Source organism: Azotobacter beijerinckii (assembly GCF_900110885.1).
In the GTDB taxonomy this organism is placed as follows: domain Bacteria; phylum Pseudomonadota; class Gammaproteobacteria; order Pseudomonadales; family Pseudomonadaceae; genus Azotobacter; species Azotobacter beijerinckii.
Map to the genome: position 1 here is coordinate 1 of NZ_FOFJ01000023.1, position 54,312 is coordinate 54,312.

General features: G+C 67.9%; 55 protein-coding genes and 2 tRNA genes (1 of these 57 only partly in view). 31 read left to right on the forward strand and 26 right to left on the reverse strand.

The window, feature by feature from the left end:
• Positions 1-489: 489 nt before the first annotated feature.
• From ychF to BMY22_RS12830, 9 genes are all read right to left on the reverse strand, one after another.
• Positions 490-1,590 (reverse strand): redox-regulated ATPase YchF, encoded by a 1,101-nt coding sequence (ychF, locus tag BMY22_RS12790; RefSeq protein ID WP_090622536.1) that lies wholly within the window; start codon positions 1,588-1,590, stop codon positions 490-492.
• A gap of 44 nt (positions 1,591-1,634) precedes the next feature.
• Positions 1,635-2,219: an aminoacyl-tRNA hydrolase gene (pth, locus tag BMY22_RS12795; protein ID WP_090622537.1), complete on the reverse strand. Its 585-nt coding sequence runs from the start codon at positions 2,217-2,219 to the stop codon at positions 1,635-1,637.
• Positions 2,220-2,253: 34 nt separating this feature from the next.
• Entirely contained in the window at positions 2,254-2,841 is a 588-nt protein-coding gene (locus tag BMY22_RS12800) for a 50S ribosomal protein L25/general stress protein Ctc (RefSeq protein ID WP_090622540.1), read from the reverse strand.
• A gap of 104 nt (positions 2,842-2,945) precedes the next feature.
• Positions 2,946-3,887 carry a ribose-phosphate pyrophosphokinase gene (locus BMY22_RS12805; protein ID WP_090622669.1) on the reverse strand — a complete coding sequence of 314 codons (942 nt, stop codon included), beginning with the start codon at positions 3,885-3,887 and terminating at the stop codon, positions 2,946-2,948.
• A 97-nt stretch (positions 3,888-3,984) separates the two neighbouring features.
• Positions 3,985-4,059: transfer RNA gene (locus BMY22_RS12810), tRNA-Gln, on the reverse strand.
• Positions 4,060-4,113: 54 nt separating this feature from the next.
• Positions 4,114-4,188 (reverse strand) — tRNA-Gln (locus BMY22_RS12815).
• Positions 4,189-4,209: 21 nt separating this feature from the next.
• The gene (gene ispE / locus BMY22_RS12820; RefSeq protein WP_090622542.1) at positions 4,210-5,076 is read right to left on the reverse strand and encodes a 4-(cytidine 5'-diphospho)-2-C-methyl-D-erythritol kinase; all 867 of its coding nucleotides are present in this window, start codon (positions 5,074-5,076) and stop codon (positions 4,210-4,212) included.
• A 5-nt stretch (positions 5,077-5,081) separates the two neighbouring features.
• Positions 5,082-5,708, reverse strand: a complete 627-nt coding sequence (gene lolB / locus BMY22_RS12825; protein ID WP_090622544.1) for a lipoprotein insertase outer membrane protein LolB — start codon at positions 5,706-5,708, stop codon at positions 5,082-5,084.
• A 3-nt stretch (positions 5,709-5,711) separates the two neighbouring features.
• Entirely contained in the window at positions 5,712-7,445 is a 1,734-nt protein-coding gene (locus BMY22_RS12830) for a tetratricopeptide repeat protein (RefSeq protein ID WP_208599278.1), read from the reverse strand.
• 175 nt (positions 7,446-7,620) lie between these two features.
• Between BMY22_RS12830 and hemA the strand changes: the two genes are divergently transcribed.
• The 5 genes from hemA (at position 7,621) to murI (ending at position 12,511) form a co-directional block, all read left to right on the forward strand.
• On the forward strand, positions 7,621-8,889 hold the full coding sequence (gene hemA / locus BMY22_RS12835) for a glutamyl-tRNA reductase (RefSeq protein ID WP_090622545.1): 1,269 nt from the start codon (positions 7,621-7,623) through the stop codon (positions 8,887-8,889).
• Positions 8,886-9,968: a peptide chain release factor 1 gene (gene prfA, locus BMY22_RS12840; protein ID WP_090622548.1), complete on the forward strand. Its 1,083-nt coding sequence runs from the start codon at positions 8,886-8,888 to the stop codon at positions 9,966-9,968. Before hemA ends, prfA begins: the two co-directional genes overlap by 4 nt.
• Before the next feature lie 112 nt (positions 9,969-10,080).
• Entirely contained in the window at positions 10,081-10,908 is an 828-nt protein-coding gene (gene prmC / locus BMY22_RS12845; protein ID WP_090622550.1) for a peptide chain release factor N(5)-glutamine methyltransferase, read from the forward strand.
• A gap of 60 nt (positions 10,909-10,968) precedes the next feature.
• Complete coding sequence (locus BMY22_RS12850; protein ID WP_090622554.1) at positions 10,969-11,727, forward strand: molybdopterin-synthase adenylyltransferase MoeB; 759 nt, start codon at positions 10,969-10,971, stop codon at positions 11,725-11,727.
• Positions 11,717-12,511, forward strand: a complete 795-nt coding sequence (gene murI / locus BMY22_RS12855) for a glutamate racemase (RefSeq protein WP_090622556.1) — start codon at positions 11,717-11,719, stop codon at positions 12,509-12,511. The genes BMY22_RS12850 and murI overlap by 11 nt, the downstream gene beginning before the upstream one ends.
• Before the next feature lie 303 nt (positions 12,512-12,814).
• On the opposite strand, the gene BMY22_RS12860 is transcribed toward murI, so the two are convergent.
• Positions 12,815-13,804 (reverse strand): NAD(P)/FAD-dependent oxidoreductase, encoded by a 990-nt coding sequence (locus BMY22_RS12860; protein WP_090622558.1) that lies wholly within the window; start codon positions 13,802-13,804, stop codon positions 12,815-12,817.
• A 191-nt stretch (positions 13,805-13,995) separates the two neighbouring features.
• Between BMY22_RS12860 and BMY22_RS12865 the strand changes: the two genes are divergently transcribed.
• Both BMY22_RS12865 and hemH read left to right on the forward strand, forming a co-directional pair.
• Complete coding sequence (locus tag BMY22_RS12865) at positions 13,996-14,919, forward strand: TIGR01777 family oxidoreductase (protein WP_167363741.1); 924 nt, start codon at positions 13,996-13,998, stop codon at positions 14,917-14,919.
• Complete coding sequence (gene hemH, locus BMY22_RS12870; RefSeq protein ID WP_090622563.1) at positions 14,916-15,932, forward strand: ferrochelatase; 1,017 nt, start codon at positions 14,916-14,918, stop codon at positions 15,930-15,932. The genes BMY22_RS12865 and hemH overlap by 4 nt, the downstream gene beginning before the upstream one ends.
• 3 nt (positions 15,933-15,935) lie before the next feature.
• Here the strand turns inward: hemH and upp are convergent, their stop codons facing one another.
• The gene (gene upp, locus BMY22_RS12875) at positions 15,936-16,574 is read right to left on the reverse strand and encodes a uracil phosphoribosyltransferase (RefSeq protein ID WP_090622566.1); all 639 of its coding nucleotides are present in this window, start codon (positions 16,572-16,574) and stop codon (positions 15,936-15,938) included.
• Between the two features lie 184 nt (positions 16,575-16,758).
• Between upp and BMY22_RS12880 the strand changes: the two genes are divergently transcribed.
• The gene (locus tag BMY22_RS12880) at positions 16,759-17,316 is read left to right on the forward strand and encodes a hypoxanthine-guanine phosphoribosyltransferase (RefSeq protein ID WP_090622567.1); all 558 of its coding nucleotides are present in this window, start codon (positions 16,759-16,761) and stop codon (positions 17,314-17,316) included.
• A gap of 74 nt (positions 17,317-17,390) precedes the next feature.
• The gene (locus tag BMY22_RS12885) at positions 17,391-17,681 is read left to right on the forward strand and encodes a PA4642 family protein (protein WP_090622570.1); all 291 of its coding nucleotides are present in this window, start codon (positions 17,391-17,393) and stop codon (positions 17,679-17,681) included.
• A gap of 63 nt (positions 17,682-17,744) precedes the next feature.
• Here the strand turns inward: BMY22_RS12885 and mqo are convergent, their stop codons facing one another.
• Entirely contained in the window at positions 17,745-19,289 is a 1,545-nt protein-coding gene (gene mqo, locus BMY22_RS12890) for a malate dehydrogenase (quinone) (protein WP_279626364.1), read from the reverse strand.
• Positions 19,290-20,067: 778 nt separating this feature from the next.
• Here mqo and BMY22_RS12895 point away from each other — a divergent pair.
• A complete protein-coding gene (locus BMY22_RS12895; RefSeq protein WP_090622574.1) occupies positions 20,068-20,655 on the forward strand; it encodes a YajG family lipoprotein in 588 nt (195 codons plus the stop codon).
• 115 nt (positions 20,656-20,770) lie between these two features.
• Here BMY22_RS12895 and BMY22_RS12900 read toward each other — a convergent pair whose 3' ends face one another.
• Entirely contained in the window at positions 20,771-20,953 is a 183-nt protein-coding gene (locus BMY22_RS12900; RefSeq protein WP_090622576.1) for a hypothetical protein, read from the reverse strand.
• Between the two features lie 377 nt (positions 20,954-21,330).
• Here BMY22_RS12900 and BMY22_RS12905 point away from each other — a divergent pair, with 377 nt between their 5' ends.
• Positions 21,331-21,612 (forward strand): hypothetical protein, encoded by a 282-nt coding sequence (locus BMY22_RS12905; protein ID WP_090622578.1) that lies wholly within the window; start codon positions 21,331-21,333, stop codon positions 21,610-21,612.
• Positions 21,613-21,633: 21 nt separating this feature from the next.
• Here BMY22_RS12905 and BMY22_RS12910 read toward each other — a convergent pair whose 3' ends face one another.
• Entirely contained in the window at positions 21,634-22,797 is a 1,164-nt protein-coding gene (locus BMY22_RS12910; protein ID WP_208599279.1) for a 1-acyl-sn-glycerol-3-phosphate acyltransferase, read from the reverse strand.
• Between the two features lie 117 nt (positions 22,798-22,914).
• Between BMY22_RS12910 and BMY22_RS12915 the strand changes: the two genes are divergently transcribed.
• The 3 genes from BMY22_RS12915 to BMY22_RS12925 all read left to right on the forward strand — a co-directional run bounded on the left by BMY22_RS12915 (position 22,915) and on the right by BMY22_RS12925 (position 24,739).
• Positions 22,915-23,097, forward strand: a complete 183-nt coding sequence (locus BMY22_RS12915) for a CPXCG motif-containing cysteine-rich protein (protein ID WP_090622582.1) — start codon at positions 22,915-22,917, stop codon at positions 23,095-23,097.
• A gap of 69 nt (positions 23,098-23,166) precedes the next feature.
• Positions 23,167-23,784 carry an SOS response-associated peptidase gene (locus BMY22_RS12920; protein ID WP_090622585.1) on the forward strand — a complete coding sequence of 206 codons (618 nt, stop codon included), beginning with the start codon at positions 23,167-23,169 and terminating at the stop codon, positions 23,782-23,784.
• Positions 23,785-23,917: 133 nt separating this feature from the next.
• Positions 23,918-24,739, forward strand: a complete 822-nt coding sequence (locus BMY22_RS12925) for a M48 family metallopeptidase (protein WP_090622588.1) — start codon at positions 23,918-23,920, stop codon at positions 24,737-24,739.
• A gap of 39 nt (positions 24,740-24,778) precedes the next feature.
• On the opposite strand, the gene BMY22_RS12930 is transcribed toward BMY22_RS12925, so the two are convergent.
• From BMY22_RS12930 to BMY22_RS12945, 4 genes are all read right to left on the reverse strand, one after another.
• Positions 24,779-25,363 (reverse strand): TMEM165/GDT1 family protein, encoded by a 585-nt coding sequence (locus tag BMY22_RS12930; protein ID WP_090622591.1) that lies wholly within the window; start codon positions 25,361-25,363, stop codon positions 24,779-24,781.
• Positions 25,364-25,595: 232 nt separating this feature from the next.
• The gene (locus tag BMY22_RS12935) at positions 25,596-26,177 is read right to left on the reverse strand and encodes a TMEM165/GDT1 family protein (RefSeq protein ID WP_090622592.1); all 582 of its coding nucleotides are present in this window, start codon (positions 26,175-26,177) and stop codon (positions 25,596-25,598) included.
• A 239-nt stretch (positions 26,178-26,416) separates the two neighbouring features.
• Positions 26,417-27,418, reverse strand: coding sequence for a class I SAM-dependent methyltransferase (locus BMY22_RS12940; RefSeq protein ID WP_090622595.1), 1,002 nt, complete (start codon positions 27,416-27,418; stop codon positions 26,417-26,419).
• A gap of 47 nt (positions 27,419-27,465) precedes the next feature.
• Positions 27,466-28,428, reverse strand: a complete 963-nt coding sequence (locus BMY22_RS12945) for a 2-hydroxyacid dehydrogenase (protein WP_090622596.1) — start codon at positions 28,426-28,428, stop codon at positions 27,466-27,468.
• A gap of 175 nt (positions 28,429-28,603) precedes the next feature.
• On the opposite strand from BMY22_RS12945, the gene BMY22_RS12950 reads away from it, so the two are divergent.
• The gene (locus tag BMY22_RS12950) at positions 28,604-30,421 is read left to right on the forward strand and encodes a DUF1302 domain-containing protein (RefSeq protein ID WP_090622599.1); all 1,818 of its coding nucleotides are present in this window, start codon (positions 28,604-28,606) and stop codon (positions 30,419-30,421) included.
• A 25-nt stretch (positions 30,422-30,446) separates the two neighbouring features.
• Here BMY22_RS12950 and BMY22_RS12955 read toward each other — a convergent pair whose 3' ends face one another.
• A complete protein-coding gene (locus BMY22_RS12955) occupies positions 30,447-32,066 on the reverse strand; it encodes a L,D-transpeptidase family protein (protein ID WP_208599280.1) in 1,620 nt (539 codons plus the stop codon).
• A 157-nt stretch (positions 32,067-32,223) separates the two neighbouring features.
• Between BMY22_RS12955 and BMY22_RS12960 the strand changes: the two genes are divergently transcribed.
• From BMY22_RS12960 to BMY22_RS12970, 3 genes are all read left to right on the forward strand, one after another.
• Positions 32,224-32,934 (forward strand): murein L,D-transpeptidase catalytic domain family protein, encoded by a 711-nt coding sequence (locus BMY22_RS12960; protein ID WP_090622601.1) that lies wholly within the window; start codon positions 32,224-32,226, stop codon positions 32,932-32,934.
• Positions 32,935-33,054: 120 nt separating this feature from the next.
• Positions 33,055-33,696 (forward strand): MBL fold metallo-hydrolase, encoded by a 642-nt coding sequence (locus tag BMY22_RS12965; RefSeq protein WP_090622602.1) that lies wholly within the window; start codon positions 33,055-33,057, stop codon positions 33,694-33,696.
• 185 nt (positions 33,697-33,881) lie between these two features.
• Positions 33,882-34,589 (forward strand): YiaD family glycine zipper/OmpA-like lipoprotein, encoded by a 708-nt coding sequence (locus BMY22_RS12970; protein ID WP_090622604.1) that lies wholly within the window; start codon positions 33,882-33,884, stop codon positions 34,587-34,589.
• Positions 34,590-34,642: 53 nt separating this feature from the next.
• Here the strand turns inward: BMY22_RS12970 and pta are convergent, their stop codons facing one another.
• Positions 34,643-36,718: a phosphate acetyltransferase gene (gene pta, locus BMY22_RS12975; protein WP_090622606.1), complete on the reverse strand. Its 2,076-nt coding sequence runs from the start codon at positions 36,716-36,718 to the stop codon at positions 34,643-34,645.
• Positions 36,719-36,736: 18 nt separating this feature from the next.
• The gene (locus tag BMY22_RS12980) at positions 36,737-37,936 is read right to left on the reverse strand and encodes an acetate kinase (RefSeq protein ID WP_090622608.1); all 1,200 of its coding nucleotides are present in this window, start codon (positions 37,934-37,936) and stop codon (positions 36,737-36,739) included.
• Between the two features lie 155 nt (positions 37,937-38,091).
• Between BMY22_RS12980 and BMY22_RS12985 the strand changes: the two genes are divergently transcribed.
• The 5 genes from BMY22_RS12985 (at position 38,092) to BMY22_RS13005 (ending at position 41,477) form a co-directional block, all read left to right on the forward strand.
• A complete protein-coding gene (locus BMY22_RS12985) occupies positions 38,092-38,577 on the forward strand; it encodes an FKBP-type peptidyl-prolyl cis-trans isomerase (RefSeq protein WP_090622610.1) in 486 nt (161 codons plus the stop codon).
• A gap of 81 nt (positions 38,578-38,658) precedes the next feature.
• Complete coding sequence (locus BMY22_RS12990) at positions 38,659-39,141, forward strand: glutathione peroxidase (protein ID WP_090622612.1); 483 nt, start codon at positions 38,659-38,661, stop codon at positions 39,139-39,141.
• A gap of 140 nt (positions 39,142-39,281) precedes the next feature.
• A complete protein-coding gene (locus tag BMY22_RS12995; protein ID WP_090622676.1) occupies positions 39,282-39,542 on the forward strand; it encodes an HP1242/YdcH family protein in 261 nt (86 codons plus the stop codon).
• 71 nt (positions 39,543-39,613) lie between these two features.
• Positions 39,614-40,975: a DNA repair protein RadA gene (radA, locus tag BMY22_RS13000; protein ID WP_090622614.1), complete on the forward strand. Its 1,362-nt coding sequence runs from the start codon at positions 39,614-39,616 to the stop codon at positions 40,973-40,975.
• Between the two features lie 49 nt (positions 40,976-41,024).
• Positions 41,025-41,477, forward strand: a complete 453-nt coding sequence (locus BMY22_RS13005) for a methyltransferase family protein (protein ID WP_090622616.1) — start codon at positions 41,025-41,027, stop codon at positions 41,475-41,477.
• 10 nt (positions 41,478-41,487) lie between these two features.
• Here BMY22_RS13005 and BMY22_RS13010 read toward each other — a convergent pair whose 3' ends face one another.
• Together BMY22_RS13010 and BMY22_RS13015 are read right to left on the reverse strand one after the other, a co-directional pair.
• The gene (locus BMY22_RS13010; protein WP_090622619.1) at positions 41,488-42,114 is read right to left on the reverse strand and encodes a response regulator; all 627 of its coding nucleotides are present in this window, start codon (positions 42,112-42,114) and stop codon (positions 41,488-41,490) included.
• Positions 42,115-42,152: 38 nt separating this feature from the next.
• A complete protein-coding gene (locus tag BMY22_RS13015; protein ID WP_090622622.1) occupies positions 42,153-43,502 on the reverse strand; it encodes a cache domain-containing protein in 1,350 nt (449 codons plus the stop codon).
• Between the two features lie 439 nt (positions 43,503-43,941).
• Between BMY22_RS13015 and BMY22_RS13020 the strand changes: the two genes are divergently transcribed.
• From BMY22_RS13020 to yjiA, 3 genes are all read left to right on the forward strand, one after another.
• Positions 43,942-45,999 carry a carbon starvation CstA family protein gene (locus BMY22_RS13020; protein ID WP_090622625.1) on the forward strand — a complete coding sequence of 686 codons (2,058 nt, stop codon included), beginning with the start codon at positions 43,942-43,944 and terminating at the stop codon, positions 45,997-45,999.
• A gap of 53 nt (positions 46,000-46,052) precedes the next feature.
• Entirely contained in the window at positions 46,053-46,256 is a 204-nt protein-coding gene (locus BMY22_RS13025) for a YbdD/YjiX family protein (RefSeq protein WP_090622628.1), read from the forward strand.
• Between the two features lie 157 nt (positions 46,257-46,413).
• Positions 46,414-47,385, forward strand: coding sequence for a GTPase (gene yjiA / locus BMY22_RS13030; protein WP_090622631.1), 972 nt, complete (start codon positions 46,414-46,416; stop codon positions 47,383-47,385).
• Positions 47,386-47,498: 113 nt separating this feature from the next.
• On the opposite strand, the gene glyA is transcribed toward yjiA, so the two are convergent.
• Positions 47,499-48,755 (reverse strand): serine hydroxymethyltransferase, encoded by a 1,257-nt coding sequence (glyA, locus tag BMY22_RS13035; protein ID WP_090622634.1) that lies wholly within the window; start codon positions 48,753-48,755, stop codon positions 47,499-47,501.
• 304 nt (positions 48,756-49,059) lie between these two features.
• On the opposite strand from glyA, the gene ettA reads away from it, so the two are divergent.
• A complete protein-coding gene (gene ettA / locus BMY22_RS13040) occupies positions 49,060-50,724 on the forward strand; it encodes an energy-dependent translational throttle protein EttA (protein ID WP_090622637.1) in 1,665 nt (554 codons plus the stop codon).
• 138 nt (positions 50,725-50,862) lie between these two features.
• Here ettA and BMY22_RS13045 read toward each other — a convergent pair whose 3' ends face one another.
• Positions 50,863-51,162 carry a DUF6156 family protein gene (locus BMY22_RS13045; protein ID WP_090622640.1) on the reverse strand — a complete coding sequence of 100 codons (300 nt, stop codon included), beginning with the start codon at positions 51,160-51,162 and terminating at the stop codon, positions 50,863-50,865.
• A gap of 245 nt (positions 51,163-51,407) precedes the next feature.
• Between BMY22_RS13045 and BMY22_RS13050 the strand changes: the two genes are divergently transcribed.
• The 4 genes from BMY22_RS13050 to BMY22_RS13065 all read left to right on the forward strand — a co-directional run bounded on the left by BMY22_RS13050 (position 51,408) and on the right by BMY22_RS13065 (position 54,076).
• Positions 51,408-51,968 carry an OsmC family protein gene (locus tag BMY22_RS13050; RefSeq protein WP_090622642.1) on the forward strand — a complete coding sequence of 187 codons (561 nt, stop codon included), beginning with the start codon at positions 51,408-51,410 and terminating at the stop codon, positions 51,966-51,968.
• Positions 51,969-52,077: 109 nt separating this feature from the next.
• On the forward strand, positions 52,078-52,476 hold the full coding sequence (locus BMY22_RS13055; protein WP_090622645.1) for a hypothetical protein: 399 nt from the start codon (positions 52,078-52,080) through the stop codon (positions 52,474-52,476).
• Positions 52,473-52,994: a hypothetical protein gene (locus tag BMY22_RS13060; RefSeq protein ID WP_090622647.1), complete on the forward strand. Its 522-nt coding sequence runs from the start codon at positions 52,473-52,475 to the stop codon at positions 52,992-52,994. Before BMY22_RS13055 ends, BMY22_RS13060 begins: the two co-directional genes overlap by 4 nt.
• Positions 52,995-53,272: 278 nt before the next feature.
• A complete protein-coding gene (locus BMY22_RS13065; RefSeq protein ID WP_090622650.1) occupies positions 53,273-54,076 on the forward strand; it encodes a class I SAM-dependent methyltransferase in 804 nt (267 codons plus the stop codon).
• A gap of 139 nt (positions 54,077-54,215) precedes the next feature.
• On the opposite strand, the gene BMY22_RS13070 is transcribed toward BMY22_RS13065, so the two are convergent.
• On the reverse strand, positions 54,216-54,312 hold the end of the coding sequence (locus BMY22_RS13070) for an Lnb N-terminal periplasmic domain-containing protein (protein ID WP_090622652.1). The gene runs 1,766 nt beyond the window's last position; 97 of the gene's 1,863 nt are visible here — the last part of the coding sequence; the start codon falls outside the window, past its right edge — the gene reads right to left on this strand; it ends in the stop codon at positions 54,216-54,218.

Genomic DNA, 54,312 nt, shown 5'->3' on the forward strand with positions numbered 1-54,312 from the left:
TGCAACCGCGCTCTTTCTTGAGGACTGAGGATGATTCTGTAATGTTCCATGCCGACATTATGCATGACGCAGATTTAGATGTGTCATAACACTAGGTGGGGAGCTTGCAGATTTGCGGCATCCAGCTCGAGTAGCTCAACACCCAAACGTGCAAGCAGTGCCAGGGTTTCCTTTTGCTCGGCGCTTAACAAAGCCGGATCAGCAATGCCGAGGCGGACCTTGAGTCGCTCGGCAATGGCGCCCAGGCCAGTACCTGTTCCCGGAAGCGAGGATGGCCGAGATCCCAATCCGCACAGTCGCCGTGGAGGCACAGCAGAATCGATGCAGTCTGATCACGGCGATCCACTGAGTTGATGGCGGAGCTCAGTTCGCGCAGCGTGCCAACCGAGCAATAGCGAGCGCCATGCTATAGACATTGCTGGATAAGAAAACCCCCGTATCACTATGTGAGTACGGGGGTACGGACTATCGATGTTCAGCAGAGTCTGGTCAGACGTTGAACCGGAAGTGCATCACGTCGCCATCTTTCACGATGTAGTCCTTGCCTTCCAGGCGCCATTTGCCGGCTTCCTTGGCGCCGGCCTCGCCCTTGTACTGGATGAAGTCGTCGTAGGCGATGACCTCGGCGCGGATGAAGCCCTTCTCGAAGTCGGTGTGGATCACCGCGGCGGCCTGCGGCGCGGTGGCGCCGACCTTGACGGTCCAGGCGCGGACTTCCTTGACCCCGGCGGTGAAGTAGGTCTGCAGGTTCAGGAGCTGGTAACCGGCGCGGATCACCCGGTTGAGGCCGGGCTCCTCGAGGCCGAGGGATTCGAGGAACATGTCCTTCTCCTCGCCGTCGTCCAGCTCGGCGATTTCCGCTTCGATCTTGTTGCACACCGGCACCACGAGGGCGCCTTCCTCCTCGGCGATGGCTTTCACCACGTCGAGGTGCGGGTTGTTCTCGAAGCCGTCCTCGGCGACGTTGGCGATGTACATCACCGGCTTGCTGGTGAGCAGGTGGAAGCCCTTGATCAGGGCCTTTTCATCGCTGCTCATGTTCTTCATCAGGGTGCGCGCCGGCTTGCCTTCGGCGAAGTGCGGGATCAGCTTTTCCAGCAGGGCTTTCTGGGCGAGGGCGTCCTTGTCGCCGCCCTTGGCGTTGCGCGCGACCTTCTGCAGCTGCTTCTCGCAGCTGTCGAGGTCGGCGAAGATCAGCTCGAGGTCGATGATCTCGATGTCGCGCTTGGGATCGACCGAGTTGGACACGTGGATCACGTTGTCGTCCTCGAAGCAGCGCACCACGTGGGCGATGGCGTCGGTCTCGCGGATGTTGGCGAGGAACTTGTTGCCCAGGCCCTCGCCCTTGGAGGCGCCCGCCACCAGGCCGGCGATGTCGACGAACTCCATGGTGGTCGGCAGCACGCGTTCGGGCTTGACGATCTCGGCCAGAGCGTCGAGGCGCGCGTCGGGCATCGGCACGATGCCGCTGTTCGGCTCGATGGTGCAGAACGGGAAGTTCTCCGCGGCGATGCCGGATTTGGTCAGGGCGTTGAACAGGGTGGACTTGCCGACGTTGGGCAGGCCGACGATGCCGCAGTTGAATCCCATGGTGTGTCCCTCGCGGAGATGAGTTCGGTCGTGGAGAGGAGGCGTCAGGCTTTCTGGCTGTGCAGTTTCTGCATGGCCTTGGTCCAGTCGCCGGCGAGCATGTCCGGCAGCGCGCCGAGGGCGAAGTCGATGCTCGCCTCGAGCTTTTCCTGTTCGCTGCGCGGAGCCCGGCCGAGGACGAAGCCGGAGACGAGATTCTTGTCGCCGGGGTGGCCGATGCCGAGCCGCAGGCGATAAAAGGAATTCTGGTTGCCGAGCTGGGCGATGATGTCCCGAAGCCCGTTGTGCCCGCCGTGGCCGCCGCCCAGCTTGAGCCTGGCGGTGCCGGGAGGCATGTCGAGTTCGTCGTGGGCCACCAGGATGGCCGCCGGCGGAATGCGGAAGAAATTCGCCAGCGCCGCCACGGACTGGCCGCTGCGGTTCATATAGGTGGTGGGAATGAGCAGACGAACGTCGCGGCCCTGATGGCTGAACTTGCCGACCAGGCCGAAGTACTTCTTGTCGACCGCGAGGTTGACGCCCTGGGCGGACGCGACGCGCTCGACGAAAAGAGCCCCTGCGTTGTGCCGGGTCTGTTCGTATTCGGGACCGGGGTTTCCCAGGCCAACGATCAGTTGAATGGCAGTCACGACAGGGGCTCTCTTGGTTCAGTCAACGAGTGACTTATTCGCCTTGCACGCGGGAAGCGTGGATGTTGGCGATAGCCAGATCGTTGCCGTGGGCCAGGGCCACCAGCTCGACGCCGGCCGGAACGGTCAGGTCGGACAGGTGCACGGTCTGGCCGATGGCGACCTTGGCCAGGTCGACTTCGATGAATTCCGGCAGGTTTTGCGGCAGGCAGGAGACTTCCACTTCGGACATGGTGTGGGAGACTTCTCCACCCTGCAGCTTCACGGCATCGGCGGTTTCGGCGTTGATGAAGTGCAGCGGCACGTGGGCGGTCAGCTTGTGGTCGGCGACGACGCGCACGAAGTCGGCGTGCAGGACGAAGCTCTTCGCCGGGTGGCGCTGCAGGGCCTTGATCAGCACGGTTTCGGTGGTGCCGGCGACGTTCAGGGCGATCACGTGGCTGAAGGCGGCTTCGTCTTCGATCAGCTTGGCGACGTCCTTGGCCAGCAGGCTGATGGACTGCGGAGCCTTGTCGCCGCCGTAGATCACGGCGGGAATCAGGTTGGCGTTACGACGCAGGCGGCGGCTCGCACCTTTCCCCAGGTCGGAACGCACGTCGGCATTCAGGGCAAAATCGGTCATTGCAGTTCTCCAGAATGACAACGCGCCCGAAACGCTTGCGACCAGCGTTCGGGCGGTTGTTGAGGCCCCGCGCGGGGCGGGGCGGTTGTATCGGCGCCGGTTCCTCAGCGGAACATGGCGCTGATGGATTCTTCGTTGCTGATGCGGCGCACCGCTTCGGCGACCACCGGAGCGATGTCCAGCTGGCGGATGCGTGGGCAGGCTTGGGCCGCGGCGGAGAGCGGAATGGTGTTGGTCACCACCAGCTCGTCCATCACCGAGTTCTCGAGGTTCTCGATGGCGCGCCCGGACAGCACCGGATGGGTGCAGTAGGCGTATACCTTGGCGGCGCCGTGGTCCTTGAGGGCCTTGGCCGCGTGGCAGAGGGTACCGGCGGTGTCGACCATGTCGTCGACCAGCAGGCAGGTACGGCCTTCCACGTCGCCGATGATGTGCATGACTTCCGACTGGTTGGCCTTCGGCCGGCGCTTGTCGATGATCGCCAGATCCACGCCCAGGGACTTGGCGACGGCGCGCGCACGCACCACGCCGCCGATGTCCGGGGAGACGATCATCAGGTTCTCGAAGCGCTGGGCCTGGATATCGTCGACCAGTACCGGCGAGCCGTAGATATTGTCCACTGGGATGTCGAAGAAGCCCTGGATCTGGTCGGCATGCAGATCGACGGTGAGCACGCGGTTGACGCCGACCACATCGAGCATGTCGGCCACCACCTTGGCGCTGATCGCCACGCGGGCGGAGCGCGGACGGCGGTCCTGGCGGGCATAGCCGAAGTAGGGGATGACCGCGGTGATCCGCGAGGCGGAGGAGCGGCGGAAGGCGTCGGCCATCACCACCAGCTCCATGAGGTTGTCGTTGGTCGGCGCGCAAGTCGGTTGAATCAGGAAGACGTCCTTGCCGCGGACGTTCTCGTTGATTTCAACGCTGATTTCGCCGTCGGAGAACTTGCCTACGGAGGCATCGCCGAGGGGAATATGCAGCTGACGTACGACGCGACGCGCCAGATCGGGGTTGGCATTCCCCGTAAAGACCATCATCTTGGACACGCGCAGTACCTGCCGGCTGAGGGTGGACCCGATGAAATTAAAAAGCTGCTCAAAAAGGCGGCGTAATTGCGGCATTTTTGAACAGCTTCCTGGAATATGGCAGGGGCGGCTGGATTCGAACCAACGCATGGCAGGATCAAAACCTGCTGCCTTACCGCTTGGCGACGCCCCTGTGGCGTTACATCCTTGAATGCCCGGTCGGCGTGTGCGCATCTTGGGAAGGAGATGGCAGGGGCGGCTGGATTCGAACCAACGCATGGCAGGATCAAAACCTGCTGCCTTACCGCTTGGCGACGCCCCTGTAGCACACAACCATCGAATGCTAGGCATTCACTCCCCGCGCCAGCGCTTCTAGCCTGCGGTGCAACATGGACACGTTGCGACCCTGGGCGACGAAACCCGGCATGGTCACTGGAAGTTGGCGGGCGACTTTATCAGCATCGTCCCGGTTTGGGAAGCTCCCAAACACGCAAGCCCCAGTGCCGGTCATTCTGGCGGGAACGAATTTGTTCAGCCAGTTCAAAGCGTTACGCACTTCCGCGTAGCGCTTCTCGACGACCGGTTGGCAATCGTTACGACCGCCTCCGGCAAGGAGGCTGCGAACTGTAATGGCCGGTGTATTGCGTGTCAACTCCGGGTCGGAAAAAATTTCTGCTGTGCTGACAGTGACTTGCGGCGCCACGACGAGGAACCACGGCTCCTCCAGCTCGACCGGCTGCAGGCGTTCGCCGACACCCTCGGCGAACGCGGCGCGACCGCGCACGAAGACCGGCACGTCGGCGCCCAGGGCGAGGCCCAGCTCGGCCAGGCGATCCTCGCTCCAGCCCAGTTGCCAGAGGCGGTCGAGGGCGAGCAGGGTGGTCGCCGCGTCGGAGCTGCCGCCGCCGATGCCGCCGCCCATCGGCAGGCGTTTCTCCAGCCAGATGTCGGCGCCCAGCCGGCAGCCGCTCTGGCGCTGCAGCTGGCGTGCGGCGCGGACGATCAGGTTGCCGTCGTGGGGAACCCCGGGAATCTCGGTGTGCAGGCGGATCTCGCCGTCCTCGCGCACGGCAAAGCCCAGCTCGTCGCCGTGGTCGAGGAACTGGAACAGGGTCTGCAGCTCGTGATAGCCGTCGGCGCGACGGCCGAGGATGTGCAGCATCAGGTTGAGTTTGGCCGGTGCCGGCAGAATCAGTTGGGCGTGTTGCATGACGTTCAGAGTCCCAGTCGGCGTGGTTGCCAGTCCTTGATTACGAGGGTGACGACCAGGTCCTGGCCGTATAGCTTCAGGCGCTCCGGCAGCCAGTAGCCGTTGCGCTCGGCGTAGCTCTGGTATTCGACCTGCCAGCCGTCCTGGCGCAGCCGGGCCAGGCGGCTGTCGCCGTCGAGGGTGAGCTGGCTGCGGCTGCCGGGGGCCGGCAGGCCGCGCACCCACCAGAGCAGGTGGGAGACCGGCAGGCGCCAGCCGAGTTGTTGCTCGAGCAGGGCCTCCGGCGATTCGGCCTGGTAGCGACCCTGGCCGGCGACCTCCAGCTGGATGCTGCCGGGGCGGCCGGTCAGACGCGCCGCGCCGCGGCCGAGCGGGCCGGACAGGCGGATGTCGTAGTAGTCCTGGCGTTGCAGCCAGAACAGGGTGCCGCTGCCGGATTCGCGGGGCGACTGGATGCCGACCTTGCCGCTGATCTGCCAGGCGTCGAGGGCGCCGATCTCGCGCTTGTGGGCCTGCCAGCGCTCGGGATCGCCCTGACCCTCGAGGGCTTCCCGAGAGGTCAGGCCGGCACAACCGGAGAGCAGGGCGAGCAGGGCGAAGAGGAGGGTGTAGCGACGCAGCGGGGAGGGCATGGCTCAGAACGTCTCGGATCCGGTCAGGCGCAGCAGCGTGCTGCGCAGGATGGCGCTGTCGGGCTGCTCTTCGAGGGCCTTGGCCCAGACCTTGCGGGCTTCGCGTTGCTTGCCGCGGGCCCAGAGCACCTCGCCCAGGTGGGCGGCGATCTCGTGGTCGGAGACGCGTTCGGCAGCCTGGCGCAGCAGGCGCTCGGCCTCGCCCAGTTCGCCCAGGCGGAAATGCACCCAGCCAAGGCTGTCGAGGATCGACGGGTCGTCCGGGTTCAGCTGGTGGGCCTTTTCGATCAGCGCCTTGGCTTCGGCATAGCGGGTGGTGCGGTCGGCCAGGGTGTAGCCGAGGGCGTTCAGGGCCATGGCGTTGTCCGGCTCGCGCCCGATGATGAAGCGCAGGTCGCGCTCCAGCTGGGCCAGGTCGCCGCGCTTCTCGGCCAGCATGGCGCGAGTGTAGAGCAGGTTGAGGTCGTCCGGGAACTGCCGCAGGGCGCGCTCGATGACCTTCCAGGCTTCGTCGAGGCGTTCGCGGTTGGTCAGCGCCTCGGCCTCGATCAGGTAGAGCTGCAGGGCGTAGTCCGGCTGGCTGTCGCGGGAGCGCGCCAGGCGCGTCGAAGCCTCCGCGATGCGGCCGTGCTCGAAGAGGATCTCGGTCTGGCGCAGTTGCGCCGGCAGGTAGTGGTTGCCGGGGCCGACCAGGCCGTATTCGATCAGCGCGCTCTCCGGGTCCTCGCGCTCCTCGTAGACGCGGCCCAGCTGGTAGTGCGCGGCATCCACGTAGCTGCCGCGCTCGATCAGCTCCTGGAGGTAGACCGCCGCCTCGTCCCAGGCCTTGGCTTCCAGGCAGACCAGCGCCATGGACAGGCGCAGGTCGTCGTCCTCGGGAAACTGCTCGACCAGGGCGGCGAACTCGTCCTTGGCGTCGTCGAGGCGCTCCTGCTCGACCAGCAGGCGGGCGTAGGTCAGGCGCAGGCGCTTGTCGTCGGGGTGCTGGCGCATGCCCTTCTTGAGCAGGGCGAGCGCCTCGTCGCCGCGCTCCAGGGACTGCAGCAAGCGCACGCGCAGCAGCAGCGGGGCGATTTCCTGCTCGCTCGCCGGGTGCTTCTCGAGCAGTTTGAGGGCCTCCTCGGGCCGGTTGTCCTGCTGCAGCAGCAGCGCCTTGCCGAACAGCAGCTGGCCGTTCTCCGGCGACTTGGCAAGCAGCCGGTCGAAGCTCTGCAGCAGTCCGGCGCGGGTTTCCGGGTCGCTTTCCGCGGCGGCCAGGGCGAGGAAGTCGAAATGGGTGTCGCCCTGGGCCTGCAGGACCTTCTCCATGTAGCGCATCGAGTCGTCGTAGCGGCCGCTGCGCGCCAGCTGGATGGCGGCGGCACGCTGCGCGTCGAGGTTGGCCGGGGCGTTGTCGGCCCAGATCAGCACGCTCTCCAGGGCGGCCTGGTCGGCACCGAGGTATTCGGCGATGCGGAAGGCCCGCTCGGCGACGCCGGGGTCCCGGGTGACCCTGGCCTGTTCGGCGTAGTTGTCCAGGGCGATGTCGAAACGGTTGCGTTGCCCGGCCAGTTCGGCGACCAGCAGGCTGTAGAGGGTTTCTTCGCTGAACGAGGCGACCGGCTGCGGCGGCGGACTGGCCGGGGCAGGACGCGGCGCGGCCTCTTCTTTCGCCGGCGGTCTGCTGCCCGGCTGGGAGAGGCTTTGGCAGCCGCCGAGAAACATCATGACGGCCAGCGAGGCGAAGATTTTATTCATAGGGGAAGGGAAGGCGATGGTTGCACCGGAAAGTGGGAGGCATCATGACACAAGCCGCCGGTCAAGCCCATGGCTACGGCGGCCGGAGGGGCGCGGGGCAGGCGGGCGGAGGTTGTCCTCCATCTGGCGAAGTAGGACAATCGCGTGCTTCCCCTGTTCGGACCTGCGCACCTGAATGGCATTCATCGCCCTCGGTATCAACCACAAGACCGCCTCGGTGGATATCCGCGAGCGTGTGGCGTTCACTCCCGCGCAGCTCGCCGAGGCGCTGCAGCAGCTCTGCCGGCATACCGACAGCCGCGAGGCGGCGATCCTCTCCACCTGCAACCGCAGCGAACTCTACCTGGAGCAGGATAGTCCGGGGGTCGATGCGGTGCTGCAATGGCTGGCCGACTACCACCGGCTGAGCCTGGACGAGCTGCGCGCCTGCGCCTACGTGCATCAGGACGAGTCCGCGGTGCGTCACATGATGCGGGTCGCCTCGGGGCTCGACTCCCTGGTACTCGGCGAGCCGCAGATCCTCGGCCAGATGAAGACCGCCTATGCCGTGGCGCGCGAGGCCGGCACCGTCGGCCCGTTGCTCGGCCGGCTATTCCAGGCCACCTTCAGCACCGCCAAGGCGGTACGCACCGACACCGCGATCGGCGAGAACCCGGTGTCGGTGGCCTTCGCCGCGGTCAGCCTGGCCAAGCAGATCTTCAGCGATTTGCAGCGCAGTCAGGCGCTGCTGATCGGCGCCGGCGAAACCATCACCCTGGTCGCCCGCCACCTGCACGAACAGGGCGTGCGACGCATCGTCGTCGCCAACCGCACCCTGGAGCGCGGCCGGCTCCTCGCCGAGCAGGTCGGCGGCCAGGCGATCATGCTCGCCGACATCGGCCAGGAGCTGGCGGGCAGCGACATCGTCATCAGCTCCACCGCCAGCCAGCTGCCGATCCTCGGCAAGGGCGCGGTGGAGCGCGCGCTGAAGCAGCGCAAGCACAAGCCGATGTTCATGGTCGACATCGCCGTGCCGCGCGACATCGAGCCGGAGGTAGGCGAACTGGACGACGTCTACCTGTACAGCGTCGACGACCTGCACGAGGTCATCGAGGAAAACCTGAAAAGCCGCCAGGGCGCGGCGAGGGCGGCGGAGGAACTGGTCGCCACCGGTGCCGACGATTTCATGCTGCGCCTGCGCGAGCTGGCCGCGGTGGATGTGCTCAAGGCCTACCGCCAGCAGGCCGAGCGCCTGCGCGACGAGGAGCTGGCCAAGGCCCAGCGCCTGCTGGCCAATGGTTCCGATCCGCTGGAGGTGGCTGCCACCCTGGCGCGCGGGCTGACCAACAAGCTGCTGCACGCGCCCAGCGTGCAGCTGAAGAAACTTTCCGCCGACGGCCGCTTCGATGCGCTGGCCGTGGCCCAGGAGCTCTTTGCCCTCGATGAGGGTGAGTCGAAACGATGAAAGCTTCCCTGCTGAACAAACTGGACCTGCTCCACGACCGCTACGAGGAACTCACTGCGCTGCTCGGCGACGCCGAGGTGATCGCCGAACAGACCAAGTTCCGCGCCTATTCCAGGGAATATGCCGAGGTCGAACCGGTGGTCGCCGCCTACCGCGAATTCCGCAAGGTGCAGGACGACTTGGCGGGTGCCCAGGCGCTGCTCAAGGACAGCGACCCGGACCTGCGCGAGATGGCCGCCGAGGAGGTGGCCGAGGCGCGCGAGCGGCTGGTCGGCCTGGAGGACCGCCTGCAGCGCATGCTGCTGCCCAAGGACCCCAACGACGGGCGCAACGTGTTCCTGGAGATCCGCGCCGGCACCGGCGGCGACGAGGCGGCGATCTTCTCCGGCGACCTGTTCCGGATGTATTCGCGCTATGCCGAGAAGCAGGGCTGGCGCCTCGAGATCCTCTCGGAGAACCCCGGCGAGCACGGCGGCTACAAGGAGATCATCACCCGCGTCGAGGGTGAGCACGTCTACGGCAAGCTGAAGTTCGAGTCCGGCGCCCATCGCGTGCAGCGCGTGCCGGAAACCGAATCCCAGGGCCGCATCCACACCTCGGCGTGCACCGTCGCGGTCCTGCCGGAGCCCGACGAGCAGGCGGTGATCGAGATCAACCCGGCCGAGCTGCGCGTCGACACCTACCGCTCCTCCGGCGCCGGCGGCCAGCACGTCAACAAGACCGATTCGGCGATCCGCATCACCCACCTGCCCACCGGCATCGTCGTCGAGTGCCAGGAAGAGCGCTCGCAGCACAAGAACCGCGCCAAGGCCATGGCCTGGCTGGCGGCCAAGCTGCAGGACCGCCAGGACGCCGCCGCGCACAAGGAAATCTCCGAAACCCGCAAGCTGCTGGTCGGCTCGGGCGACCGTTCCGAACGCATCCGCACCTACAACTTCCCCCAGGGGCGGGTCACCGACCACCGCATCAACCTGACCCTCTATGCCCTCGACGAAGTCATGGCCGGCGGCGTGGACGCGGTGATCGAGCCGCTGCTCAGCGAATACCAGGCCGACCAGCTGGCCGCCCTGGGCGATTGATCTTCTTCCCGTAGGGCGGGTGTAACCCGCCATTGCGGAGCAGACCCTTGCCTCGGGCCTTTGTCATTGCCGGCGTGTTTCACCCGCCCTACGACGCCTACGGAATCGACGCATGCCGACCATCGAGAATCTGCTGAACAGTGCCGAGCTGCCCGACTCGCCGAGCCCGCGGCTGGACGCCGAGTGGCTGCTCGCCGCGGCGCTGGGCAAGCCGGCCAGCTACCTGCGCACCTGGCCCGAGCGCGAGGTGCCCGCCGAGGTGGCCGCGCGCTTCGCCGCCGACCTGGCGCGCCGCCGGGCCGGCGAGCCGGTGGCCTACATCCTCGGTCGCCAGGGCTTCTGGAGCCTCGATCTGGAGGTGGCGCCGGCGACCCTGATTCCCCGCCCGGACACCGAGCTGCTGGTGGAGACCGCCCTGGCGCTGCTGCCGGCAACGCCGGCCGCGGTGCTCGACCTCGGCACCGGCACGGGGGCTATCGCCCTGGCGCTGGCGGCGGAGCGCCCGGCCTGGCGGCTGACCGGCGTCGACCGGGTCGCCGAGGCGGTCGAGCTGGCCGAGCGCAACCGCCGGCGGCTGGGGCTGGGCAACTCCGCGTTCCTGCAGAGCGACTGGTTTTCCGCGCTGGATGGCCGGCGTTTCGAGCTGATCGCCAGCAATCCGCCGTACATCGCCGCCGACGATCCGCATCTGGTGCTGGGCGACCTGCGCTTCGAGCCGGCCAGCGCGCTGGTGGCGGGGGCCGACGGGCTGGACGACATCCGCCGGATCGTCGCCGCGGCGCCCGACCATCTCGCCGCCGGCGGTTGGCTGCTGCTCGAGCACGGCTTCGAGCAGGCCGGCGCGGTGCGCGCGCTGCTGGCGGCCGGCGGTTTCGGCGAGGTGCACAGCCGCCGCGACCTCGGCGGCCACGAGCGCATCAGCCTGGGACGGCTGCCGTGAGCCGCACAGAGGCCTGCTGCCCGCCGATCAAGTTTTCCCCTTTCTTGCCAGGACATCCCCATGCTCAGTGATCAAGAACTGCTGCGCTACAGCCGCCAGATCCTCCTGCCGCAGATCGACGTGGACGGCCAACTGCGCCTGAAGCAGAGCCGCGCGCTGATCGTCGGCCTCGGCGGGCTGGGCTCGCCGGTGGCGCTCTACCTGGCGGCGGCGGGGGTCGGCGAGCTGCATCTGGCGGACTTCGACAGCGTGGACCTGACCAACCTGCAGCGCCAGGTCCTGCACGACACGCCGAGCGTCGGCCAGTCCAAGGTGGATTCGGCGCTGGCCCGGCTGGCGGCGCTCAATCCCGAGGTCGTCCTGCACCCGCTGCGCGGCGCCCTGGACGCCGACTCGCTGGCCTCAGCGGTGGCAGCGGTGGACCTGGTGCTCGACTGCAGCGACAACTTCGCCACCCGCGAGGCGGTCAACGCCGCCTGCGTGGCCGCCGGCAAGCCGCTGGTCAGCGGCGCGGCGATCCGCCTCGAGGGCCAGCTCTCGGTGTTCGACCCGCGCCGCGACGATAGCCCTTGTTACCACTGCCTCTACGGTCACGGCAGCGAGGCCGAGTTGACCTGCAGCGAGGCTGGGGTGGTCGGCCCGCTGGTCGGTCTGGTCGGCAGCCTGCAGGCCCTGGAGGCACTCAAGCTGTTGGCCGGCTTCGGCGAGCCCTTGGTCGGTCGCCTGCTGCTGGTCGATGCGCTGGCCAGCCGCTTCCGCGAGCTGCGCGTGCGGCGCGATCCGCAGTGCCCGGTGTGTGGAGGGCGGCATGGCCAGTGAGGCGCCGGTCGGCGTCTTCGACTCCGGGGTCGGCGGGTTGTCGGTGCTCGGTGAGATCCGCGCCCGGTTGCCCGGCGAATCCCTGCTCTACGTCGCCGACAGCGGTCATGTGCCCTACGGCGAGAAGAGTCCCGAATACATCCGCGCGCGCTGCCGGACGATCGCCGCCTTTCTCCTCGAGCGGGGTGCCAAGGCGCTGGTGCTGGCCTGCAACACCGCCACCGCGGCGGCGGTGGCCGAGCTGCGCGAGCTGCATCCCGAGCTGCCGGTGGTCGGCATGGAGCCGGCGGTGAAGCCGGCGGCGGCGGCCACCCGCAGCGGCCGGGTCGGCGTGCTGGCGACCACCGGAACGCTGAAGAGTGCCCGCTTCGCCGCGCTGCTCGACCGCTTCGCCGGCGACGTGCGGGTGATCACCCAGCCCTGTCCCGGCCTGGTGGAGTTGATCGAGGCCGGCGAGCTGGACGGACCGCAGACCCGCGAGTTGCTCCGGGGCCTGGTCGCGCCGCTGCTGGCCGAGGGCTGCGACACCCTGATCCTCGGCTGCACCCATTACCCCTTCGTCAGGCCGCTGCTGCGCCAGCTGGTGCCGGAGTCGGTCAGCCTGATCGACACCGGTGCCGCGGTGGCGCGCCAGCTCGAGCGCTTGCTGCAGGCCGGCGAACTGCTGGCCGCCGGACCCGCCGAGGCGCGCTTCTGGTCGAGCGGCGATCCCGCCGAGCTGGCGCGGGTGCTGCCGCGGCTGTGGGGGGCGGCCGCGGTAGTCGAGGCGCTGCCCGGCGGCTGAGGCCGTCGCCCGTTCAGCTGCAGCGGGGCGAGTCTTTGCGATCCTTGAGGCGCGCGACTGCCCGCCGGGCAGGCAGGCGCCAATATCTGTACATTAAGTTGGATTTGTATAAGTGTCGGCCCGATTTGGGCATATCCTTGTACGTGATCTGGTTTTGTTCAGCTGTTGGCGGTCGGTGCCGGGGAGGCGCGGGGCATGGAGGCAGCACGGTTGCGCGGTGGAGTGGTCGGGGTCTGGCTGGCATCGGTGACGGCCGCCGTGCGGTGGCCGTCGGGCAGATATCGTGCGGGAGTAACGCGGTGTTCAGTTCGCGCGGTGCTGCAGCAGTTTGCGGGCAGCTTCCTGGCCGCTCAGCCAGGCGCCTTCGACGCGACCGGACAGGCACCAGTCGCCGCAGGCGTAGAGGCCCAGGCTGGAGTCGGCCAGGGCGCCCCAGCCGTGGGTGCCGACCGGCCGGCCGTAGAGCCAGCGGTGGGCGAGGGTGAAGGTCGGTTGCGGCACGGTGCAGCCGATCATCTCGGCGAAGGCGCCGTACAACTGCTCGACGACCGGCCCCTTGGCGAGGTCGAGATGCTGCCGGGTCCAGCGGCTGCTGGCCTGCAGCACCCAGGTGTCCGGCTGGCTGGCGCGACCGGGCTTGCCGCGGTTGCGCGACACCCATTCGAGGGGACTGTCCTGGATGAAACAGCCATCCACCGGGGTGTCCAGCGCCTGCTCGAAGGACAGGGCCACCGCCCAGTTCGGCTCCATCGCCACGCCGGCCACGCTGCTGGCCAGCTTCGGTGCGGCCGCCAGCAACTGCGCCGCCTGGGGCGGCGGGGTGGCCACCACCACCTGGCTGAACGGGCCGTAGGCGTTGCCGCCGGCATCCTGCAGCATCCAGTGCTGCGTGCCGTGGAAGACTTCGGTGATCTGGCAGGAGAAGCGCACCGGCAGGTCGCCGAGCAGGCCGCGGGTCAGTGCGCTCATGCGCGGCGTGCCGATCCAGCGGATCTGCTCGTCCTGGGACGGGCGCAACAGGCCGTTGGCGGAGTCGTAGAGGCTGGGCTGCCATTCGGCGACCCAGCCGTGGCTGCGCCATTGCTGGACCGCCTCGGCGAAGCGGCGGTCGCGGCAGGTGAAGTACTGGGCCCCCAGGTCGAGGGTGCCGACCTCGGTGCGCTTGCTGGCCATGCGGCCACCACTGCCGCGGCCCTTGTCGAACAGCTGGACCTCGAGTCCCGCCGCGTGCAGTGCCCCCGCCGCGGAGAGCCCCGCGATACCCGTGCCAATGATGGCAATAGGAAAAGTCATGGTTTACCTCGTACCCCTTCAGCAGGTGCGCCCTGGACGAATTCCCCGTTCCGTACCTGTACGCCCGGCGCAGATCACAACGGTTGGCGCTCCTTCATCTGTACTCCTAAATCCGGGAGTGCGAAAGCGTAAAAGCGTCATAAATTCAAAGTAGGGCCATGCGTGCCATTGGGCAATGCGAGGAGAGGGCAATGCATATTTTGCTGACTGGCGGTACCGGATTGATGGGGCGTTCCCTGTGTCGCCAGTGGAGTGCCGAGGGACACCGGCTGACGGTGTGGAGCCGCTCGCCGGGGCGGGTTCCCGGCCTTTGCGGGAATTCGGTGCGGGGCATCGGACGGCTTGAGGAGCTGGACGGCGAGACGCTGGATGCGGTGGTCAACCTGGCCGGCGCGCCCATCGCCGACCGGCCCTGGACGCGCAAGCGCAAGGCCCTGCTCTGGGCCAGCCGGATCACCCTGACCGAGCAGTTGGTGGGCTGGCTGCAGACGCGCCTGCAGCGGCCGCGGGTGCTGATCTCCGGCTCGGCGGTGGGCTGGTACGGCGATGGCGGCGAGCGCGAGCTGCATGAGGACATGGGGCCGGTCGGCGGGGATTTCGCCAGCCAGTTGTGCGGCGCCTGGGAGGATTCGGCGCGGCGCGCCGAGGAGCTGGGCATGCGCGTGGTGCTGCTGCGCAGCGGGGTGGTGCTGGCGCCCGACGGCGGCTTTCTCCAGCGCCTGCTGCCGGTGTTCCGTCTGGGCCTCGGCGGGCCGATCGGCAACGGCCGGCAGTGGCTGCCCTGGGTGCATATCGCCGATCAGGTCGCGCTGATCGACTTTCTCCTGCGTCGGGAAGATGCGCAGGGTCCCTATAATGCCTGCGCGCCGAAGCCGGTGCGCAACGGCGAGTTCGCCCGCGCCCTGGGCCGTGTGCTGCACCGTCCGGCGCTGCTGCCGGCGCCGGCCTTCGCCCTGCGCCTGGGCCTCGGCGAGCTGGCCGGGCTGCTGCTCGGCGGCCAGCGCGCCGTGCCGAGGCGTCTTTGCGAGGCCGGCTTCGTGTTCCGCTTCACCGACCTGGATGCCGCCCTGGCCGATCTGCTGGGCGGCGACCGAATCATCAAGGATGCCGCATGACCGATCACGCGCTGTTGCTGGTCAACCTGGGTTCGCCCGACTCTCCCGAAGTAGCCGACGTGCGCCGCTACCTCGACCAGTTCCTCATGGACCCCTACGTGATCGACCTGCCCTGGCCGCTGCGGCGCCTCTTGGTCTCGCTGATCCTGCGCAAGCGGCCGGAGCAGTCGGCGCATGCCTATGCCTCGATCTGGTGGCCGGAGGGATCGCCGCTGATCGCCCTCAGTCGTCGCCTGCAGGAGGCGGTGCAGGCCCATTGGCACGAGGGGCCGGTGGAGCTGGCGATGCGCTATGGCAGCTTGTCCATCGAGGCGGCGCTGAACCGGCTGGCGGAAGGGGGCGTGCGCCGGGTGACCCTGGCGCCGCTCTATCCGCAGTTCGCCGACAGTACCGTGACCACCGTCCTGGAGGAGACGCGGCGGGTACTGCGCGCGAGCGGTCTGGAGCTGGAGCTGGAGGTACTGGCGCCCTTCTACGGGCAGCCGGAGTACCTCGCGGCCCTGGTCGAGAGCGCCAGGCCCCACCTGCAGCAGGGCTTCGACCATCTGCTGCTGAGTTTTCACGGCCTGCCGGAGCGGCACCTGCGCAAGGCCGACCCGAGCGGCAGGCACTGCCTGGGCGGCGCCGACTGCTGCCGGCAGGCGCCGCCGGAAGTGCTCGCGCGCTGCTACCGGGCACAGTGCCTGCGGAGTGCCGAAGGGTTCGCCCGGCAGATGGGGCTGGGCGAGGCGCAGTGGTCGGTGTCCTTCCAGTCGCGCCTGGGTCGCGCCAAATGGATCGGCCCCTACACCGAGGAACACCTCGACGTGCTGGCCGCGCGGGGGGTGAAGAAGCTCCTGGTGATGTGTCCGGCGTTCGTCACCGACTGCATCGAGACCCTGGAGGAAATCGGCCAGCGCGGCCGCGAGCAGTTTCGCGCCGCCGGCGGCGAGGACCTGCAGCTGGTGCCCTGCCTCAACGACCACCCGGCGTGGGCGGTCGCGCTGGCGCAGCTTTGCCGCACGCCGGGCTAAGCCTCAGCTCGGCTTCTGCTTGGTGCCGAACACCTTGTCGCCGGCATCGCCGAGGCCGGGGATGATGTAGCCGTGTTCGTTGAGGCGCTGGTCGATGGCCGCGGTATAGATGGTCACGTCGGGATGGGCCTGTTCCAGCTGGCGGATGCCCTCCGGCGCGGCGACCAGCACCAGGGCGCGGATCTCCTTGCAGCCGGCCTTCTTCAGCAGGTCGATGGTGGCGATCATGGAGCCGCCGGTGGCGAGCATGGGATCGACGATCAGCGCCAGGCGCTGGTCGATCTCGCCCACCAGCTTTTCCACGTAGGTGTGTGCGACCAGGGTTTCTTCGTTTCGCGACAGGCCGACCACGCTGACTTTGGCGCTGGGGATCAGCCGCAGCACGCCGTCGAGCATGCCGATGCCAGCGCGCAGGATGGGCACCACGGTGATCTTCTTGCCGGCGATCTTCTCGACCTCGACCGGACCGCACCAGCCCTCGATCTCGCAGCTCTCGAGGGGCAGGTCCTGGGTGGCTTCGTAGGTCAGCAGGGCGCCGACCTCCTGGGCCAGCTCGCGGAAGCTCTTGGTGCTGATGTCGGCGCGGCGCATCAGGCCGAGCTTGTGGCGGATCAGGGGGTGGCGGATTTCGTGGATGGGCATGAATGGGCTCCGGCGCTCAGGGATGTTGCCTGAATTAAAACACCGGCCCGGCGGAGAATGAATGGGCAGCGCTGCGGCGGGACTTGCCCGCGGCGGGGGGGCTGGGTAACGTTTCCGCTCCCGATTGCCGGGGCCGGGCCGCTGCGGCGGGCCTTCAGCGCTCCATCCACCTGAGGAAAATGCCATGTCCGTCGATCTCGCCCATATCCGTCAAGTCATGGCGGAGGCCGACTGTCTGTTCAACCATGCCGAAGTCGAGGCGGCGATCGGGCGCGTCGCCGCGGCGATCAACGCCGAGCTGGCTGAGCGCAACCCGGTGGTGTTCTGCGTGATGAACGGCGGGCTGGTCTTCGCCGGCAAGCTGCTGCCGCTGCTGGACTTCCCCCTGGAGCTGTCCTACCTGCACGCCACCCGCTACCGCAACGAGACCCGCGGCGGCGACCTGTTCTGGAAGGCCAAGCCGGAAATCTCCTTCATCGACCGCGACGTGCTGATCGTCGACGACATTCTCGACGAGGGGCATACCCTGGCGGCAATCGTCGACTTCTGCCGCCACGAGGGCGCCAGTGCTGTGCATACCGCGGTGCTGGTCGACAAGCGGCACCAGCGCAAGGCCGCGCCCGACCTCAAGGCCGACTATGCCGGACTGAGCTGCGAGGACCGCTATGTGTTCGGCTACGGCATGGACTACAAGGGCTACTGGCGCAACGCTGCCGGCATCTATGCGGTCAAGGGGCTGTAGGGCGCCGCACGTTGAGTGCGGCGGGTGCCGGGGCTAAACTGCCGCCCCCTTCGGATCGGTCAATGGAGCGAGATATGCGCAAGAAAGACAAGAAGCAGGTGATCGGCGAGGAAATCAGCGAGGAGAAGATCCGCCTGTTCCTCGCCCTCGAGCCGGCGGACGCCACGCCGCCTTCCCTGCACAAGCTGGTCAAGGCCTACCGGGGGCTGCGGGTGGACGACTTCGAGCGCTTCGTGGGCTTCTTCGTCGAGGCCGGCTACGACCTCGCGGCGCAGGACGCCCAGGGCCGCGACTTCGTCGCGCTGATCCAGGACCAGCGTCTCGCCGAGCCTTACATCGAGATCGTGCGGGCCGTCCGGCACTGACTGGCGAGCGTCCGGAAACGAAAAAACCGCCCGAAGGCGGTTTTTTCATGGCCGGCAGCCTGCTCAGCTATCGGCGTTGGCGGCGGCGGGCGCAGCCTTGGACGGAGCGGCGGAAGCCAGACCCAGGCGCTGGTTCGAGGAGGCCTGGACGCTGCGGTACAGCTCGGGGCTCTCTTGCAGATCCTTGGCCGAGGCCTTGAAGATCTCCTTGAGGCGGGCGACCCACTGTTCGGACTTCATCCGCTCGGCGAAGCAGCGCTGCATCAGGTCGAGCATGGCCGACACGGAAACCGAAGCACCCGGCGAGGCGCCCAGCAGCGCGGCGATGCTGCCGTCCTGGGCCGCGACGATCTCGGTACCGAACTCCAGCTTGCCGCCGCGCTCGGCATCCTTCTTGATGATCTGCACGCGCTGGCCGGCGATTTCCAGGCGCCAGTCCTGGGGATTGAGCTCGGGGTAGAAGCCGCGCAGGGTTTCCAGGCGGTCGCCCATGGACTGCTTCACTTCCTTGATCAGGTAGCGGGTCAGGTCCATGTTGTCGCGCGCCACCGCGAGCATCGGGAGGATGTTGCTCGGGCGGATCGACAGGGGCAGGTCGAGGAAGGAGCCGCGCTTGAGGAACTTGGTGGTGAAGCCGGCGTAGGGTCCGAACAGCAGGGACTTCTTGCCGTCCACCACGCGGGTGTCGAGGTGCGGCACCGACATCGGCGGCGCGCCGACTGCGGCCAGGCTGTAGACCTTGGCCTGGTGCTGCTTGACCACCTCGGGGTTGTCGCAGCGCAGCCACTGGCCGCTGACCGGGAAGCCGCCGTAGCCGTGGCCTTCCGGGATGTCGGACATCTGCAGGAGGGGCAGGGCGCCGCCGCCGGCACCGAGGAACACGAAGCCGGCTTTGATGCCGCGGCTCTCGCCGGTCTTGCTGTCCTTGACGGTGACTTTCCAGCCGCTGCCGTCGCGCTCGAGGCCGGTGACCTTGTGGTCGTAGCTCACCGTGACCTCGGGCTTGCTGGTCAGGTGCTGCAGCAACTGGCCGGTCAGGGCGCCGAAGTTGACGTCGGTGCCGCCCTGAGAGCGGGTCGCGGCCATGCGCTCGTTCGGGGCGCGGCCGGCCATCATCAGCGGAATCCACTCGTTGAGGGTCGCCTGGTCCTCGGTGTATTCCATGTCGGCGAAGCAGTGGTGCGTCTTCAGTGCCTCGAAGCGTGTCTTGAGGAAGCCGATGTCCTTCTCGCCGCGCACGAAGCTTAGGTGCGGAACGGGGTTGATGAAGGACTGTGCCGAGCCGAAGGTGCCCTGCTCCAGCAGGTAGGCCCAGAACTGCTTGGAAACCTCGAACTTGGCATTGATCTCGACGGCCTTCTGCGCCTTGACCGAGCCATCGGCTGCCTGCGGGGTGTAGTTCAGCTCGCACAGGCCGGCATGTCCGGTGCCGGCGTTGTTCCAGGGGTTGGAACTTTCCAGGGCATCGGAGTCCTGCATCTCGATGATTTCCAGCTTGATGCCGGGATCGAGTTCCTTCAGCAGCACGCCCAGTGTCGCGCTCATGATGCCGGCGCCGACCAGCACCACATCGACTTCGTAGTTTTTCTGCGCCATTAACGCCTCCAAATCTGCAACACCAAATTGGCAGTACGACCTTGTTGCGCCTGTTCCTCAGGCATCTGGCTGCGCCGTTGCACCGCGAGGATGCCCCGGCCGCCCGGTCGGCCTGTTATCCGTTGTTCCTTGACGGGCACCTGCCGAACGCTCGGCCGTGCTCACACGGGATACCTGAAATGGCTGTCGGGAAAGCGGGCGGGTTGCCGCTCCGGCAGTCAGCGACTCTCGTCGAGGCATCCATTCGGCCGGCCCTAGCGGGTAGACCCCGATCTCTCGGTCAGTGGATTGTCGATGGGCGAAGGAGCATCAATGTTCGCTCGGGACGCATAGTCGTTCATTGCTCGCCACACTCTTTTGAAGTAGTGAAAAAACCGTATTGTCACGCTCTTTTGGAGGCGTGAACCATGCTAGTCGTTGTCTCCGGCACGCCGATACCCCGAGGCGTGACGAGACGCGCCGCGTCCTTGCAAGCGAAAGTGTTCTGCGCGATGGGCGAAGTAAAACCAGTGCCAACCTTGGCGGCGGCTGGGCGACTCTCTGGCTGGGGAAAGTCCTGCCATATATGGCGCTGCACGGCTGTGCATGACGATGCCCGATCAGGAGGCGACCTTATAATCGGGGGTCGAGTATACCGTCAAATCGGCAGAGTTGGCCCTTTGGCTTTAGTTTTATTCCAGGCTTCCCGGGGCCTGGAGCGGGGTTGTGCTCAGGGGGTGCGGCGTTGGCTGCGGGGGGGAGCCGCTGTCGCTATACTGCGTTTCCTTCGCGCACTCATGGAGAATCAAGCATGCTGCATCGTCTGTTGCTTGGCCTGATCGCCGTTGCCGGCCTGGGCTTGGCCGGCTGTGCCCTCAGCCCGCAACAAATCGTCCCCGAGCCCAAGCTCAACGCGCCGCTCGCCGCGGTCGGCAGTGGCCAGCCCGTCGTCGTGCGGGTGGTCGACGGACGCGCCTCGCCGAACCTGGGCACCCGCGGTGGGCTGTATCCGGAAACCAGTATGATCGTCGTGCGCGGGCAGGACGTGCTGCCCAGGCTGCAGACCCAGGCCGAAACGGCGGTGCGTCTGCTCGGCTTCACTCCGTCGCCGAATGCCTACAACGCGCCGCAGCTGACCCTGACCCTGGCCGAGCTGAAATACCAGTCGCCGAAGCAGGGGATGTATGTCACCGAGGCCGATATCGGGGCCACCTTCCGGGTCGATGTGCAGAATGCCGGGCGCCGCTACAGCGGTCGCTATGGTGCTTCGCTGAACCAGCGTTTCGGCATGGCGCCGAACCAGCAGACCAACACCCAGTTGATCGAGAACGTGCTCAGCGATGCGCTGACCCGTGCGTTCAAGGATCCGGCCATCGGCCAGCTGCTGCTGGGGCGTTGAGGCGGGGGGGCGTGCCGCCGGGTCCGCAGGTCGGAGCCGGGCTCGCCTTCGGGGGGGGCTGGAGCCGATTGCGGCGGCCGCCCCGGAGGCGCCCGGGTCAAGCGCCTTCGTTCTGTCAGGCAGCTGTGGCGTAGCGTCGCTTGGGTCGTTTGGCGGTGGGCAGTTCGTAGTGCTCGTGGCCGCCCAGCCGACAGTAGTCCAGCCAGTGTTGGTCGTGGACGCAGAAGTCCAGGCCGATTCTCTCTTCCGGGTCATCCTGCAAATCGGTCGAACGCTCAAGGGATTCAGCGTGTTGCATGTCGGTTCCTCCGTGGCTGATTCGGGTGCCTTGCCGTCTGGGCTGGACTTCGGACTTTAGGGTGGCCGGATGACCGTTTCCCGACGGAGTCAGAACTTCGAGGACTCATTGGGCATTTGGTCGAAAGCAGCGCTTATAAGGCGCTCCGCTTGAGTAGAATGTGTCCGAGTCTTCTCTGTCTGCGCCAAGGCTTCATGCAAGGTGCCGGCCAGTCGCCCCCGCGGGGGCCATGGAGGCTGCCAGGCCGCTCTGTGATTGGGGGTTTTCCCGTCCGCTGCAGCGGATGCTGGCGCTTTCGGCCTACCGGAGAGCAGTCCGTTTTTCCCAGTTGCGGTGCGCGCGGCTTTTCCGTGCACCTCGCCGATGCGGAGGTTTCGATGTTATTGCCGGCCCTTGAGTTCCCGTTGCCGCTCCCCCCGTCACTGCTGCTGAATGCCGTGGCCCTGTTTTTTGCCCTCGCCGGGAGCTGGCTGCTGATCGCCACCCGTCTCCGCGAGCAGCGTGCCCTGGCGCGCCTGGCCGGCGAGGGGCAGCTGGACGAGGAGGGGAGCTGGGCGCTGGAGGCGGCGACCGGGCAGGTCAACCGCTTCTTCTACCGCTTCGGCGCCGGCACCCTGTTGCTGGCGCTGCTCCTCTCCTGGAGCAGCACCCAGTTCTGACGGGGTGCGGCGTCGCCGCACCTACAGGGGCAGGCCGGCCCTGACCCGGTACTGGTTGCGCACCGGGTTGGCGTATTGCAGGAGCAGATAGGGCCGCTGCTCCTCCGGACAGGCGGCCAGGCGCTTCTGCCACTCCGTTTCGGCGCGGGCGACCTCCTCGGCGGGAAACAGCTGCGCCGCTTCCGGCACCTGCAGTTGAGGGTCGCGCCCGGCGTACATGGCGTAGGCCAGGTAGTGGACCGGGAAAAGCCGGTAGTTGCCGAGGATCTGCCGGTCGATCTCCGCGGCGAGCTGCTTGGCCTCCTCCGGAGGCGTCTCCAGCGGCGCGCCGAAGTGGATGTGCACCCGTCCCTTGTAGCCGGTGATGCCGAGGGCGATGCTCTGGTCGTCCTCGCCCGGCGCCTTGGTATAGCTGCCGGTGCTGGCGCGGATGTACAGTTCGCGGGCCTTGGCCTGGTCGCAGGGGTCGTATTCGTAGCTGATCGACACGGGAATCAGGTTGAGGGCCTTCACCACGTTGGCGAAGGGCTCGTCCTTGCAGCTCATGTGGAACATCTTGAGGATCGCCGAATCGGTACGGTCGTCGCCGTCCTTGGCGCGGCCCTCGGCCTGGGCGATCCAGATCGACTCGCCCTCTACGCGGATCGAATGGTTGATGTAGGCGGAGAGCAACTGGTAGGCGGCGAGCTTCTCCCGCCGGCCGCTCAGCGAACGGTGCACGATGAAGCTCTTGTTCAGGCGCATCAGGTCGCTGACGAAGGGCTTCTGCAGCAGGTTGTCGCCGATGGCGATGCGCGGCGTGCGCATGCCGGCATGGTAGATCGCATAGTTGACGAAGGCCGGGTCCATCACGATGTCGCGGTGGTTGGCGAGAAAGAGACAGGCCTTGCCGGGCTTGAGCTGTTCGACGCCGCTGTAGGTCACGCCGTCCGTGGCGCGCTCGATGGTGTGGTCGACATAGGTTTCGACCTTCGTCTGCAGCGCCGCGACGCCGTCGATGTGGGCGAACTCGGCGCGCAGGCGCAGGGCGATGAGCGGCTTGAGCAGCCAGCCGAGCGGTCCGGCCAGGCGCGGAAAGCGAAAGCGGGTAAGGATGTCGAGGAAGTCGGCGTCGGCGATCAGCCGTTGCAGGACTGCAGGGACTTCGGCGTCGGCATAGGGTCGGATGGCATCGAATTCGCCCATCATGTGCTCTTGATCAGGACTGGGTAGATAAAAAAGGAGGCGGAGGCGCAGGCCTGCGCCTCCTGTCGCGGGGAAAAATCGGCGCTGCATTATAGCGACAACTCGGGAGACTCCACGATGCTGGAAACGCAGAGCTATCAATGTCCCTGTTGCGGCGAGACGGTCGAGGCGCTGCTCGATCTCTCCGCCGGCGACCGGCAGTACATCGAGGACTGCCCGGTGTGCTGCCGGCCGCTGCTCTTCGAGCTGCATACCGATGGCATCGACTGGACCCTGGAGGTTCGCCGGGAGGACGAGTGAGGCGTGGGCGGGGCGGCGCCGCTACAATGACCGACGCCTTGGCCAATCCTGCCCCGAGTCCTTGCCGCCATGAGTGGACGCTACGCCCTGTTTCGCTGGCCGCCGGCCCTGGCGTCCCTGCCCGGATTTCCCGCAGACCTGGCGCCGCACTGGAACCTCGCCCCGGCGGCCCGGGTGCTGATGCTGCGCGGCGCGGCCGGCACGCGGGAGGCGGCGCTGGCGCGCTGGGGGCTGACCCCGGCCTGGCTGACCGACCTGTCGCGCGCCCCGGCCCATGCCCGGGCGGAAACCCTGGCCGAGCAGCCGATGTTCCGCGAGGCCTTCCGCCTGCGCCGCTGCCTGCTGCCGGCCAACGGCTTCTACGAGTGGCGCGGCGGCGCGCGCAAGCGCCCCTACTGGTTGACCGGCGAGGCATCGCTGCTTTATTTCGCGGCAGTCTGGGAGTCCTATCCGGTCGGCGGGCAGCTCTACCTGAGCGTTGCCATGATCACTCAGGCGGTGGCCGGCCAGCGCCGCCCACTGATCCTCGACGAAACCGCGCAAGCGTTCTGGTTGGACACCGCCGCCCCGCCTGAGCAGTTGCAGGCGCTGTTGCTGCGGCCCGCTCCGGCGCTGCGCGAGCGGGCCCTGGCGACGCTGGTCAACGACCCGCGGCTGGATGCCCCGGAGTGTCTGACGCCCGCCTGAGCCAGCGGTGTCGCGGGAACTTGCCGGCCCCGCCTGCGGGGCCGGCTCAATGCTATCGTCCGTTTCCCGGCCCCGGTTGCCGCCCTTCCGCCGGCGACCTAGCATACGGGCCGTGTTCGTCAGGAGTACCCACATGGGCAAGTCGTCTTATCTCACCGGCCTGGCCGCCGCCCTGCTGCTGGCGGGCTGTCAGCCCGTCCAGACCACCAGCGGCGGCGCCGTGGGGGTGGATCGCAAGCAGTACATGTTCAGCATGCTCACCACCGAGCAGGTCAACCAGATGTACGCCCAGGCCTATCAGCAGACGTTGAGCGAGGCCACCAGCAAGGGTGTTTTGGATACCGGCAGCGCCAATGCCCAGCGCCTGAACGCCATCGCCCGTCGGCTGATCGCCAAGGCGCCGCAGTTCCGCGCCGATGCCGCGCAGTGGCAATGGGAGGTCGCGCTGATCAACAGCGACGAGCTGAACGCCAGCTGCGGGCCGGGCGGCAAGATCATCTTCTACAGCGGGCTGATCGACAGGCTGCAACTGAGCGACGACGAGATCGCTGCGGTCATGGGCCACGAGATCGCCCATGCCCTGCGCGAGCATGGTCGCGAGGCGATGTCCAAGGCCTACGGCGTGCAGATGGCCGAGCAGAGCGCCGGTGCGCTGCTCGGTCTGACGGGGGAGGGGCTGGCCCTGGCGAATACGGCGGTGCAGTACGGCATGACCCTGCCCAACAGCCGCGAGAACGAGAGCGAGGCGGACCTGATCGGCCTGGAATTGGCCGCCCGCGCCGGCTACGACCCGAACGCGGCGATCACCCTGTGGCAGAAGATGAACCAGGCGGGCAACAACGGCACCCCGCAGTTCATGAGCACTCACCCCTCGCCCGGCAACCGCACGGCCGCACTCGAGGCGGCGATTCCCAAGGTCATGCCGCTGTACCGGCAGGCCCGGGGCGGCAACTGAGTCGACGCGCTGCCCCCGCGTGGGGGCAGCGCCGCCGGCTTACAGCCAGCCGGCCAGCTTCGCGGTCTCGTAGCCCGAATACACCGCCAGGCAGATGAAGGCCAGGGCGGCGATCCGGCGGATCAGCTTCAGCGGCAGGTTCTGGGCGACGAAATTGCCGGCCAGCAGCACCACCGGCGCGTTGGAGATCACGATACCCAGCGTCGTGCCGACCGCCACGAAGAAGGGATAGGTGTATTGCGCGGCCAGCACCAGGGTGGCGACTTGCGTCTTGTCGCCCATCTCGGCGAAGAAGAAGGCGATGGTGCTGGTCAGGAACGGGCCGTAGCGCTTGAGCTGGGAGTCGTCGTCGTCGCCGCGCTGGTCCGGCAGCAGGGTCCAGATGGCGATCGCGGCGAAGGCTGCGGCGAGCATGCCGTTCAGCACGACTTCCGAAAAGAAGCCGGCGGCCAGGTGGCCGATTTCGGCGGCGAGGATGTGGTTGCAGAGGATGCCGACGATCATGCCCCAGACGATTGGCCAGGGCTTGCGAAAGCGCAGGGTCAGCAGCATGGCCAGCAGCTGGGTCTTGTCGCCGATCTCGGCGAGGATGGATATCTGGGTGGGGATGAAAAGTGATTCCATCGGATTTCCTGGGGGCGGGGCTACAGTCTTCCAGGACACGCACGCCTTCCCGCCCCGGGTGTGAGGGACGCGTGTCATACCTTCGGCATGTAATACGACGGGCCTGGAGTGCACGCGTCATGGCCGGACCTGGCGACAGGCCCGGGCGGGCGGGAGAGAACTCCCCTAGGACGGCAGGCATTGTGCCCAAGGGGGCCGCGCCGGGCAAGCGCGGCCCCCTTGGACGAAAGGGTTAGAGCCAGCCGGCCAGCCGCAGCGCCTGGTAGCCGGTATAGACCGCCAGGGCGGCGAAGCCGGCGGCGGCGATCCGGCGGATCAGGGTCAGCGGCAGGCGGTCGGCGGCGAAGTTGCCGGCCAGTACCACCGGCACGTTGGCGATCAGCATGCCCAGCGTGGTGCCCATCACCACCAGGACGAAGTGCGGATACTGGGCGGCCAGCATCACCGTGGCGATCTGCGTCTTGTCGCCCATCTCGGCGAGGAAGAAGGCGATCAGCGTGGTGAGGAAGGGACCGTAGCGCTTGAAGGCGGATTCCTCGTCGTCGTCCAGCTTGTCCGGAACCAGCGTCCAGGCCGCCACGGCGGCGAAGGCCACGGCGAGGAGGGTGCTCAGTGCGGCGGGCGAGAAGAAGCCGGCGACCCAGCTGCCGACCGCGCCGGCGGCGAAGTGGTTGGCCAGGGTGGCGACGACGATGCCCCAGATGATCGGCCAGGGCTGGCGAAAGCGGGCGGCGAGGAGCAGGGCGAGCAGTTGCGTCTTGTCGCCGATTTCGGCCAGGGCAACGATCAGGGTGGGGACGAAGAGGGATTCCATCGGATTTCCAGAGGGGCGGGTCGACAGTTTTCCATGACACGCGCACCTCCCCGCCCCTGCGTAAGGTGTACGTGTCATGGGTCTTGTCAAACCCTGCGGCCTGCATGGCGGGCCGGGGTCGCACCCGCCATGGCCGGTGGGCCAAGCATGTTGACGGGTGCCGGGCGAGCGGGCGCTCGCGGGAGACTACTCCCCCAGGACGGCGCGCATTGTGCCCAAGCCGCCGGTGGCGGGCAAGCTCAGCCTGTGCGAACGGCGCGGTAGACGCGAAAGCCGTGCGCCTCGGCGAGCACCTGGCAGGGGCCGAGGTGGCGCTCGATCAGCGGCGGGTACTTGAGGAAGCTGTTGGCGACCAGGCGCAGTTCGCCACCGGGGCGCAGGTGCCGGGCGGCCTCGCGCAGCAGCGTCTCGCTGGCCTGGTAGTCGGTGTGCACGCCCTGGTGAAACGGCGGATTGCTGACGATCACCGCCAATCCGCCGGGCGCCGCCTGGATACCGTCGCCGCCGATCAGTTCGGCCTCCAGGCCGTTGGCGGCCAGGGTCAGGCGACTGCTGGCCAGGGCGAAGGCGTCGACGTCCAGCAGGTTCACCCGGCTCTGCGGATAATGCCGCTTGAGCGCCGCGCCGAGCACCCCGGCGCCGCAGCCGAAGTCGAGCAGGTCGCCCGGCGGCAGCCCGTCGAGATGTTCGAGGAGCAGGGCGCTGCCGCGGTCGAGGCGGCCGTGGCTGAACACCCCGGGCAGGGTGACCACCTCCAGCGGGCCGTCGGCCAGCTCCAGCCGGTAGCGCTGGGCGCGCTCCTCCAGCACGGGAGCCGGCGGGGCCTGCTCCACCGTCACCTGCCAGAGCTGGCAGTGCCGCGCGCTGTCCAGCTTGCACGGCCGGCCGAAGGCCTGCAGCCAGCGGGCGGCGCCCTCGATGCCGCCGCGCTTCTCGCCCACCAGGTACAGCTCGCCGCCGGCCAGGCGGGCGGCGAGGACGTCGAGCAGGTAACGGGCCAGCTCGGCGGACTTGGGCAGGAACAGCACGGAGGCGGCGAAGGGCCGCTTGCCGGGGAGCACGCCGAACTGGCAGCGGCCGGCGAAGCGCGCGGCCAGCGCGGCGTGCTCCCCGGCCTGCCAGCTCCAGCCGTGGGCGGCGGGCAACTGGCCGAGCAGATCGTCGGTCGGAAGGCCGGCCAGCAGCAGCGCACCGCCGAACCGCTCGGCCTGGCGCAACAGCACTTCGCTACGCGGGTCCATGGAGGCTCCTCGAAAAAAGCCCGCAGCTTAGCAGAGCCGTTCCCGACTCAGTCGACCCGGCGCTTCGGTGTGCCGGCGAAATGCGCCTGGGCGTTTTCCGCCAGCTGGCCGACGATGCGCTGGCGCGCTTCGCGGCTGCCCCAGGCGCTGTGCGGGGTGAGGATCAGTCGCGGGATGTCCGGTGCCAGCAGCGGATTGCCGTGGCGCGGCGGCTCCTCGCTGAGCACGTCGCTGGCTGCGCCGCCCAGGTGGCCGCGGCGCAGGACGTCGGCCAGCGCCTGTTCGTCGACCAGCCCGCCGCGGCCGGCGTTGATCAGGAAGGCGCCGGGCTTCATCGCCTGCAGTTGCGCGGCGCCGATCAGGTGGCGGGTCTGCTCGGTCAGCGGGCAGTGCAGGGTCAGGGCGTCGACCTGCGGCAGCAGCTCGGCCAGCGGCAGGCGGTCGGCGCGCTCGGGGCGGCCCGGCAGCTGGCCGAGCAGCACGCGCATGCCGAAGGCTTCGGCGAGTCGGGCGACGGCGCTGCCCAGCTCGCCGTGGCCGAGCAGGCCGAGGGTCTTGCCCTCCAGTTCGACGATCGGGAAGTCGAGCAGGCAGAACTGCGCGGATTGCTGCCAGCGGCCGGCGCGGATCGCCGCCTGGTAGTCGGGCAGGCGGGTGGCTAGGGCGAGCAGCAGCATCAGGGTGTGCTGGGCCACCGAAGGCGTGCCGTAGCCCTGGCAGTTGCACACCGCGATGCCCTGCGCCCGGGCGGCGGCGAGATCGACGTTGTTGGTGCCGGTGGCGGAGACCAGCACCAGCTCCAGGTCGGGGCAGGCGGCCAGGGTCTCCGCGCTCAGTACTACCTTGTTGACGATCGCCACCCGGGCGCCGGCGAGCCGCTCGGCCGCCTCGCCGGCGCGGCTGGCATCGTGCAGCACGAGTTCGTCGAAGGTCTGACGCAGCGGTGCGAGATCCAGATCGCCGAGATCGAGGGAGGCATGGTCGAGGAAGACGGCGCGGCGCTTGTTCATCGGGGTTCCTTGGCTGGGACGGGGACGAGGAGCGAGCCTAACAGAGATTTTCCGTTCGGCGCGAAGGGCGTTTCCCGACTGGCGGCAGCCCGGGACAGACAGGGACAATACGCACTTTGCTTGCCGGGCCGGGGCAGAGATCCGCGGCCGTTTGCCCCTTCCTGGAGCCGTGTCGATGTCATCCTTCCCCTCCCTCCGGTGCCTGCTCGCTACCTGCGTCGCGTCGCTGGCGGCGCCGGTCGGCGCCGTGAGCTTCAACATCGGCCCGCTCGAGGCACAGCTCGACTCCACCCTGTCGCTGGAGGCCGGCTGGTCGACGGACCAGGCGGACAAGGACCTGATCGGCGCCGGCAGCGGTGGGCGCGGTCTGTCGGCGATCTCCGACGACGGCCGGCGTAACTTCAAGCGCGGCGAAACCTTCGCCAAGCGCCTGCGTGGCGTCCACGGCCTCGAACTGAAGCGCGGCGACACCGGCCTGTTCCTGCGCGGCGATTACTGGTACGACTTCGAACTCAAGGACGAGCAGCGGCCGTTCAAGGACATCGACGACCACAACCGCAAGGAAGGCGCCCAGTCCTCCGGTGCCCGGCTGCTCGATGCCTTCGTCTACCACCACTATGCCCTCGGCGATCTGCCGGGCTCGCTGCGCTTCGGCCGGCAGGTGGTCAACTGGGGCGAGGGGCTCTTCCTGCAGGGTGGTATCGACGCGATCAACCCCCTCGATGCCCAGGCTTTCCGGCGGCCGGTTTCGGAGGTCCGCGAGGGACGTCTGCCGGTCGCCCTGCTGCACCTCTCCCAGAGCCTGAGCGATGCCTTCAGCGTGGAGGCCTTCTATCAACTGGCCTGGGACCAGACCCTGAGCGACAACTGCGGCACCTTCTTCTCCCAGGCGGACATGCTGGCCGACGGTTGCGACCGCAATCTGGCGGTCCTTGGCAGCCGGGCCGACACTCTGAGCGCCGCCGACATCGCCGCGCTCAAGGCCCAGGGCGTCGCCTGGACCTCGCCCGACGAAGGGGTGCTGGTGCGCCGCGCCGGCGACCGCGACGCCCGCGACAGCGGCCAGTGGGGCGTCGCCCTGCACTATTTTGCCGACCCGCTGGACACCGAGTTCGGCGCCTATTGTATGAACTACCACAGCCGCGCGGGGATCTTCAGTACCGGCGTCGCCGCCCCGGCGGCGTTCGCCGCGAACCTGCCGCTGGCGGCGGCCGGCAACGCGCGCTACTTCGTCGAGTATCCCGAGGACATCCGCCAGTTCGGCCTGAGTTTCTCCACCACGCTGCCGGCCGGGACCCGCTGGCGCGGCGAACTCAGCTACCGGCCGAACGCCCCGGTGCAGATCAACATCAACGACCTCCTCGGCGCCACCCTGACCCCGCTCGACCCCGCCGCGGCGCTGCTGCAGGCCAGCCCGGGACAGGATGTCCACGGCTACCGGCGCAAGGAGATCACCCAGCTGCAGACCGGCTTCAGCCACCTGCTCGAGTCGGTGATGGGCGCCCGCCGCCTGACCCTGGAGGGGGAGGTCGGCTGGACCCATGTGGGCGGACTGGAGGGGGGGAGCCAGCTGCGCTACGGCCGCGATCCGGTATTCGGCGCCGGTCCGCTGCCGGACGGCGCCTGCCAGGCGCAGAACGCCGCCGCCCTGGCGGGCAGCTCGCAGAAGAATCTCTCGCGCTACTGCGAGAGCGACGGCTTCACCACCCGCGACTCCTGGGGCTACCGGCTGCGCGCGACCTGGGAGTACCTCGACGTCCTGCCGGGCATGGACTTTAAGCCGGGCATCACCTGGTCCCACGACGTGGACGGCTATTCCCCCGGCCCCGAAGGCAACTTCGTGGAAGGGCGCAAGGCGCTCGGCTTCAGCCTCGACGTCGCCTATCTGGACACCTACAGCGCCGGGCTGTCCTACACCGACTTCTTCGGCGGCGAGTACAGCACCCTGGTGGATCGCGACTTCCTGATGCTGAGCCTCGGCATGCGCTTCTAGCCCGGGCGGGCCGGGCGCTTGTCGCTCAGCGCGAGGCGTTCAGCGCCGCGAGGATCTTCTCGTCGTGTCCGTAGATGTCCGGCCGGAAGGTCAGCTGGCCGCTGTCGTCGACCTGCGCGGTCCAGTAGGCCAGGAGGATCGGCACCGGCCGCGGCAGGTTCATGTTGCGGGTCTTGCCGCTGGCGAGGAGTTCCTCGAAGCGCTGGCGCTCGGCCGGGCTGGCGCCCTCCAGCAGCAGGTCGGTGAGCTGCATCGCCCGCTCCACACGGACGCAGCCGGAGCTCAGGGTGCGCGTCTCCTTGGCGAACAGGTGCTGGCTCGGCGTGTCGTGCAGGTACACCGAGAAGGGGTTGGAGAAACGGATGGCGATCTGCCCGAGCGGATTGTGCGGACCGGGGTCCTGACGCAGCATGATGCCGCTGGGGTTGTGCCAGTCGACGCTGTGCGGGTTGACCTCGTTGCCCTGGCGGTCGATCACCTTGAGGTTCTGGCTGGCCAGGAAGCCGATGTTGCTCTGGATCTTCGGCAGCTTGTCCTCGCGCAGGATGGTCGGCGGGATGGTCCAGCTCGGGTTCAGCGTCAGGTGGGTGATCTGCGACTTCAGCAGCGGCGTGGGCCGGGCCGGGCGCCCCACCTGGGTGCGCGTCTGCCAGAGCGGCTGGTGGTCGCGGAAGAGGGTCAGCTGGGCGCCGGCGATATCCACCAGCAGCAGGGTCGGCTCCATTTCCCGGGCCAGCCAGCGGAAGCGTTCGAGGTTGACGCGGACCTGATCCAGACGCGCGGCGGACGAGACGTTCAGCTCCGTCAGGGTGGATGGGCCGACGACGCCGTCGTCCTCGAGGAAGTGCCGGGCCTGGAAGCGCTTCATGGCCCCGACCAGGCGCGGTGTGTAGCGTTGGCGGTCGGACCCGGAGCCGGAGCGCACCTTGTCGGTCAGATAGCCCTCGTCGGCCAGGCGCCGTTCGAGCAGGGGGACGCGTTCGTCCGCCATGCCCGGACGCAGCAGATCGCCCGCCGGCACGTGCCGCCAGTTGCGCGGCGGGTGCTGGCGCAGCGCCGCATGGGCGCTGCGCAGCGCCCGATAGGGTTCGAAGTCCGGACGGGCCGCGGCGAAGGCGGCGGGCAGGTCGTCCAGATGGGTCGCGGCGAAGGCGGGAAACAGCACGGGGGGCGCCGGCGCACGGCTGTTCGGGGAGCGCCAGAGGGGCTCCGCCTGGGCCGGGTCGAGCTGGCCGTAGGCCAGGTGGCGCAAGGCTTGCAGATAGGCATGGGTGGCCAGGGCGTCGGTGCAGGCACTGCGCTGCGGATGGCTGGCCGGGTCGGCGGCGAGCTGGCGCAGGGTGGCGAGCTGGTAGCGGGCCGGGTCCAGGCCGTCGTCGACTAGCAGGGCGAGCTGCTCGAGCAGCTTCTCCAGGCGGGCGTCGACCGCCCAGACGCGCTGGTCGCCGAGCTGGCGATAGAAGGCCGACAGCGCCTCCTGGCTGAAACCGTCGAGATCGAGGGCGGGCGCGGCGCAACTCAGCGACGGTTGCGCCAGCTGCTGGCGGATCGCCTCGTCGCCGGGCAGGGTTTCGGTCGGGTCCGCCTGGGCGAACCGGGTTGCCAGAAACAGGCCGGTTAACAGCAGTGTGCACTTTTTATACAATGGCGGGCTCCGTAAGGCCTGCTGGACACTCGGATCGAAAGTTGCAGGCTAGACTTCAGTGGTGCGGCCCCCATGATTACCCAATTGTCCGGCAAGGCAAAGGGCAGGGCAGCACGGAACGCTCTCAATACCCAACCAGAAAGAGGCTTCCTTTTCCATGTCCGCCCTTTTCCGGATGCTCTTGCTGACCTTGGCAGGCCTGTCCGCTACCGTCGACGCCGCGCCGGCTTCCCGTTTTCTGCTCGACAGCCTGTCCAGGACTGCCCCGACGCTGAACCGCGAGGTGCTGGACAGCGCACTGGCGGCCATGCAGTGCGCCCTCAACAACGGCTCGCCGCCGGCCCAGCGCCTGGCGGTGATCGACTTCTCCCTGCCGTCCTCGCAGCGCCGCCTGTGGATCTTCGACCTGGAGCGCCGGAGACTGCTGCTGGAGGACTATGTCGCCCACGGCCAGGAGTCCGGGGAGGACTACGCCACGCGCTTCTCCAACCTCGAGGGCAGCCATCAGTCGAGCATCGGCCTGTTCCGCACCCAGGAAAGCTACGAGGGGGAGCACGGCTACTCGCTGCGCATGGACGGGCTGGAGCCGGGCATCAACGACCGGGCGCGCGATCGCGCCATCGTCATCCACGCCGCCGACTACGTGAGCCCGAGCTGGATCGCCCGCGAGGGACGCCTCGGGCGCAGCCACGGCTGCCCGGCGGTGCGCCCGGAGGTGGCACGGATGGTGGTCGACAGCCTCAAGGGCGGGCAGTTCATGTTCTCCTACTACCCCGACCAGAAGTGGCTGGCCTCGTCGCTCTACCTGAATTGCCGACCGAAGCGGGTCGCCGCCATCCTGGCGTTGATGACGGGGGTGGACGGCTGAGGAGTTTCCCTGCCCTCCTTTTGTAACGGCGGGCAGGGAAATGGGCTTGCGCGCAAAATGCTCGACGTTCCTTCGCAGTGTGCCAAGATGGCGCACCGAAGCTTCCGGAGCCCTTCCCCCATGACCGCGCCCACCGCGATGATCCGCGAAACCTTCCCCGTCGGCCCCCTGCAATGCAACTGCACCATCATCGGCGATCCCGTCAGCAAGAAGGCCATCGTCGTCGATCCGGGCGGCAATCCGGAGCTGATCCTGGCGCGTTTGCAGCGGCACGGACTGAAGGTGGTGAGCATCGTCCACACCCATGCCCATCTCGACCACTTCCTCGCCGCCGGACAGCTCAAGGAGTTGACCGGTGCGACCCTGCACCTGCACCAGGGCGACCAGTTCCTCTGGGACAACCTGGAAATGCAGTGCCGCATGTTCGGCGTGCCCTACACCCCCGTACCGTCGCCCGACCAGTGGCTGAGCGACGACGAGGAGCTGGCCTGTGGCTGCGGCGTGGCGCTGCACACCCCGGGGCATACGCCGGGCTCGATGAGCTTCTGGTTCGCCGAGGCCAAGCTGCTGATCGCCGGCGACACCCTGTTCCACCGCAACGTCGGTCGCACCGACCTGTGGGGCGGAGACGCGGCCGCGCTCAAGCGCTCGATCAAGGAGCGGCTCTACAGGCTGGACGAGGAGGCCACGGTGGTCACCGGCCATGGTCCCGATACCTGCCTGGGCGACGAAATGCGGGAAAATCCCTTCGTCCGGGCCTGAGGTCGCCGGGTGGGCAGCGTGCCCGCCCGACGTTGAACGGGGCGTTAAATCGCCCCATCTATAGCTATGGCGGCAGATTCCCCGTTCCGGAACCCTGCGGATGGTGTAGGGAATTTCCTGCCGTTTTCATGTTCAAATTGCCCTCCCTTTTCCAGGGCTGATGAATCGCTGAGGAGCCGTACTGCATGTTTACTCCGTCTCGCCTGTTGATCGCCGCGACTGCCATGGCGCTGCTGGCCGGTTGTGCTACCAACAACAATCCCTACCAGACCCAGGACCAGACCCAGACCGCCGGGGATCAGGGCGGCATCGGCCGCACCGCCAAGTACGGCGGCCTCGGCGCGCTGGCCGGAGCGGCCGCCGGTGCGCTGATCAGCCACGACAACCGCGGCAAGGGCGCGCTGATCGGCGCCGCGGTGGGCGGTGCCGCCGGTGCCGGCTACGGCTACTACGCGGACAAGCAGGAGGCCCAGCTGCGCCAGCAGATGGCCGGCACCGGCGTCGAGGTCCAGCGTCAGGGCGACGACATCAAGCTGATCATGCCCGGCAACATCACCTTCGCCACCGGCTCGGCGGATGTCGCCAGCAACTTCTATACCCCGCTGAACGATCTGGCGACCTCCTTCAAGCAGTACGACCAGAACAGCATCGAGATCGTCGGCCACACCGACAGCACCGGCGCCTACCAGAACAACCTGAGCCTGTCGCAGCGCCGTGCGCAGAGCGTGGCCAACTACCTGGTCTCCCAGGGCGTCAACGGCGCGCGGGTTTCCACCCGCGGCGTCGGTCCGGACAGCCCGGTGGCCAGCAACGCCACCGAATCCGGCCGTTCGCAGAACCGCCGCGTGGAGATCAACCTGCGGCCGCTGCCGGGCGCCACCCAGCAGCCGTAAGCCGAGAGGCTTCGCGCAGTGGAGGAGCCCGGCCGATGCCGGGCTCTTTCGTTTCAGCCGGCGGCGGTTCCGGCCTGGATCGCGGTGAGGGCGATGGTGAAGACGATGTCGTCGACCAGGGCGCCGCGGGAGAGGTCGTTCACCGGCTTGCGCAGGCCCTGCAGCATCGGGCCGACGCTGACGCAGTTGGCGCTGCGCTGCACCGCCTTGTAGGTGGTGTTGCCGGTGTTCAGGTCGGGGAACACGAAGACCGTGGCGCGCCCGGCCACCGGGCTGTCCGGGGCCTTCTGCCGGCCGACGCTGGCGATCGCCGCGGCGTCGTATTGCAGCGGGCCGTCGATCGGCAGGTCGGGTCGCGCCAGGCGGGCCAGGCGGGTGGCCTCGCGGACCTTCTCGACGTCCGCGCCCTCGCCGGAGTCGCCGGTGGAGTAGCTGATCATCGCCACCCGCGGCGGGATGCCGAAGGCCTGGGCCGAGGCCGCGCTCTGCAGGGCGATGTCGGCCAGCTCCGCGGCGTCCGGGTCGGGATTCACCGCGCAGTCGCCGTAGACCAGCACCTGGTCGGGCAGCAGCATGAAGAACACCGAGGACACCAGTCGGCAGCCGGGCGCGGTCTTGATCAGCTGCAGCGCCGGGCGGATGGTGTTGGCGGTGGTGTGCACGGCGCCGGAAACCAGCCCGTCGACCTCGTCCAGGGCCAGCATCAGGGTGCCGAGCACCACGTTGTCCTCCAGCTGGGCGCGGGCCGCCGGCGCGCTCAGGCCCTTGTGCCGGCGCAGCTCGACCATCGGCTCGACGTAGCGCTCGCGGATCGCTTCGGGGTCGAGGATCTCCAGGCCGGCGGGCAGTTCGAGGCCCTGCGCGCGGGCTACCGCTTGCACCTCCTCGGGTTTGGCCAGCAGCACGCAGCGGGCGATGCCGCGTCGCTGGCAGATCGCCGCGGCCTGCACGGTGCGCGGCTCGCTGCCTTCCGGCAGGACGATGCGCCGGTTCGCCGCCTGGGCGCGCTTGACCAGCCGGTAGCGGAACGCCGGCGGCGACAGGCGCGGCTCGCGGGGCGTGCCGCAGCGCCGGGTGAGCCAGGCGTGGTCGAGATGGCTGGCCACGTAGTCGCTGATCTGTTCGGCGCGCTCCAGGTCGTCCAGGGGGATCTCCCGGTTCAGCCGTTCCAGTTCGCGCAGGGTCTCCTCGGGCGTGCGATCCACGGCAAGCACCGGCAGGCCGTCGGCCATGGCCGGGCGGCACTGTTCGAGCACCTGCGCGTCGGCGGGCAGGGCGCTGCACAGCAGCAGGCCGGCCAGGGGCATGCCGTTGCGGCTGGCCAGGGCGGCGGCGAGGATCACGTCGTGGCGATCGCCCGGCGTCACCAGCAGGCTGCCGGGCCGGAACTGCGCCAGCAGGCTCGGCACGCCGGCGGCGCACAGCAGGGTGTGCTGCACGCGCCGCTGGCGGTAGTCGCCGGCATTGACGAGGCGCGCGCCGAGCAGGTCGGCGATGTCGCTGGTGCGCGGGGTGTTCAGTGCCTCGCGCCAGGGCACGCAGCCGAGCAGGCGCAGGGCCTTGCCGAGCGGCTCGGGCTGGCACAGGCGCTCGGCCAGCGGGCCGGGGCGCACCTTGTTGAGGATCACCCCGGCGACCGGTGAGTCCTGGCCGGCGCCGAACAGGCGGGCCTGGATGTCCAGGCGGTCGCGCAGTTCCTCCAGGCTTTCCTCGGCGGGGGTGGAGACCAGGATCACGTCGGCGTTCAGGCTGCGCGCCAGCTGTCCGTTGAAGCGCACCGCATAGCCCACCTGGGGGCTCGGCACCAGGCCTTCGACGATCAGCACGTCGTGACCGTTCTCCAGCTGCTGCAGGCGGCCGAGGATGTCCTCCTGCAGCTCGTCCAGTTGGCCGTCGCCGAGGCGCCGTTCCACCTGGGCCAGCGGCAGCGGCTCCGGCGGCGTCAGGTGGTGGGTGCGGGCGATCAGCGCGCTGCTGCGCTCCGGGCCGGCGTCGCCGGGGTGCGGCTGGGCGACCGGCTTGAAGAAGCCGACCTTCAGGCCGCGGCGTTCGAGGGCGCGGACCAGGCCGAGGCTGACGGAGGTGAGGCCGACGCCGTAGCCGCTGGGCGCGATGAGGAAGGTCTGCATGGGGCGTTCCTTGTCCGGTCAGTGGGTCTGGGCGTCGAGCAGCGCGAGGGTGTCCTGGGCGATCTGCTTTTCCTCGTTGGTGGGAATCACCAGCAGGCGCGGATGGCCGGGGGCGTTGATCGCGCCGGTGGCACCGCCGACGCAGCGGGCGTTGGCGGCCTCGTCGAGGGCCAGGCCGAGCAGCGGCAGGTGGGCGACGCTCCGGGCGCGCACCAGCGCCGAGTTCTCGCCGATGCCGCCGGTGAAGACGACCCCGTCCAGGCGCGGCAGGGCGCAGGACATCGCGGCCAGCGACTTGGCCAGGCGGTAGCAGAACACCTCGATGGCCAGGGTCGCCGGGCGGTGGCCCTGGCTGCGCGCCTGTTCCAGGCTGCGCATGTCGTTGGACAGCCCGGAGAGGCCGAGCAGGCCGCTCTCGCTGTTCAGCAGGTGCTCGATCTCCGTGAGGCTCCAGCCCAGGACGCGGGCCAGATGGCCGTGCAGGTTGGGGTCGACGTCGCCGCTGCGGGTGCCCATCGCCAGGCCTTCCAGCGGGGTCAGGCCCATGCTGGTGTCGCGGCTCTGGCCGTCGACGATGGCACAGGTCGAGCAGCCGTTGCCGAGGTGGGCGGTCAGCCAGCAGCTGTCGCCGACCGCCAGCCCGCTGAACTCCGCGGCACGCTGGCCGACGTAGCGGTGGCTGGTGCCGTGGAAGCCGTAGCGGCGCACGCCGTGGTCGCGGTAGAAGCGCTCGGGGATGGCATAGCGGTAGGCATGCTCCGGCATGCTCTGGTGGAAGGCGGTGTCGAACACCGCGACCTGCGGCAGGTCGGGGAACAGCTGCATGGCCGTCTCGATGCCGAGCAGGTTCGCCGGGTTGTGCAACGGCGCCAGCGGCACCGTGGCGCGGATCGCCGCCAGGGTCTGCGCGTCGATCAGGGTCGACTGGGCGAACTGCTCGCCGCCGTGCACCACCCGGTGGCCGATGCCGTGCAGCCGGTCGCCGCCGGCTTCCTCGACCAGCGGCAGCAGCGCCTGCAGTGCGATGCGGTGGTCGGCGCCGGGCAGTTCGCGCTGCCGGCGGATGCGGTCGCCGTGCCACCAGCGCAGCACCGCTTCGGGGCTGTCCAGGCGCTCGGCCTGGCCGGCGAGCAGGGGCTGGGGGTGGGCCTGGCTGATCAGGGCGAACTTGAGCGACGAGCTGCCGCAGTTGATCACCAGAACGTTGCGTGTGGCCATCGATCCTCCTTGGGGTGTCGCTTTCGGTGCAGCGCGTGGCTTGACCGGACGCTGCCGAGCGAGCGCGTTCCGCTCGTCCAAGCCCGGTTCGCTTTCCCGTGGCGGCGCGGTTAAACTCGAAAACTCATTCTTCTTTTGTAAAAGGTTGTTCGCTCATGCTGATCGCCGCCAACAAGGCTGTCTCCATCGACTATACCCTGACCAACGATGCCGGTGAGGTGATCGACAGTTCTACCGGCGGCGCTCCGCTGGTCTACCTGCATGGGGCCGGCAACATCATCGTCGGTCTGGAGAAGGCGCTGGAGGGCAAGCAGCCCGGCGACGAGCTGAAGGTCGCCATCGAGCCGGAAGAGGCCTACGGCGAATACAGCGCCGAGCTGGTCGCCACCCTCAACCGCGCCATGTTCGAGGGCGTCGACGAGCTGGCGGTGGGCATGCAGTTCCATGCCTCCGGTCCGGACGGCAGCATGCAGATCGTCACCATCCGTCATCTGGAAGGCGACGACGTGACCGTCGACGGCAACCATCCGCTGGCCGGTCAGCGCCTGACCTTCCAGGTCAAGGTGGTCGACGTGCGCGACGCCCATCCGGAAGAGATCGCCCACGGCCACGTCCACGGCGAGGGTGGTCACCACCACTGAGGCCGGCAGCCGGCCGACTGGAAACGAACCGAAAAGGCGCCTGTTGGCGCCTTTTCTCCGTCAAGCAGGGAGAGTCGATAGATGAGCGTTTTTCACGATCTGACCTTGCGCGGGCTGGACGGGCAGGACCTGCCGTTGGCGCCGTTCCGCGACAAGGTGGTGTTGGTGGTCAACGTCGCCTCCCGGTGCGGCCTGACGCCCCAGTATGCCGGCCTGGAGGCGCTTCACCAGCAGTACCGGGCGCGGGGCTTCAGCGTCCTCGGCCTGCCGTGCAACCAGTTCGCCGGGCAGGAGCCGGACAGCGAGGCACAGATCCGCGAGTTCTGCTCCCTCAATTACGGGGTGTCCTTCCCCTTGTCTGCCAAGCTCGAGGTCAACGGCCCCGGCCGCCATCCCCTGTATCGCCTGCTGGCGGGGGAGGGTGCGGAATTTCCCGGGGACATCGGCTGGAATTTCGAGAAGTTCCTGCTGGGCAAGGACGGTCGCGTGCTGGCGCGCTTCTCGCCGCGTACCGCGCCGGACGACCCGGCGCTGCTGCAGGCGATCGAGAAGGCGCTGGGCTGAGCGGCGGCATCCCCTGGCGACCGGCGGCGCGGTCCGCCATGCCGACCGCGTGCGTCTTGGCGCTGGCCGGCAGGGGCGGGCGTCGGCTGCTAAGGTGAAAGGGACCGCCGATGACCAACAGCCAACAGGAGGAGCGCTTCATGCACGTCGATACCCATCCCCTGAGCAAGGATTTCCCGGAAATGAGCGAAGCGTTGCAGCGCCTGCGGCAGACGGACGCCGGCTTCTCCCGCCTGATCGAGTCTTACGAGGTGCTGGACAAGCGCATCTGCCGCGTCGAGGGCGGTACGGAGAGCATGGACGATCTGCAGCTGAACGCGCTGAAGCAGGAGCGGGTGGTGATGAAGGACGACATCGCCCGCCAGCTCCGCAAGGCCTTCGGCAACGCCCGCACCGGCTGATTCGCGGCGCGCCGGGACACAGGCCCGCGCCCGGCCGCTATCATGGGGGCTTTCCCCGGAGCGGAGTTCCCATGGCCAAGGCCAAGCGCATGTACGGCTGCACCGAGTGCGGTGCCACCTTCCCCAAATGGGCCGGCCAGTGCGGCGAGTGCGGTGCCTGGAACACCCTGGTGGAGGCCCTGCTGGAGGGGGCAGCGCCGCTGAGCGGGCGCGGCGGCTGGGCCGGCCAGCAGGCCAACGTCAGGACTCTGGCGGAAGTCAGCGTCGAGGAGCTGCCGCGCTTCTCCACCGCCTCCAAGGAACTCGACCGGGTGCTCGGTGGCGGTCTGGTGGACGGCTCGGTGGTGCTGATCGGCGGCGACCCCGGAATCGGCAAGTCGACCATCCTCCTGCAAACCCTGTGCAACGTCGCCGAGCGCTTCCCGGCACTCTACGTCACCGGCGAGGAGTCCCAGCAGCAGGTCGCGATGCGCGCCCGTCGCCTCGACCTGCCGCAGGACAAGCTCAAGGTGATGACCGAGACCTGCATCGAGGCGATCGTCGCCACCGCCCGCCTGGAAAAGCCCAAGGTGATGGTGATCGACTCGATCCAGACGATCTTCACCGAGCAGCTGCAGTCGGCCCCCGGCGGCGTCGCCCAGGTGCGCGAGAGCGCGGCGCTGCTGGTGCGCTTCGCCAAGCAGAGCGGCACGGCGGTGTTCCTGGTCGGTCACGTGACCAAGGAGGGCGCGCTGGCCGGCCCGCGGGTGCTCGAGCACATGGTCGACACCGTGCTGTATTTCGAGGGCGAGTCCGACGGCCGCCTGCGCCTCTTGCGCGCGGTGAAGAACCGCTTCGGCGCGATCAACGAGCTGGGCGTGTTCGGCATGACCGACAAGGGGCTCAAGGAGGTGTCCAACCCCTCGGCGATCTTCCTCACCCGCGCCCAGGAGGAAGTGCCCGGCAGCGTGGTGATGGCCACCTGGGAAGGTACCCGGCCGATGCTGGTGGAAGTGCAGGCGCTGGTCGACACCAGCCATATGGGCAACCCGCGCCGCGTCACCCTGGGCCTGGACCAGAACCGCCTGGCCATGCTGCTGGCCGTGCTGCACCGCCACGGCGGCATCCCCACCTACGACCAGGACGTGTTCCTCAACGTGGTCGGCGGGGTCAAGGTACTGGAGACCGCCTCGGACCTGGCGCTGCTCGCCGCGGTGATCTCCAGCCTGCGCAACCGGCCGCTGCCCCACGACCTGCTGGTGTTCGGCGAAATCGGCCTGTCCGGCGAGATCCGCCCGGTGCCGAGCGGCCAGGAGCGCCTCAAGGAGGCCGCCAAGCACGGCTTCAAGCGTGCCATCGTGCCCCGCGGCAACGCGCCCAAGGAAGCGCCGGAGGGGCTTTCGGTGATTCCGGTGACGCGCCTGGAGCAGGCGCTGGATGCGCTGTTCGAGTGAGCGCCGGGGTGGGCGCTACAATCGGGCTTTTCCGCCAAGGAGTGCCGCCATGTCCACCCGTCCCATCCTGCCGCCGCCGGTCATCTATCTGCTCTTCGTCGGGTTCGCCTGGGGCCTGGACGCGCTGCTGCCGGTACCGCTTCCGGACAACGACTGGACACATTGGGCCGGCTGGGGCCTGATCGACGGCGGCCTGGTGCTGATGCTCCTGACGGTGCTGCAGATGGCCCGGCAGCGCACCACCGTCAACCCTTACGGCACCCCGGCGAAGCTGCTCGAGGAGGGGCCGTTCCGGCTGTCGCGCAATCCCATCTACCTGGCCGACACCCTGGTCTACGCCGGCATCGCCCTGCTGCTGGCCAGCCCCTGGCCCTGGCTGCTGCTGCCGGTGCTGATCCTCTGCATGAACCGCCTGGTGATCCGCCATGAAGAGGCGTTGCTGAGCGAACTTTTCGGCGACAGCTACCGGGCCTATCGGGCGCGGGTGCGGCGCTGGCTCTGAGGCGCTCCGGTCAGAGCCGGGCGGCTCTCAGGGCGTACTGGATCAGGGCCGTCGAGCCGTCGATGTTCAGCTTGCGCCGGATGCTCAGGCGATGGGTTTCCACCGTGCGCACGCTGATCTCGAGTTCGCGGGCCATGGCCTTGCTGTCCAGCCCCTGGGCGAGCATCTTCAGGATCTGGCACTCCCGCGGGGTCAGGTTGTGGGGTTCCGCGCTGCGGTCGACCAGTTTGCGGGCGATTTCCGAACTGTAGAAGCTGCCGCCGGCGGCGATGGCCTCGATGGCGGCGACGATTTCCCGCGACGAGGCGTCCTTCAGGACATACCCGCGGGCGCCGGCGCGGATCGAGCTTCTGACGTATTCGCCGTTGTCGTACATGCTGAGGATCAGCACCTTGATGTCCGGGTACTGCCGGCACAGGGTGCTGGTCAGTTCCAGACCGTTGGTGTCCTTCAGGCCAATGTCGAGCAGCAGCAGGTCCGGCTGCACCCGGGCGAGCAGTTCGAGCGCCTCGGCGCCGCTTTCCGCCTCGCCGACCACCTCGATCTGCGGCATGACGGCCAGCAACGCACGAATGCCGTCGCGTACCAGTGCGTGATCGTCGATCAGGACGATCCGGATCGGGGTGGCGGAGTTCATGCTGCAGCTCTTCTTATCGTGAACGACATGCCGGCCCATCAGGTGGCCGGCACGGGCAATATTACACGCATCCCGGTATGGCCAGAGGTCGACGATAGGCTGAACTGACCGCCGAGGTGTTCGACCCTTTCGCGGATGTTGCGCAGGCCGATGCCGCCCTGCGGCCGTTCGATGGTCCGTGGGTCGAAGCCGATGCCGTCGTCCTGCACCTGCAACTGCACGCCGTTCACGCAGGGTTCGAGGTCGATGAGTACCGTGCCGGCGCGGGCATGGCGTTCGATGTTGGTCAGCGCTTCCTGGACGATCCGGAACAGCGCGACCGTCACTCCGTCGGGCAGCCGGACGTCGTGCAGGCCGTTGCGGTAGACGACCGCCAGGCCGCCGCGCTGCTCGAACTCCGCGGCCAGTTGGCCGATGGCCGCGGGCAAGCCCAGGGTGTCGAGCAGCGAGGGGCGCAGGTCGTGGGAGATCCGGCGGATCTCGCCGATGGCGCTGCCCAGCCGCTCGGTGGCCGTGCCGAGGGTCGCCAGGCCGTCGGGCTGGCCGGCTTCCAACTGGTGGCCGGCCAGTTCGAACTGGAACTTGATGGATACCAGCAACTGGCTGATACCGTCGTGCAGTTCCCGGGATACCCGCGAGCGCTCCTCCTCCTGCAGGTAGACGATGCGCCGGTTGAGCGACTGCAGCGTGCTGTCGGCCAGGCGGTGCTCCCGGACGCTCAGGGTCAGGCCGCCGGCGAAGACCAGCAGCACCGCCACCAGGGCGATGGTCGCGATGGCGACCATGGTGTCGTGTATCCCGCCGGCGACTTCTTCGCGAACCTGGCGGGTCGCCCGATCCACGTCCTCGAGGTAGATTCCGGTGCCGAGCATCCAGCCCCAGGGCTCGAGCATCGTCACGTAGGCCAGCTTGTCGGTCACCTGGCCGGTCGAGGGCTTCTGCCAGACATAGCGCTGGAAGCCGTCCCCGCGGGTGGCGCTCTCGATCAGCGCCTGGACGGCGGGCAGGCCGTGGGGGTCGGTCAGGTTCCACAAGTCCCGGCCCACCAGCTCGGCCTGCCGGGGATGCATCAGATTGCGGCCCTTTTGGTCGTAGACGAAGAAATAGCCGTCCTGGCCGAAGTCGATCCTGGCCAGGGCCTCCAGCGCCTGCTGCCGGGCCCGGGCATCGCCCTGGCCGCCGGCATGCAGCGGGGCGATGACGCTCAGCGCCATGGCGACGTAGTTCTTCAGCTCGGCGCGTTTGCCGGACAGGATGGCGTTCTCGATCAGTTGGGCCTGCTGTTCTCCCAGCCGCTGGTTCTGGACGATGACCAGGGCGCAGATGACCGCCACGGCCAGCAGCAGCGGCAGGATGCTGAGGGCAACTATCTTGTATTTGAGCTGCATGGGTCTTCTCGTCGGAAGCGGGAGACGGTGGTCGGCCGGTGGACCGGCCCTGGCAGGCCGGGCGCCCGAGACGCCCATGGTCCGCTACCGGGATTATCTGTAAAAGGCGTTTCCGACCGGGCGATCGGGGCGGGGAGGCCGCCGGGGCCGGGAATTCTGTCCTAGGATTTTCGGTAGGAGCGTTTTGCGGAGCGCTGCCGCCCGCCGGTCTGCGGCCTCCCGCCAGGGGCCGTGGCAGAGGGGCGCCGGGCCTGTGTGGGGGAGGGGCATGGGCATGCCGTCCTGGCTGCGTTACGTAGAACTACGTAGTGACCCTGAGTAGCACTGCGAATATCGGCGCGTGCCAGATGTGGGGATAGTAGCAAGGCCCCGTCCCGGGAGCGCAGACAATCAATAACAATGGCGCCGCAGGCCACCGGCCGACGGCAGGAGAACTTCAATGACTCGACTGGTCAGTCGTCTCGCCTGGCTGGCTTTGGCCGTGCTGGGCGCGCTCGCTCTGGGCGTCGTGGCCTTGCGCCGCGGCGAACCCATCAATGCCTTGTGGATCGTGGTCGCCTCGACGGCCATCTACCTGGTCGCCTACCGCTACTACAGCCTGTTCATCGCCACCCGGGTGATGCAGCTCGATCCCCGCCGTGCCACCCCGGCGGTGCTCAACAACGACGGTCTGGACTTCGTGCCGACCAACCAGCACGTGCTCTTCGGCCACCACTTCGCCGCCATCGCCGGCGCCGGTCCGCTGGTCGGCCCGGTGCTGGCCGCGCAGATGGGCTACCTGCCCGGCACCCTGTGGCTGATCGCCGGGGTGGTGCTGGCCGGTGCGGTGCAGGACTTCCTGGTCCTGTGCATTTCCACCCGCCGCAACGCCCGCTCCCTCGGCGACATGGTGCGCGAGGAAATGGGCCAAATTCCCGGCACCATTGCGCTGTTCGGCTGCTTCCTGATCATGGTGATCATCCTCGCGGTGCTGGCGCTGATCGTGGTCAAGGCTCTGGCCCATAGCCCCTGGGGCATGTTCACGGTGATGGCGACCATCCCGATCGCGATGTTCATGGGCCTCTACATGCGCTATATCCGCCCGGGACGGATCGGCGAGATCTCGGTGATCGGCATCGTCCTGCTGCTCGCCTCGATCTGGCTGGGCGGGGCGATTTCCACCGATCCCTACTGGAGCGGCGTGTTCACCTTCACCGGCGTGCAGATCACCTGGATGCTGATCGGCTACGGCTTCGTCGCCGCGGTGCTGCCGGTGTGGCTGATCCTCGCCCCGCGCGACTACCTGTCGACTTTCCTGAAGATCGGCACCATCGCCGCCCTGGCGGTCGGTATCGTGATTCTCAGTCCCGAACTGAAGATGCCGGCGCTGACCCAGTTCATCGACGGCACCGGTCCGGTATGGAAAGGCGCGCTGTTCCCCTTCCTGTTCATCACCATCGCCTGCGGCGCGGTGTCCGGCTTCCACGCGCTGATCGCCTCCGGCACCACGCCCAAGCTGCTGGCCAACGAGACCCAGGCCCGCTACATCGGCTACGGCGGCATGCTGATGGAGTCGATGGTCGCGATCATGGCGATGGTCGCCGCCTCGGTGATCGAGCCCGGCGTGTACTTCGCCATGAACAGCCCGCCGGCGATCGTCGGTGCCGACACCGCCAGCGTGGCGGCGGCGGTCAGCCACTGGGGCTTCGCCATCACCCCCGAAGCGCTCGAAGGCGTGGCTCGCGACATCGGCGAAACCACCATCCTGGCCCGTGCCGGCGGTGCGCCGACCCTGGCCGTGGGTATCGCGCAGATCCTCCACCAGGTGCTGCCGGGCGAGGACACCATGGCGTTCTGGTACCACTTTGCCATTCTCTTCGAGGCCCTGTTCATCCTCACCGCGGTGGACGCCGGTACCCGTGCCGGGCGCTTCATGCTCCAGGACCTGCTCGGCAACTTCGTGCCGGCCCTGCGCCGCACCGACTCCTGGGGCGCCAACGTGCTGGCCACCGCCGGCTGCGTGGCGCTCTGGGGTTATCTGCTGTACCAGGGCGTGGTCGATCCGCTGGGTGGCATCAACACCCTCTGGCCGCTGTTCGGCATCTCCAACCAGATGCTCGCCGGCATCGCCCTGATGCTCTGCAGCGTGGTGCTGATCAAGATGAAGCGCCAGCGCTACGTCTGGGTCACCCTGCTGCCGGCCTTCTGGCTGCTGATCTGCACCACGGCGGCGAGCCTGATCAAGCTGTTCGACCCGAACCCGGCGGTCGGCTTCCTCGCCCTGGCCAAGAAATACGCCGTGGCGCTGGACGCCGGCCAGGTCCTGGCCCCGGCCAAGGATCTCGGCCAGATGCAGAACGTGATCATGAACGCCTACACCAACGCCGGTCTCAGCGTGCTGTTCCTGGTGGTGGTGTTCAGCATCCTGTTCTACGCGCTGAAGGTCGGCCGTGCCGCCTGGATCGTCGAAGAGCGCACCGACAAGGAAACGCCCTTCCAGGCGATTCCCGGCGCCTGACTGCCTGCCTGCCGGGTCCTGCGGGACCCGGCCCTTGAGAGAGGAGAGGTTTCGTGTTCAACGATCTCGGCCGTATGGGCAAGTATCTCGGTCAGGCCGCTCGCATGCTGGTCGGCATGCCCGACTACGACACCTATGTCGAACACATGCAGAGCAAGCATCCGGACCAGCCGGTGATGAGCTACGAGGATTTCTTCCGCGAACGCCAGGAGGCCCGCTACGGCGGCGGCAAGGGACGGCCGGTACGCTGCTGTTGACTTTGGGTAGGGCGGGTGAAACCCGCCGACGCCGGTGTGGTTCCGCACCATGTCCGGCGGGTTGCACCCCCCTACGCCCTTGTCGGATCGTTACACCTGGCATTGCATCCACGCGCCACGCTCCGCCGTGGCGCGTTTCGTTTCGAGGAACGTTTTCATGTCCCAAGCCCCCATCCCGGTCACCGTGCTCAGCGGCTTTCTCGGTGCCGGCAAGACCACCCTGCTGCAGTACCTGCTCGAGGCCGAGCACGGTCTGAAGATCGCGGTGATCGAGAACGAATACAGCGAGACGCCGATCGACGGCCAGTTGCTCGGCTCCGCGCCGGTCGAGGTGATGACCCTGGCCAACGGTTGCGTCTGCTGCTCTATCCATGTCGAGCTGGAAAAGGCCCTGTTCCTCCTGCTGGAGCGCCTGGACGCCGGCGAGCTGGCCTTCGACCGCCTGGTCATCGAGTGTACCGGCCTGGCCGATCCGGCGCCGGTGGCGCAGACCTTCTTCGCCGACGACGAGCTGTGCGACCGCTACGTGCTCGACGGCATCATCACCTTGGTGGATGCCGTCAATGCCGAGCGCCATCTGCAGGAGGCCATCGCCCAGGCCCAGGTCGGCTTCGCCGACCGCATCCTGCTGAGCAAGACCGACCTGGTGGCGGTCGAAGCGGTCGAGGCGCTGCGCCAGCGCCTGCAGCGCATCAACCGCCGCGCACCGATCCGCATCGTCGAGCACGGGCGCATCGAGCTGGGCGAGTTGCTCGACGTACGCGGCTTCAACCTCAACGCCGATTTCGGCCAGGCCCTGACCCTGCGCCCGCTGGTGCCGGCCGTCAGCAAGGACCGCATTGCCACTTTGGTGCTGCGCAGCGAGCAGGCGCTGGACCTGGAACGGCTCGGCCTGTTCATGGAGGGTCTGCTGGAGCGCTACGGCAGCGCGCTGCTGCGCTACAAGGGCGTGCTGAACCTGGCCGGCGAGTCGCGGCGCATGGTGTTCCAGGGCGTGCTGCGCCTCTACGGCTTCGACTGGGCCGAGGAGTGGGGCGCGGACGAGGCGCGCGAGAGCGTGCTGGTGTTCATCGGCGACAACCTGCCGGAGGAGGAGATCCGCACGGGGTTTGCCGAGGTGCAGGGCTGACTCCGCAGGTCTCGCAGGGCGCTATGCCGTGTAGCGGCCAACCCCCCGGGCGAGTTTTGCGCCTACGAAAAAGCCCGGCACTTGGCCGGGCTTTTTTGTGGCAGCGCCGAGGATTACTTGCCGTAGACCGGCAGCCGGGTGCAGATCGCCTTGACCTTCTCGCGCACCGCGTCGACCACCGACTCGTCGCCCATGTTCTGCAGGATGTCGCAGATCCAGCCGGCCAGCTCGCGGCACTCGGCCTCGCCGAAACCGCGGGTGGTGACCGCCGGCGTGCCGATGCGCAGGCCCGAGGTGACGAAGGGCGAGCGCGGGTCGTTGGGCACGGCGTTCTTGTTGACGGTGATGAAGGCGCGACCCAGGGCGGCGTCCGCGTCCTTGCCGGTGATGTCCTGCTTGATCAGGCTGAGCAGGAACAGGTGGTTCTCGGTGCCGCCGGAGACCACGTCGAAGCCGCGCTCGACGAACACCTGGGCCATGGCCTGGGCGTTCTTCACCACCTGCTGCTGGTAGGCCTTGAACTCGGGGGTCAGGGCTTCCTTGAAGCACACCGCCTTGGCGGCGATCACGTGCATCAGCGGGCCGCCCTGGCCGCCCGGGAACACCGCGGAATTCAGCTTCTTCTCGATCTCTTCGTTGGCCTTGGCCAGGATCAGGCCGCCGCGCGGGCCGCGCAGGGTCTTGTGGGTGGTGGTGGTGACCACGTCGGCGAAGGGGACCGGGTTCGGGTACACGCCGGCGGCGACCAGGCCGGCCACGTGGGCCATGTCGACGAACAGGTAGGCACCGACCTTGTCGGCGATGGCGCGGAAGCGCGGGAAGTCCAGCACCTGCGAGTAGGCGGAGAAGCCGGCGATGATCATCTTCGGCTGGTGCTCGACGGCCAGGCGCTCGACCTCGTCGTAGTCGATCAGGCCGGTTTCCGGGTTCAGGCCGTACTGCACGGCGTGGTAGATCTTGCCGGAGAAGTTGACGCTGGCGCCGTGGGTCAGGTGGCCGCCGTGGGCCAGGCTCATGCCCAGCACGGTGTCGCCCGGCTTGACCAGCGCCTGGAACACCGCGGCGTTGGCCTGGGAGCCGGCATGGGGCTGGACGTTGGCGTAGTCGGCGCCGAACAGCGCCTTGGCACGGTCGATGGCCAGTTGCTCGACCACGTCGACGAACTCGCAGCCGCCGTAGTAGCGCTTGCCCGGGTAGCCTTCGGCGTACTTGTTGGTGAGCACCGACCCCTGGGCTTCCATCACCGCCGGGCTGGTGTAGTTCTCGGAGGCGATCAGCTCGATGTGATCTTCCTGACGCTGGGCTTCTTGCTCCATGGCGGCGAACAGGTCGGCATCGTAGCGAGCGAGAGTCAAATCACGGCTGAACATGGCAATCCCCTGGGTTCGGCTGGGCGGTAAATTAAAGAGGGCGTAAATTCTACCCTATCCATGCCGGGCCGGCACATGAAACGCGATCAAGCGTGGGCGAATCCGGCTCATCCCGAAGGCCACGAGGCAAAGCCGCTCGCCGCTCGCGGCGCGCCCTCGGCTGGTTTGCCCGGCGCATTTCGGGTAGCTTTGCCGGCATGCGCGGGGGACCGGGCAGCCGGTGTCACTGAGCTGTCGCGGATCGCCGTTCGTCCGCGCCCCCGTCCGCTATGTTTCCACTTCCTGGTCGAAACCAAGGTCATCCATGGCTCAATACGTCTACACCATGCATCGGGTCAGCAAAGTCGTGCCCCCGAAGCGTGAAATCCTCAAGGACATTTCCCTGTCGTTCTTCCCCGGCGCCAAGATCGGCGTGCTCGGCCTCAACGGCGCGGGCAAGTCGACCCTGCTGCGGATCATGGCCGGGGTCGACACCGAGTTCGACGGCGAAGCCCGGCCGATGCCCGGCATCAAGGTCGGCTACCTGCCGCAGGAGCCGCAGCTCGATCCGGAGAAGACCGTGCGCGACATCGTCGAGGAGGCGGTGGGCGAGATCAAGCAGGCCCAGGCCCGCCTCGACGAGGTCTATGCCGCCTATGCCGAGCCGGACGCCGATTTCGACGCGCTGGCCGCCGAGCAGGCCAAGCTGGAGGCGATCCTCCAGGCGTCCGACGGCCACAACCTCGAGCGCCAGCTGGAAGTCGCCGCCGACGCCCTGCGCCTGCCGCCGTGGGAGGCGAAGATCGAGCACCTCTCCGGCGGCGAGAAGCGCCGCGTGGCGCTGTGCCGCCTGTTGCTGTCGGCGCCCGACATGCTGCTGCTCGACGAGCCGACCAACCACCTGGACGCCGACTCCGTGGCCTGGCTGGAGCACTTCCTCCACGACTTCCCGGGCACCGTGGTGGCGATCACCCACGACCGCTACTTCCTCGACAACGTCGCCGGCTGGATTCTCGAACTGGACCGCGGCCACGGCATCCCCTTCGAGGGCAACTACTCGCAGTGGTTGGAATCCAAGGCCGCCCGTCTGACCCAGGAAGCCAAGGCCGAGGCCGCCCACGCCAAGGCGATGAAGGCCGAACTGGAATGGGTGCGCCAGGGCGCCAAGGCCCGCCAGGCCAAGTCCAAGGCGCGTCTGCAGCGTTTCGAGGAAATGCAGTCCCAGGAATTCCAGAAGCGCAGCGAGACCAACGAGATCTACATCCCGGCCGGTCCCCGTCTGGGCGACAAGGTCATCGAGTTCAGCCACGTGCGCAAGGGCTACGGCGACCGCGTGCTGATCGACGACCTGTCCTTTGCCGTGCCCAAGGGCGCCATCGTCGGGGTGATCGGCGGTAACGGCGCGGGCAAGTCGACGCTGTTTCGCATGATCCTCGGCAGGGAAACCCCGGATGCCGGCACCATCGACCTTGGCGACACCGTGCAGGTCGCCAGCGTCGACCAGAGCCGCGACAGCCTGGACGGCAGCAAGACCGTCTGGGAACAGGTGTCCGACGGATTCGACGCGATCCGCATCGGCAACTACGAGGTGCCCTCGCGCAGCTACGTCGGCCGCTTCAACTTCAAGGGCGCCGACCAGCAGAAGTTCGTCAAGGACCTCTCCGGCGGCGAGCGCGGCCGCCTGCACCTGGCGCTGACCCTGAAGCAGGGCGGCAACGTGCTGCTGCTCGACGAACCGTCCAACGACCTCGACGTGGAAACCCTGCGCGCCCTGGAAGAGGCACTGCTGGACTTCCCCGGCTCGGCCATCGTGATCTCCCACGATCGCTGGTTCCTCGACCGGATCGCCACCCACATCCTCTCCTACGAGGACGATTCCAGCGTGGTGTTCTTCGAGGGCAACTACACCGAGTACGAGGCCGACCGCAAGAAGCGCCTCGGCGACGCCGCCGCCCAGCCGCACCGGGTGCGCTACAAGAAGCTGGCGTAACCGTCGCCGTCGCGATACGCCGCCCAGCAAAAAGCCCCGCGCCGAATGGCCGGGGCTTTTTGCTGGTGCCTGCGGGAGAAGGGACAACCCGCCGGGTGGCGGCGTGGCCCGGCCTCCGATGGCGGGTTACAACCCGTCCTACGCCGGCTGGCCGTTCTCGTCGAAGTTCAGCACCGTGACCTCGTCGTCGGCGTCGGTGATCTCGGCCTGGCACAGGGCGCCGTTGACGTGGTAGCGGTAGACGTGCTGCAGCTCCAGTTCGCCATAGACGATCTTCTCCATCTTGATCAGGCGTTCCTGTTCGTCGAAGTGGCCGCGGAAGAAGGTGTTGCGGTTGTGGAGACCGGCCTCGTCGAGTTCGTTCATCAGCTTCAGCGGCAGCTTGACGCCGCTGTAGGTGACGAAGTGGCGGCAGGTGCCGGAAGCTTCGCTGCTCATTTTTCCTCTCGTTCGTGTGGTTTTCGGAGGGCGCGATGATCGCACAAAGCGCGGGCTATGCGGCATGGCGCGGGCCGGTGTCGGTCGGGGGCGGGGCGACGAAGCGGGCTGGCCGGAATGCCGGGGAGCGGCTAATACGCTGTATGACCGCCTTGGCGGTTTTTCCGAGGCCTGGGCGTTCGGTGCGCGTGCAGTCGCGCCTCGGCCCGGCCATCGATCCAGTGTCACGGCAGGGGAGAACAACGATGGCAGCAGAAACGAGCGTCAGTCATGTGAACGGCATCGACCTGGAGGTCCTCAAGGCCACCATCGGCGCCATCCAGCGGGACCCCGCCCTCGGCGCCTGCCGGTTTCGGGCGCGCAACCGCTGGCTCGGCGCCACACGCAACTGCAGCACGATTGCCGGCTTCCACGGCGCCGGGCAAGAGATTGTCCACCAGCAGGCATTCGAGCTGCACGCGGACGAACCCGCCGTGTTGGCCGGAGAAGATCGGGCGGCCAATCCGGTCGAGCATCTGCTCAACGCCCTGGCCGGTTGCATCACCACCAGCATGGTCGCCCATGCGGCCGTGCGCGGCATCCAGATCGACGAGCTGGAGTCGGAGCTGGAGGGCGACATCGACCTGCGCGGCTTTCTCGGATTGGACCCCGGCGTGCCCAAGGGCTACACGAGTATCCGCGTGAAGTTCCGGGTGAAGACCGCCCCGGAAAACATCGTGCAGCTGAAGGAGTTGGCGGCCTTTTCGCCGGTCTACAACACCCTGATCCAGGGCGCCAAGGTGGATATCGACATCGAGGCGCGCTGAAGGCCGGCGCGCGGAGATTGCGCGCCGGACCGCGCTTCCGGCAAGCTGCGCCGCCGACGGGCCGGGCGTTCCCGGCCCCATGCGGATATTTTTCGGAGCGAGACGGCACATGCTTTCCAAACTCCTGATCGGCCTGCTCGGGCCACTGCTCAAGGCGCTTCTCGGCAGGGTCCTGGACGAGTTCTCCGACTGGCTGTTCGACAGGTTCAAGGCGGTCCTCCGCCGGCGCCAGGCGGAAAACCTCGGCCAGGCCGAGGCTCGGGCCGCGCAGGCGGACGAGCGGGCACGCCAGGCCGGCACGCCGGGCGAGGCGCACGAGCAGGAAGCGGTCGCCCGGGTCTGGCGCGAAGTGGCGGAAATGCTCCGCCAGGAGAACGAGGCGCTGAAGGCGGAGCTGGAGGATGTGCGGCGCAGCGCCGACCGTCAGGCGCAGCAGGCGCTGGCCGCCTTGCCGCTCGAGGCTGGCCAGCGCCCGGTCGGGGGCGCGAAGGCGGGGAGCGAACCATGATCGTCGGCGAGGCGGAGGCGCTCGCCTTCATCGAGGGGTACAAGCATCTCATGCTGGAAGTCCTCGGGCCGGAGGAGGCCGCGGGCGGTCGGGACATTCGGACGCTACTCGCGGCCGGCCGGAAGCGATACCTGGCCGATCCTTCCCGGCTCGAGCGTGCCTTGGAGGGGCTGGCGGGCAAGTCGATAACGGTGCCGCCGGAGGTGCTGGCCGCCGTGCGCAGCCTCGAGGTCAAGGCATGGGTCTATCTGCGGGATACCCGGGCCTATTCCATCTTCATCGACCCGGATGGCCAGGCCGCCTACGGCGTGCTGGGCCTGACGCAACGTCTTCGCGACATCCTGGGCGACTCGGGAGCCGTCGTGGAAACCGGACTCATGTGCTACGGCGGCCGCTATGTGACCGATGCTCTCGTGACCCGGCTGGTCTGGCTCGGGCGCGGTTATCGGCAGAAGTTCACCACCCGGCTGGGCGAGTTGCGGGCACAGGGAAAGTTCTGCACCCGCTGCCCGGCTTGAGGCCGTGTAAAAACTGCTGCAACCGGCCATGCTGCGTTGGGGTCGGCACTCGGAGTGCCATGTAAGCTGGGTAGCTTCGCCTGATTGCGCTTTGCCTAGCTCGGCCTTTGCTCGCTACGTGTTCGCACGGCCTGCATTGTTCGGTATGCGGGAATCATCTGCCCGAAGCGAAGTGCTGACGCAGGTCACGACAATGCAGCATGATGCTCCTGCCGTGAGCGAGTGACCGTGCTGCCCCCCGCCTTCGGATCTGCCGAGACCTGACAAGGAGCGTTTCCATGGATCGTATTCACCTCTTCGAGTGGGAAGACCAGGAGTGGTTTCCCGAGCTGTTTCGCGATTTCATCACCGACCACCTGGCCTTCTACATGGGGCGGGCATACCGTGCGGTCGTCCCGCAACTGGCCGAGGCAATGAAATCGACGGAGCAGACGTCGATCGTGGATCTCTGTTCGGGGGGTGGAGGGCCGATTCCCGCGCTCCTGCCTGCAATCGCGCAGGAGGCCGGTCGCCCCGTTTCCGCCACCTTGACCGACTTGTACCCGAACGCCTCGGCCGTCGAGAGGATCAATGTGCAGGTGGATGGAGCGGTCAGGTATCGCGCGGAGTCCACGAATGCTATGAATTGCCCCGAGTCGCTGCGGGGATTCCGGACGATATTTACCGGCTTCCATCACTTTCGTCCGGAGAGTGCGAAGAGAATCCTGGCCGATGCGGTGCGGAGAAAAGCCCCGATCGCGGTGTTCGAGGCCCAGGAGCGCAGCCTCTGGCGAATACTCACGGTTCCCATCCTCCTGTTGCTCGGCAGTCTCATCTTTACGCCTTTTGTCGGGCGCCTGACTTTCAAGCGCTTCTTCTTCACCTACGTCATACCGCTGGCACCTTTCTTCATCGCATTCGACGGCGTCGTTTCCTGCTTCAGAACCTACACGCCCAAGGAACTCGAGCAGCTCACCGAGGGCCTGGATCGGGATAGCTACCGGTGGGAGACCGGGCGGTATTGGACATCCGATCTGCTGATCGGCCCCTACCGGATTACCTACCTGATCGGGACGCCGGTAGCGGAGTCCGGAGCCGCCTGATCCGCCGCTCGGCCCTCCAGGGCGGAGCGGGCGTCGTTTCGAGCCGCCGCCGCTGGGCTCCCGAGCCATGGGGGCCGGCAGCGGGATGTGCCTCGGTTCGGGCGCCGTGACAAAACCTCGACTACTGCGCCCGGCGCCTTCAATAGTGATACCAGCGCAGCTGCAGGCTCACCTCGCTGGCCGGCGAGGCCTGCTGGCTGAATTCGCGACGGGCGGACAGGCGCAGGCCGAGGTTG

Bases quoted from the DNA above. Each gene is read 5' to 3' on its own strand.
- ychF (WP_090622536.1), bottom strand. From the start codon at position 1,590: ATGGGATTCAACTGCGGCATCGTCGGCCTGCCCAACGTCGGCAAGTCC.
- BMY22_RS12800 (WP_090622540.1), bottom strand. From the start codon at position 2,841: ATGACCGATTTTGCCCTGAATGCCGACGTGCGTTCCGACCTGGGGAAA.
- ispE (WP_090622542.1), bottom strand. From the start codon at position 5,076: ATGCAACACGCCCAACTGATTCTGCCGGCACCGGCCAAACTCAACCTG.
- lolB (WP_090622544.1), bottom strand. From the start codon at position 5,708: ATGCCCTCCCCGCTGCGTCGCTACACCCTCCTCTTCGCCCTGCTCGCC.
- BMY22_RS12830 (WP_208599278.1), bottom strand. From the start codon at position 7,445: ATGAATAAAATCTTCGCCTCGCTGGCCGTCATGATGTTTCTCGGCGGC.
- hemA (WP_090622545.1), top strand. From the start codon at position 7,621: ATGGCATTCATCGCCCTCGGTATCAACCACAAGACCGCCTCGGTGGAT.
- prfA (WP_090622548.1), top strand. From the start codon at position 8,886: ATGAAAGCTTCCCTGCTGAACAAACTGGACCTGCTCCACGACCGCTAC.
- prmC (WP_090622550.1), top strand. From the start codon at position 10,081: ATGCCGACCATCGAGAATCTGCTGAACAGTGCCGAGCTGCCCGACTCG.
- BMY22_RS12850 (WP_090622554.1), top strand. From the start codon at position 10,969: ATGCTCAGTGATCAAGAACTGCTGCGCTACAGCCGCCAGATCCTCCTG.
- murI (WP_090622556.1), top strand. From the start codon at position 11,717: ATGGCCAGTGAGGCGCCGGTCGGCGTCTTCGACTCCGGGGTCGGCGGG.
- BMY22_RS12860 (WP_090622558.1), bottom strand. From the start codon at position 13,804: ATGACTTTTCCTATTGCCATCATTGGCACGGGTATCGCGGGGCTCTCC.
- BMY22_RS12865 (WP_167363741.1), top strand. From the start codon at position 13,996: ATGCATATTTTGCTGACTGGCGGTACCGGATTGATGGGGCGTTCCCTG.
- hemH (WP_090622563.1), top strand. From the start codon at position 14,916: ATGACCGATCACGCGCTGTTGCTGGTCAACCTGGGTTCGCCCGACTCT.
- upp (WP_090622566.1), bottom strand. From the start codon at position 16,574: ATGCCCATCCACGAAATCCGCCACCCCCTGATCCGCCACAAGCTCGGC.
- BMY22_RS12880 (WP_090622567.1), top strand. From the start codon at position 16,759: ATGTCCGTCGATCTCGCCCATATCCGTCAAGTCATGGCGGAGGCCGAC.
- BMY22_RS12885 (WP_090622570.1), top strand. From the start codon at position 17,391: ATGCGCAAGAAAGACAAGAAGCAGGTGATCGGCGAGGAAATCAGCGAG.
- BMY22_RS12895 (WP_090622574.1), top strand. From the start codon at position 20,068: ATGCTGCATCGTCTGTTGCTTGGCCTGATCGCCGTTGCCGGCCTGGGC.
- BMY22_RS12900 (WP_090622576.1), bottom strand. From the start codon at position 20,953: ATGCAACACGCTGAATCCCTTGAGCGTTCGACCGATTTGCAGGATGAC.
- BMY22_RS12905 (WP_090622578.1), top strand. From the start codon at position 21,331: ATGTTATTGCCGGCCCTTGAGTTCCCGTTGCCGCTCCCCCCGTCACTG.
- BMY22_RS12910 (WP_208599279.1), bottom strand. From the start codon at position 22,797: ATGGGCGAATTCGATGCCATCCGACCCTATGCCGACGCCGAAGTCCCT.
- BMY22_RS12915 (WP_090622582.1), top strand. From the start codon at position 22,915: ATGCTGGAAACGCAGAGCTATCAATGTCCCTGTTGCGGCGAGACGGTC.
- BMY22_RS12920 (WP_090622585.1), top strand. From the start codon at position 23,167: ATGAGTGGACGCTACGCCCTGTTTCGCTGGCCGCCGGCCCTGGCGTCC.
- BMY22_RS12925 (WP_090622588.1), top strand. From the start codon at position 23,918: ATGGGCAAGTCGTCTTATCTCACCGGCCTGGCCGCCGCCCTGCTGCTG.
- BMY22_RS12930 (WP_090622591.1), bottom strand. From the start codon at position 25,363: ATGGAATCACTTTTCATCCCCACCCAGATATCCATCCTCGCCGAGATC.
- BMY22_RS12935 (WP_090622592.1), bottom strand. From the start codon at position 26,177: ATGGAATCCCTCTTCGTCCCCACCCTGATCGTTGCCCTGGCCGAAATC.
- BMY22_RS12940 (WP_090622595.1), bottom strand. From the start codon at position 27,418: ATGGACCCGCGTAGCGAAGTGCTGTTGCGCCAGGCCGAGCGGTTCGGC.
- BMY22_RS12945 (WP_090622596.1), bottom strand. From the start codon at position 28,428: ATGAACAAGCGCCGCGCCGTCTTCCTCGACCATGCCTCCCTCGATCTC.
- BMY22_RS12950 (WP_090622599.1), top strand. From the start codon at position 28,604: ATGTCATCCTTCCCCTCCCTCCGGTGCCTGCTCGCTACCTGCGTCGCG.
- BMY22_RS12960 (WP_090622601.1), top strand. From the start codon at position 32,224: ATGTCCGCCCTTTTCCGGATGCTCTTGCTGACCTTGGCAGGCCTGTCC.
- BMY22_RS12965 (WP_090622602.1), top strand. From the start codon at position 33,055: ATGACCGCGCCCACCGCGATGATCCGCGAAACCTTCCCCGTCGGCCCC.
- BMY22_RS12970 (WP_090622604.1), top strand. From the start codon at position 33,882: ATGTTTACTCCGTCTCGCCTGTTGATCGCCGCGACTGCCATGGCGCTG.
- pta (WP_090622606.1), bottom strand. From the start codon at position 36,718: ATGCAGACCTTCCTCATCGCGCCCAGCGGCTACGGCGTCGGCCTCACC.
- BMY22_RS12980 (WP_090622608.1), bottom strand. From the start codon at position 37,936: ATGGCCACACGCAACGTTCTGGTGATCAACTGCGGCAGCTCGTCGCTC.
- BMY22_RS12985 (WP_090622610.1), top strand. From the start codon at position 38,092: ATGCTGATCGCCGCCAACAAGGCTGTCTCCATCGACTATACCCTGACC.
- BMY22_RS12990 (WP_090622612.1), top strand. From the start codon at position 38,659: ATGAGCGTTTTTCACGATCTGACCTTGCGCGGGCTGGACGGGCAGGAC.
- BMY22_RS12995 (WP_090622676.1), top strand. From the start codon at position 39,282: ATGCACGTCGATACCCATCCCCTGAGCAAGGATTTCCCGGAAATGAGC.
- radA (WP_090622614.1), top strand. From the start codon at position 39,614: ATGGCCAAGGCCAAGCGCATGTACGGCTGCACCGAGTGCGGTGCCACC.
- BMY22_RS13005 (WP_090622616.1), top strand. From the start codon at position 41,025: ATGTCCACCCGTCCCATCCTGCCGCCGCCGGTCATCTATCTGCTCTTC.
- BMY22_RS13010 (WP_090622619.1), bottom strand. From the start codon at position 42,114: ATGAACTCCGCCACCCCGATCCGGATCGTCCTGATCGACGATCACGCA.
- BMY22_RS13015 (WP_090622622.1), bottom strand. From the start codon at position 43,502: ATGCAGCTCAAATACAAGATAGTTGCCCTCAGCATCCTGCCGCTGCTG.
- BMY22_RS13020 (WP_090622625.1), top strand. From the start codon at position 43,942: ATGACTCGACTGGTCAGTCGTCTCGCCTGGCTGGCTTTGGCCGTGCTG.
- yjiA (WP_090622631.1), top strand. From the start codon at position 46,414: ATGTCCCAAGCCCCCATCCCGGTCACCGTGCTCAGCGGCTTTCTCGGT.
- glyA (WP_090622634.1), bottom strand. From the start codon at position 48,755: ATGTTCAGCCGTGATTTGACTCTCGCTCGCTACGATGCCGACCTGTTC.
- ettA (WP_090622637.1), top strand. From the start codon at position 49,060: ATGGCTCAATACGTCTACACCATGCATCGGGTCAGCAAAGTCGTGCCC.
- BMY22_RS13045 (WP_090622640.1), bottom strand. From the start codon at position 51,162: ATGAGCAGCGAAGCTTCCGGCACCTGCCGCCACTTCGTCACCTACAGC.
- BMY22_RS13050 (WP_090622642.1), top strand. From the start codon at position 51,408: ATGGCAGCAGAAACGAGCGTCAGTCATGTGAACGGCATCGACCTGGAG.
- BMY22_RS13055 (WP_090622645.1), top strand. From the start codon at position 52,078: ATGCTTTCCAAACTCCTGATCGGCCTGCTCGGGCCACTGCTCAAGGCG.
- BMY22_RS13060 (WP_090622647.1), top strand. From the start codon at position 52,473: ATGATCGTCGGCGAGGCGGAGGCGCTCGCCTTCATCGAGGGGTACAAG.
- BMY22_RS13065 (WP_090622650.1), top strand. From the start codon at position 53,273: ATGGATCGTATTCACCTCTTCGAGTGGGAAGACCAGGAGTGGTTTCCC.